The organism is Pandoraea terrigena (assembly GCF_902459705.1).
GTDB classification, from domain to species: domain Bacteria; phylum Pseudomonadota; class Gammaproteobacteria; order Burkholderiales; family Burkholderiaceae; genus Pandoraea; species Pandoraea terrigena.
In genome coordinates this window covers 1-56964 of sequence record NZ_CABPRU010000014.1, presented here as the reverse complement: position 1 = coordinate 56964, position 56964 = coordinate 1, and the positions used below count along the sequence as shown (strand labels likewise).

Genomic DNA, 56964 nt, shown 5'->3' with positions numbered 1-56964 from the left:
CCGGGGGCAGCAATCCGCTCGCCTACGACAACCTCGCATTCATGGGGACGAACGTCGTGAGTGGTTCCGCGACCGCCGTCGTCGTGGCGACGGGCGCGCGCACCTTCTTCGGCTCGCTCGCGCAGCGTGTCACGGCACAACAACCGACCGTGACGTCGTTCCAGCAGGGGGTGAACCGCGTGTCGTGGGTGCTGATTCGCTTCATGCTGGTCATGACGCCCATCGTGCTGCTGATCAATGGCTTCACCAAGCACGATTGGCTCGAGGCGTCGCTGTTCGCGCTGTCGGTGGCCGTGGGGCTCACACCCGAAATGCTGCCGATGATCGTGACGGCCACGCTCGCCAAGGGCGCGGTCGTGCTCTCGCGCAAGAAGGTGATCGTCAAGCGGCTCGATGCGATCCAGAACTTCGGCGCGATGGATGTGCTGTGCACCGACAAGACCGGCACGCTCACGCAGGACAGGATCTGTCTCGAACGTCATACCGATGTCTGGGGCCACGCCTCTGAAGACGTGCTCGAGTACGCCTATCTCAACAGCTTCTACCAGACCGGCCTGAAGAACCTGCTCGACGTGGCGGTGCTCGACCATGCGGAGCTGCACCAGCATCTCGACATCGTGAACCGGTATCGGAAGATCGACGAGATCCCGTTCGACTTCCAGCGCCGTCGCATGTCGGTGGTGGTCAGCGAGAACGGCGATCATCACGCGCTGATCTGCAAGGGGGCGGTGGAGGAGGTGATGGCCGTGTGCGATCGCGTGCAGCATGGCGCGAACGTCGAGCCGCTCACCCCCGACGTGCTGGCCCGCCTGCGTCGCGTGACGGCCGACCTGAATGCCGAAGGGCTGCGGGTGGTCGCCGTGGCGACGCGTCACCTGCCGCCGGTGCGTGACGGTTATGGCATTGCGGACGAGCGCGAACTCGTGCTCGTCGGGTATATCGCGTTTCTCGATCCGCCCAAGGAATCGACGGCGCCGGCGTTGAAGGCGCTCGCGGCGGCGGGGGTCCACGTCAAGGTGCTCACGGGCGACAACGACCTCGTGACGGCGAAGGTCTGCCGCGAAGTGGGCCTGGCGGTGAGCGGTTGCGTGCTGGGCGACGACATCGAGGCGATGAGCGATGCCGAACTGGCGCAGACGGTCGAGCGTGCCAACGTGTTCGCCAAGCTCACGCCGTCGCACAAGGAGCGGCTGGTGCGCCTGCTGCGCGCGAACGGCCATGTCGTCGGCTTCATGGGCGATGGCATCAATGATGCGCCTGCCTTGCGCGCGGCCGACATCGGCATCTCGGTGGATACGGCGGTGGACATCGCCAAGGAAGCGGCCGACCTGATCCTGCTGGAAAAGAGCTTGATGGTGCTGGAGCAGGGCGTGATCGAAGGGCGTCGCACGTTCGCGAACATGCTCAAGTACATCAAGATGACGGCCAGCTCGAATTTCGGCAACGTCTTCTCGGTGCTGATTGCGAGCGCGTTCCTGCCGTTCCTGCCGATGCTGCCGCTGCAGTTGCTCACACAGAACCTGCTCTACGATCTGTCGCAGACGACGATCCCGTTCGACAATGTCGATGCGGAGCAACTGACGCAGCCGCAGCGCTGGAATCCGGCGGATCTGTCGCGTTTCATGGTGTTCTTCGGCCCGATCAGTTCGATCTTCGACGTGCTGACGTTCGCAGCGATGTGGCATTGGTTCGGGGCGAACAGCGCCGAGCACCAGACACTGTTCCAGTCCGCCTGGTTCGTCGAGGGCCTGTTGTCGCAGACGCTCATCGTGCACCTGATCCGCACGCGTCGCATTCCGTTCGTGCAAAGTCGCGCGGCATGGCCGTTGCTGATGATGACGGCCGCCGTGATGCTGATCGGCGTGATGCTGCCGATGTCGCCGTTCGCCGACACGTTCAAGATGCAGGCATTGCCGCTCGCGTACTTCCCGATGCTCGCGGCTATCCTGCTTGCCTACGCCGTGCTCACGCAGATGATGAAAGGCATGTTCGCGCGGCGGTTCGGGTGGCAGTGACAGCGTGAGATCGTCACCGAGATCGACGGCGCGAGCGAGGACGCCCGCGCCGTTTGAAGTCAACCGCGTGATGCGGGGCGCACCGGCGTCACGGACCTCGATGGATTGGCCCAACTCAGGATAGACCTCGCGGTTCGGAACCCTCGACGTCGTCCTTGAGCAGCCGAAACTTCGCCGCTGGCGACCTATACTTTCAAAATGAATTCGCTTGCGATCAGTCGAAGGCGACATCGCGCCCTGCAGGCGTCGCGTGGTATTCGGCGCGGTCATTTGCCCAAGATCACGCTTTTGTGTGAGGCGACCATCATGACCCGCAAATACATCGATTGCCGGGAATTCCCGAGCGCAATGAACTGTTCAGTGGCGCTTTCCGCGGATTCCGAGAACGAACTGCTGGAGGCCGCCGTGCAGCACGCCATCACGGTGCACGGACATACCGATTCGGCTGAACTGCGCGCCCAGTTGCGCACGCTGTTTCATGACGGGACACCGCCCGTTGACGCACCGCGTCACGCGTAATCACGTGCCGTTTGCCTGCCAGGAGGTGTGTCATGGTCAATCTGTCCAGCGATGCCATCGCTGATCTCAAGGTTGGGACGAGAGGGCAAGTGCTGCTGCCGGCCGAACCGGGCTTCGACGACGCGCGCCGGCTATGGAACGCCATGATCGACCGTCACCCGGCGGTGATCGTGCGCTGCAAGGGCGTTACCGATGTGCGCCGCGCGGTGGTCTTCGCGCGCGACCACGCATTGCGGCTGGCCGTGCGCGGGGGGGCGCACAACATCGCGGGCAGCGCCGTCTGCGACGACGGCCTGATGATCGACTTGTCGCCCATGACGTCGATACGGGTCGATCCGGCGGCGCGCCGCGCGTACGTCGAGCCGGGCGCGACGCTCGGCGATTTCGATCATGAAGCGCAGGCGTTCGGACTGGCGACACCCCTCGGGATCAATTCAACCACTGGCGTGGCAGGATTGACGCTCGGCGGGGGATTCGGCTGGCTGAGTCGCCAATACGGAATGACGGTCGACAATCTCGTCGGCGCGGATGTCATCACGGCCGACGGCGAACTGGTGCAAGCCGATGCGGATCATCATGCGGATCTGTTCTGGGCGATTCGCGGCGGCGGCGGCAACTTCGGCGTGGTGACGATGTTCGAGTTTCGCTTGCATCCGGTGGGACCGCAGGTGTACGGCGGACTCGTCGTATTGCCGTTGGAACAGGCAAAGGCGGCCCTCGTGAAATATCGCACCGCCTTCGACGCGATGCCCGATGACCTCTCGGTATGGGCCGTTCTGCGGCTCGCCCCACCGCTGCCATTTCTGCCGGCCGACGTCCACGGCAAACCGATCATCGCTTTCGCGATCTGCTACACGGGCGCGGTCGCCGACGGCCCGGCAGCCGTCGAGGTGGTACGCAAGTTTGGCTCCCCGTATGGAGAACATCTCGGACCCATGCCGTACACGATGTGGCAACAGGCGTTCGATCCGCTGCTGACGCCCGGTGCGCGCAACTATTGGAAATCCCACAATCTGGCCGAGATACCGGATGGCTTGCTCGACGTGCTGATCGACGCCGTCGAGGGTCTCCCGTCGCCGCAGTGCGAAATCTTCTTTGGTCAGATCGGGGGGCAGACGGGGCGCGTGCCGGTCGATGCTACGGCCTATTCGAGCCGCGACGCCCAATATGTCATGAACGTCCATGCCCGCTGGACCGAGGCGAGCGACGATGCGCGTTGCATCGCATGGGCGCGCGCGTTCTTCGACGCGGCGGCGCCGTTTGCCTTGGGCAGCGTGTACGTCAACTTCCTGACGCAGGACGAGGCCGAGCGTATCGGCGCGGCGTACGGTCCTAACTACGACCGTCTTGTCGCGGTGAAAACCCGCTACGACCCGAAAAACCTGTTCCGTTGCAACCAGAACATCAAGCCGTCCGCTTCATGACCGGCATCTGGGGTGCATCCAGCGCCAGGACCGCCTGATGGCGTCTGACGCCTGACGTGCGGCACCTGGCGCCTTGCCGCGGCAGGGCGGAGCGGTGCGTCGGTCGGTCAATCGTGCTTCGGATACTCCGAGTCGTCGAACAGCACGCATGCCCCGTGCGGTGCGGCGCTGACATTGCGCCGGAATAGCCGGAACACGTTGCGCCACGGGTCGAACGGCCGTTGCGGCACCGGGGCCGGGGCGCGCGCGGCGAGCGTGGCGTCGTCGACTTCGCAGTGCAACACGTTCTTCTCGCAATCGATTGTGATGATGTCGCCGTCCTGCACGCGCGCGAGCATGCCACCTTGCTCCGCTTCCGGCGACAGATGAATGGCGGCGGGCACCTTGCCCGACGCGCCGGACATCCGCCCGTCGGTCACGAGCGCCACACGATGGCCTTCGTCCTGCAGCAGGCCAAGCATCGGCATGAGCTTGTGCAATTCCGGCATGCCGTTCGCCTGCGGGCCCTGGAAGCGCACGACGACGATCACGTCACGCGTCAGTTCTCCGGCCTTGAATGCCGTTTGCGCGCTCTCCTGATCGGAGAACACGCGCGCCGGCGCACGCACGGTCTGATGTTCGGGCTTGACGGCGGACGACTTGATCACCGCGCGTCCCAGGTTGCCCGTCAGCATGCGCAACCCGCCTTCGTGCGCAAACGGCCGCGACGCCGGGCGCACGATGCCTTCGTCGAGACTGGCGCCGGGGGCGTCCTGCCACGTGAGCGCGTCGTCGCGCAGCACCGCTTCCTGCGTGTACGCGCGCAGACCGTGGCCCATGACCGTGGTCACATCGTCGTGGAGGAAACCGGCATCGAGCAACTCACGAATGACGAAGTTCAGGCCGCCCGCCGCGTGGAACTGGTTCACATCCGCCTTGCCGTTCGGGTAGACGTGGGCGAGCAGCGGGGTGACGTCCGACAGTTCGGCGAAGTCCTGCCAGTCGAGCAGAATGCCGCCCGCATGCGCCATTGCCACCAGATGCAGTGTGTGGTTGGTCGAGCCGCCCGTGGCCAGCAGGCCGACGACGCCATTGATGAACGCGCGCTCATCGAGAATGTGGGACGTGTTGGTGCGGGTCTTCGCCAGCGCCACCGCGCGCGCCGTGGCCGCCTGCGTGAGCGCATGACGCAACGGCGTATGCGGATTGACGAATGAGGCGCCCGGCAGATTCAGTCCCATGAATTCCATGAGCATCTGGTTGCTGTTGGCCGTGCCGTAGAACGTGCAGGTGCCTTCCGTGTGATACGCGGCGAGTTCGGAATCGAGCAGCGCCGCGCGGGTGATGCGGCCCGCGGCGTACTCCTGCCGGATACGCGACTTCTCGTCGTTGGGCAGTCCGGAGGGCATCGGGCCCGCCGGGGCAAAAACGGCAGGCAGGTGACCGAACGCCTGGGCGGCGATGACCATGCCCGGCACGATCTTGTCACATACGCCGAGGAACATGGCCGCGTCGAACATCTGGTGCGAGAGTGCGACGACAGAGGCCATTGCAATCACGTCGCGCGAGAACAACGAGAGTTCCATGCCCGCATAACCCTGCGTCACGCCATCGCACATGGCGGGCACGCCGCCGGCGACTTGCGCACTGGCGCCATGCGCCCGTGCGGCGGACTTGATGACGTCGGGGAACTCCACGAACGGGGCGTGTGCCGACAACATGTCGTTGTAGGCGGTGACGATACCGATATTGGGCGTGCGCTCGGTGCGGATCTTGATGCGGTCGTCGGCGGGGGCGGCGGCCAGGGCGTGCGCGAGGTTGGCGCAGCCGATCGACTCGCGACCGGGCTGCCCCTGCGTGGCGCGGGCCACGCCCTCCAGGTACGCCTGACGGGATGCGCGACTGCGCTCGATCAGGCGCTGGGTCACGCGTTCCACTACCGGATGCAGTGACACGTTGTGCGAAGACTGGGTCATGGGATTTCCGGGACGTTGTGGGCCGCCCGTTGCGGGGGATGCGCAAACCACCCATGACGCCGCTTGACGCGCTCGACGCGCTTGACGCGCTTGATGCGGTCAAGGCGTTTCACGCCTGCGACGTCGCTCGCAAACGGGATTGGGGCGATGCGTTGGCCTCGATCATGGGGTGCTGATGTAGTCAAAGCACGAGATTTTGTTGCGTAGAAGTGTAGTTAAACTACAATGCAGTGTCAAAGTTGCGCTTCTTCAGTCACATCCGGACCTCTGCCATATCCGGCGCCCCACTCGACCTGTTCGACCCGTTCGGCGCTCGCTGGCGCGTTGGTCAGGTCGTTCGCCAGATGGCGCGCCACGCGGCGCCGAGGAGAAACGTCCGGTTGCACGGAGTCCACGCTGTCTATGAACACGTCTTCACCCTATACCTTTGTGTTGTTCGGCGCCACCGGCGATTTGTCATTGCGCAAAGTGCTGCCTGCGCTGTTCCGGGCATTCCGCACGGGACAATTGGGCTCGGAGGCCGACGTCGACCCGGGTGGGAATGCCGGTCGCATCCTGGCCATTGCACGCAAGCCGATGGACGCCGCCGCGTACCATGCGTGGTGCGAGGAACACGTGCGCGCGCATATCAAGCCGGACGTCTGGGACGAGGGCACCTGGTCGCGGTTTCTCGCCACGATCGACTACATGCCGCTCGATCTTGGGCGTGAAGCCGAGTTCGGCGTGCTGGCCGAGCGTCTCGCCCAGCGGCGGGGCGTGCGCATCTTTTACCTGGCCACCGGCCCGTCGCTGTTCATCCCCATTTGTGAAGGGCTGCGCAGCGCCAAGCTCAACGAGAACAGCCGGATCGTGCTGGAAAAGCCGCTGGGCCACGATCTGGCCTCGTCAGAGGCGATCAATGACGCGGTGGGCGCGAGCTTCCGCGAAGACCAGATCTATCGCATCGACCACTACCTCGGAAAAGAGGCGGTGCAGAACCTGCTGGCGCTGCGCTTCGGCAACGCGATCTTCGAGCCGTTGTGGCGGCGCGAGCTGATCGACAGCATCCAGATCACGATTGCCGAGGAGATCGGCGTCGAAGGGCGTGGCGAGTTCTACGAACAGACCGGCGCGCTGCGCGACATGGTGCAGAACCATTTGCTGCAACTGCTGGCCATCGTCGCGATGGAGCCGCCACTGTCGATGGACGCCGACGCCGTGCGCGACGAGAAATTGCGCGTGCTGCGCTCGCTGCGTCAACTCGACGACGACACGGTTGCGCGCAATGTGGTGCGAGGCCAATACGGCGGTGGCGCGATCGGCAAGTCGGCGGTGCCGGCCTACGTCGACGAGCCCGGTGTGCCGCCATCGAGCCAGACCGAGACGTTCGTGGCCCTCAAGGCCGAGATCGACAACTGGCGCTGGGCCGGCGTGCCGTTCTACCTGCGCACGGGCAAGCGACTGGGCGAGCGCGTGGCGGAGATTGTCGTCAACTACCGCGCAACACCCTATCCGTTGCTTGGCGAGGCGACGGCGCAAGCCGGCGCCAATCGTCTCGTCATCCGCCTGCAGCCGAACGAATCGATTCGCCTTTACTGTCTGGCGAAGCAACCGGGCGAGGGCATGAACCTGCAAACGGTTCACCTCGACCTGGCGTTCGACCAGTTCTTCAAGGGACATCGGATGGATGCATACGAGCGGCTGCTGCTCGATGTGATCAACGGGCGCCTCGCCCTTTTTGTCCGTCGCGACGAGCAGGAGGCGGCCTGGCGCTGGGTCGCGCCGATCCAGGCGTACTGGTCGCGTCAGCACAAGGGGCCCAAGCGCTACGCCGCCGGCACCTGGGGGCCGCCCGCCGCAAGCGCGTTGCTCGCGCAGTCCGGCACGAGCTGGGTCGAAGAAGACAACTGAGGGGAAGCGCCCGGGGGCGATCGCGCCCGGCGTCAAGCAAAACGGAGGTCGACACCCATGATTCACTGGCGCACCTATCCCACGCGGCAGGCACAGGCCCTGGCGCTCGCCAACGCCGTCGTCGCGCGGCTCGATGAGGCGCTGGCGATTCGTCCGCGCGCGTTGCTGGCCGTGTCGGGCGGCACGAGTCCCAAGGCATTCCTCTCGCAACTGGCCCGGCTGCCGGTGGCGTGGCGCGACGTCGACATCACGCTCGTCGACGACCGCTGGCTGCCGCCCACACACGCCGAGAGCAATGCCCGGCTGGTCGCCGAGACGCTGCTGCCCGGCGTGGACGGCGCGCACTGGTTGCCGTTGGTGGACACGACGACTTCCGCCGCGCTGCACGTGCAAACGCTCAACGACACGTGGGTGCATGGCGTGCCGCAAGTGTGTGTGCTCGGCATGGGCGAGGACGGCCATACGGCGTCGCTTTTCGCCGATGCGGTGCAATGGCGCAACGCCATCACCACGCACGACAGGTTCGTGCTCGTGCAGCCGCAGCACGCGCCGCACTTGCGCGTGTCGTGGTCGCTGGCGGCCCTGGCGTCCTGCGATCGGCTCATGCTGCAAATTCAAGGTCCCGCCAAACGTGCCGTGTTCGAAGCGGCGCAGGCAGAGGCGCAGGACAACGCCATCTCCCGGCTGATCCATTGTGAAGGAGTGAACATCGATGTCTTCTGGAGTGAGGAATAATCCACCGCACATGAGTGGTCCGCGACTGCTGGCCGACATCGGCGGCACCAACGCCCGCTTCGCGCTGGAAGTCGCCCCCGGAGATCTCATCGAGATTCGGGACTATGCCTGCGACGATTTTCCCGGCGTTCCCGAAGTCATCCGCGCCTATCTTGACGAGGCCGATCACGCAGAACCGGTGCGGCACGCCGCGATCGCGATTGCCAACCCGATTGCCGGCGACGAGGTGCGCATGACGAATCGCGACTGGCACTTCTCGATCGAAGCGACGCGTCGGGCACTGCATTTCGAGACGCTGCTGGTCGTCAACGATTTCACCGCACTGGCGATGGCGCTGCCATATCTGTCGGATGCGCAGAAGCGACAGGTGGGCGGCGGCGAACCGCAGCCGGGGGGCGTGATCGGCCTGCTTGGCCCGGGCACCGGCGTTGGCGTATCGGGCCTGATTCCGGCGGCAGACCGCTGGATCGCGCTCGGCAGCGAAGGCGGGCACACGACGTTCGCGCCGGCGGACGAGCGCGAAATCGAGGTGCTGCGCTACGCGTGGAAGCAGTTTTCGCATGTGTCGTTCGAGCGTCTCGTATCCGGGCCCGGCATGGCGCTCATCTATCAAGCGTTGGCGGGGCGAGATGGCCGCACCGTTCCCTCGTTGGAGACGCCAGACATCGTGAAGCTCGCCCAGGCGGGCGATCCGCTCGCGCGCGAGACCGTCGATTGCTTCTGCGCGATGCTCGGCACGCTCGCGGGCAATGTCGCGGTGTCGCTGGGCGCCGTGGGCGGCGTGTATCTGGGGGGCGGTGTGATCCCGAAGCTCGGCAAGTTGTTCGAGGACTCGCCGTTTCGCCAGCGCTTCGAGGCGAAGGGCCGCTTCGAGGCGTATCTCAAGCCGATCCCGACCTACGTCATCACGGCGGATCACCCGGCGTTCCTGGGCACATCCGCCATTCTGGCCGAACAGCTCGGCACGCATGCGGCGGGCGCGGGCGCATTGATCGACCGCCTGCATCGCTTGCGAGACCGGTTGAGCCCGGCCGAGCAGCGCGTGGCTGAACTCACGCTCAAGCAACCGCGTGCGCTGCTTGCGGAGCCAGTGGCGGAAATCTCGCGTCTGGCGGGAGTGAGCCAGCCCACGGTCATCCGCTTTTGTCGCAAGCTCGGCTGTCAGGGGCTTTCGGACTTCAAGCTCAAACTCGCGAGTGCGCTGACTGGCACGCTGCCGGTGCGTCACGGGCAGGTGCACGTGGGTGACTCGGCGGCGGAATTCAGCGCCAAGGTGCTCGACAACACGGTGTCGTCGATCTTGCAGATGCGCGAGCACCTCGACGCGCGCACGCTCGAGGCGGCGGTCACGTTGCTCGATGGGGCGCGCCGCATCGAGTTCTACGGGCTGGGTAATTCCGGCGTGATCGCGCAGGACGCGCACTACAAGTTCTTCCGCTTCGGCATGCCGACCATCGCCTACGGCGACCCGTACTTGTTGCAGGCGTCGGCGGGGCTGCTGGGCGACGGCGACGTGGTGGTCGCGATTTCGGCGTCGGGCCGCTCGGCGGATTTGAACCGTGCCGTCGATACTGCCGTGGCGCGAGGCGCGAAGGTCATTGCGCTCACGGCCCGCAACTCGCCGCTGGCGCGCAAGGCGACGCTGGTCCTGCCCAACGATCACGTCGAGACGATGGGCGCTCACGTGACGATGATCGCGCGAATCCTGCATCTCGCCGCCATCGACGTGCTTGCGGTCGGCGTGGCGATACGGCGTGCCGGACCGGGCGCGCAGACGGCCGGCGAGGGCGCGCTCGACTGGCTCGGCCACGGCAGCGGCCAGGACGCGGAGACGCCTGCCGGTCGTGTCACAATGGGTGCATACTCATCCTCATGATCAAGACAGAAGAGGTTTGTGCATGTCCGAACAAGAACCGGTCCATGCCACCCGATCGATCACCGATCCGGTGGAAGCTGTTGCCTACCTGAAGACGATCTACGACGCCAACACGGCGTACCTTCGCGCCGCTTTCGACCGTTTTTCCACGCAGAAGGAAGCGACGCGGCGTGTGAGCGCGCATTACCCATTCATTCGCATCACCACCGAAGACATCACCCAACTGGACAAGCGCCTGTCGTATGGTTTCGTTTCGGGGCCGGGCAGTTACCAGACGACGGTCACGCGACCGGATCTGTTCGAGAACTACTACGTCGAGCAGCTTCGCCGTCTGGCCCACAATCACGGCGTAGCGTTCGACGTGGGCGTTTCCGACGAGCCGATTCCCGTGCATTTCGCTTACCAGGATGGCGTCTATCTCGAAGGCGATCTCGATCAGACGCACCTGCGCGCCATGCGCACCGTATTTGACGTGCCCGACCTGGCGGCGATGGACGACAGCATCGTGAACGGCACGCGCGATCCGTTGCCCGGCGAGATCCTGCCGCTCGCCCTGTTCACGGCGCCGCGCGTCGACTATTCGCTGCATCGCCTGCGCCATTACACGGCTACGTCGCCCGAGAATTTCCAGAACTACGTGCTTTTCACGAACTACCAGTTCTATATCGACGAGTTCGTCGAACTGGGGCGTGAGTTGATGAGCGCGACCGACGATCCGGCGTTGCGTGAGTACCGCAGCCAGTACACGGCCTTCGTCGAGCCGGGCAACGTCACGCACTGGAACCAGAACATCGACGCGCGCGACGCGCGGGGCACGCCGCCGCCGCGCCTGCCGCAGATGCCGGCGTATCACCTCGTGCGCCCGGACAATACGGGCATCACGATGGTCAACATCGGCGTGGGACCGTCCAACGCGAAGACCATCACCGATCACATCGCCGTGCTGCGCCCGCATGCCTGGGTCATGCTCGGCCACTGTGCCGGGCTGCGCAACTCGCAGCGTCTGGGCGACTACTGCCTCGCGCACGGGTATGTGCGCGAGGATCACGTGCTCGACGACGATCTGCCGCGGTGGGTGCCGGTGCCGCCGCTGGCCGAAGTGCAGGTCGCGATCGAGCGCGCCGTCGCCGACGTCACGCAGCTCGACGATTTCGAACTCAAGCGCGTGATGCGCACGGGCACGGTCGTCACCGTCGATAATCGGAACTGGGAGTTGCGCGATCACCGCGAACCGGTGCAGCGCATGAGTCAGAGCCGAGCCATTGCGCTCGACATGGAGAGTGCGACGATTGCGGCGAACGGCTTTCGATTCCGGGTGCCGTACGGCACCTTGCTATGCGTGAGCGACAAGCCGTTGCATGGCGAACTGAAGTTGCCCGGCATGGCGGACCGGTTTTATCGCGAGCGCGTCGACCAGCATCTGAAGATCGGCGTGAAGACGATGGAACTGCTGCGCGATAACGGTCTGGATCGTCTGCACAGTCGCAAACTGCGCAGTTTCAACGAAGTCGCGTTCCAGTAACGGACCCCCGCAGGACCGCCGGCGGGGCGCTGGCGATCGCTCAGGCAAACACGCGTCTCGCGTGAATGCCGAGCCCCAGCGCCACGCTGGCGAGACGGTCACCGAACACCGGCGTCGCTTTCGGAAAGGCGGCGCACATCGCACCGGAAAGACAGCGCAGGCCCGTGGACCCGCCGGTGAAGTAGAGCGCATCGACGTCTTCGGCACGCAGGCCGGCCAACGCCGCCGTATGCACGGCGCCTGCCGTGATGCTCGCGATCTCGTCGCTGACCGCTTCCACCAATCCCGCTTCCGAGAACGCGACCGCGAGGTCGCGCTCGATCACCGACAGGTCGATGCGTGTCTCGCCGCCGGAGGAAACATCGATCTTTGCGTCTTCGGCATGGCCGACGAGCGCGTGCCCGAGGCGTTGCTCGACCGTGCGCATCAGGCGCCGGTGATGGGCCGGATCGGCGTACAGATGCGCCGTGAGTGCCAGCTCGCCGACGCGCTTCGGTGTGTAGACCGTGTTGATCAGATGCCACGTCGCCAGATCGAAGTAGATCCGGTTCGGGACTTCCTTGCCATCAGGGCCGAGTGCCTTGTAACCGAGTTCGCGCAAGATCGTGGCGAGCTCGATGCGGCGGTCGAAGTCCGTGCCGGCGATATGCACGCCGTGGTGGGCGAGCACGTCGTCCTTGCGATCCAGATGACGTGCCCGATCCGGTCCGACACGCACGAGCGAGAAGTCCGAGGTGCCGCCGCCAATGTCGATGACGAGCACCTGCTGCTCATCGTTCAGGCGCGACTCGTAATCGAACGCGGCCGCAATCGGCTCGAACTGGAACTGCACGTCGTGGAAGCCCACGTCACGCGCGCTTTGTTCGAGCGAGCGCTGCGCGGCGGCGTCGGCGCGCGGATCGTCGTCGACGAAGAACACGGGGCGGCCCATGACCACCTGACGCAAATCGCCGCCGCCGGACGTGAGCGCGTGCGTGCGCAGATGACGCAGGAACGTGGAAATGATGTCGATGTAGCGCATCGCCGCGCCGTTGCCGAGGTCGGTGGTGCTTTCGATCAGGGAGGAGCCGAGCAGGCTCTTGAGCGAGCGCATCAGGCGCCCGTCGTAGCCATCGACGTAATCGGCGACGGCCTGACGGCCGAACGATACGCGGCCACCTTCATCGGCATTGAAGAATACGGCGGTCGGCAGCGTGCCGTAGCCGGCTTCCAGTTCGACCAGACGCATGGCGGCGCCGTCTTGCACGGCGACGGCAGAATTCGAAGTGCCGAAATCGATGGCGCAGAAACTCATGGGATTTGCGGCCCGCGCGGGCGAGCCGTAAAAGGTCGGCAGTGTAGCACGGCCGGGCGGGCGACCGGATGAAGGCACTCAGGCCACCGGGACACCGCGCTCATCCGCGTGCCGAATGTGCGCCCGGCTGGGCGGCGGGCAACGTGCGCAGGCTGCTCACCACGGCCGCTACCGCGGCGAACGCGGCAGCCACGAAGAGCGAGGCGCGCGTGCCGTGGCCAGATGGGGAGACGCTGAAGACGAGGGCCACGAGCGCGGCGCCGGTTGTCTGCCCGGTCAGGCGCGCGGTGCCCAGCATGCCGCTCGCGCCGCCGCTGCGATGCGCCGGGGCGGCCATGAGCATCGCGTAATTGTTGGGCGACTGAAACAGGCCGAAGCCGAAACCGCACACGGCCATGCGCCAGACGATATCGGCCGGATGCGGGTGCGCGGGCAGCAAGCCGAGCGCAAGCAGGCCGAGGGCGAGCGCTGTCAGACCGATCGCGCCGAGCAGTCCCGGCTTGTAATACTCCAGCAGCCGCCCGGCCAGCGGCGCGACGACGACGATGGTGAGCGGCCAGGCCGTCATCAGCAAGCCGGTCTGGACACGATCGAAGCCGAGCGAATCCTGCAGGAAGAAGGGCAGCGCGACGTACGCGAGCATCTGCGCGCAGAACGACGCCATCGACGTGCAGATCGACAGCCCGAAAATCGGAATGCGCAGCAGGTCGAGGGGCAATAGCGGCACCGGCTGGGTGCGTTGACGTCGCACGAAAACCGTACCGATGACGATGGCGGCAGCGACCTCGAGCGCGACCAGCCAGCGCGCCTGGCCGTGGCCGACGGCGTCGATGCCGGAGATGAGCAAGCCGAACGTGAGCGCGCTCAACAGGGCGCCGGTCCAATCGAACGGGTGCGAGGCGCGGACCGTGTCGGGCAGCGAGCGCATGGCGATCGCAATGGCAATCACGCCGAGCGGCACATTGATGGCAAAGAGCCATGGCCAGGTCGCGATGGACAGCACCCCGGCGGCAATCGTCGGGCCGGCGGCGGACGAGATGGCGACGATGAGCGCGTTGAGCGACACGCCGCGTCCAAGCCAGCGCGACGGGTAGATCGCTTTCACCAGCGCGGTGTTCACGCTCATGATGCCGGCCGCACCGAAGCCCTGCACCACGCGCGCGAGCGTGAGCGTGACGAGTGAATCCGAGAGCGCGCAGCCCAGCGAGGCGACGGTGAAGAGCGCGAGCCCGACGGTATAGACGCGGCGGTAGCTCACGATCTCGCCGAGGGCAGCAAGCGGCAGCAACGAGATGGTGATGGCGAGCTGGTAGGCGTTGACGATCCAGATCGACGTGGCCGGGCTGGCGTTGAGGTCACGCGCAATGGTGGGGAGCGCGACGTTGGCAATCGCCCCATCGAGCACCGCGAGGGAGATGGCGAGCATGACGGTCGCAACGGCCCAGGCCCGCGCGGGCATGGGCATGCCGTCAGTGTGTGTATCGGACATGTGAGCAGTGGAAGACGAAGCGGACGCGCACCGGGAAGCCATGGCGAGGACACGCGAAAGTAAACTGCCATCCTGCCCGAAATTCCCGAACTCAGCGGCGCCCCGGCGCAGAGCCTTATGTTTGCAGGGTTTTTGAGCGGCGCTTCACGTTTTAACTGATGGAACATTGGTTCCATCAGTTAAAACAATGCCCGGAGAACGGTCACTGACCTCAAACCGCCGACGCGTCATCGTGGAAACGTGCAATGCGAACGTTGCTGAGCGGGTGATACGCCGCGCCGGTGGCAATGGCGCCGAGATCTGCATTGTTGTCGAGCATCGACTGGACACCCACGGCGGCGATGGTGCTGGCCGGCGAGCGCCCCGGGCAGGCGTGGGCGCTGTGCCCGAAGGTCCAGGCCACGTCGTTCGGCGCGGCACCGGCGGGCGCAGCGGCCAGCACCACCAGGATTGCGTCACCGCGTGCAAGCGTGCGTTCACCGATGACGGCAGGCGCATGCAGGAATCGTCGGGTGTTCTGCACGGGCGGATCGTGGCGAATCACCTCGCCGACGGCCGTGATGGCGACGGCGAGGTTGGCCGGGAGTGCCTGACGGCCAGTGTCGACAGGTACGGCGCCGGGCGACGCATGCCTTGCAAGACGGCGCAGGCTGTTGGCGACCAGTCCAGCACAGGCGTCATGCGCTTGCGTGAAGAGGCCCGCGACGTTGGCCGTGAGCACGGCGTAGTCGATGGCGTCGTCGTGTGCCGCGCTTCGGGCCGTGTCGTGCAGCCAGGTTCCCGGGGCGGCATCGTTGTCGAGCCAGTGCATGGCACGCTGGCGCAGTGTCGTGGCGGCGCCGTGTCCGCGGGCGAGCGCCTCGGCGCGCGGCGACGGCTTGGCGGCTTCTGCCATCGCGGCGACGAGCGTACGAACCTCGTCGTACACGTCGACCCACTGCGAGGACGGAACGCCTAGCCACGCCGCAAGGGCATAGATCGGCTGGCGGAAGACGAAATCGTCGAGGCGGGCGGCGGGCGTGTCCCCCTGGGCGAGATAAGCGTCCGCACACGCCGCCTGGCTGGCGTCACGCAGTCGGTCGAGGGTGGCGCCGTCGGCTTGCAGCGTGGCGAGGCGCCCCGTGAACCAGGGCTTCATCGCGGCGTGCGCGGGCCCGTCGTTCATCCGGATGAGCGCACCGAACCAGTCGCCTGCGGCACCATTGGCCAGCGCGGCCGGAATCGTTGCGCCGACTGGCCGCACACCGCAGGCCGGATCGCGCAGCACAGCGGCCAGCGCCTGGGGTCCTGCCGCGACCCAAAGGCCGAGCGTGGCATCGAAGTCGAACGGACGCCGCGCGGCGAGCGATTGGTAGTACGGGTACGGATTCGGGTGAACCACGGCGGCCAGCGCATTGGCGGGCGGCGGCACGGTGGGGAGATCGACGTTGGCGGCAGGCATGGCGGGCGACTGGAGATGAGCGGATGACGGTGCCAATCATGGCGCACCGGACGACCGGCACGTTTCATCCCGTGCTGAAGTGTTGAACGCATCGCCGGGCCTATACTGCCGTTACTGCAGCCGATACTGCACTTCATATTCCTTACCGGAGTCCTGCTGTGGACATCGCAAGAGACTACGCCCCCGGCGTCAGTTCGCTCGCCGCGTTGCTCGCCGATGGCGGGCGCATGACCATGCTGTGGGCGTTGATGGACGGCTCTGCCCGTCCGGCGGGGGAGTTGGCGCTGGTGGCCGGGCTGTCGCCCTCCAGTGCAAGCGGGCACTTGGCGCGGCTGGTCGACGGCGGTGTGCTGGCGCAGGAGTCCCGTGGACGACATCGCTATTTCCGCATTGCCACGCCGGAGACGGCGGCCGCCATCGAAGCGCTCGCCAGCGCCGTGCTCGCCACGCGTGAGTTGCGGCCGCGCCCTGTGCCGGCCAGTCGTTCCACGCCCGTGCCGCTTCGCCACGCGCGAACCTGTTATGACCATCTCGCCGGGGAGATCGCCGTCGATCTCTTCGCGCGGATGCATGAGCGCCGCTGGCTTCGCATCGAGGGTAGCGACGTCGCGCTCACGGATGCCGGCGTCGACGGGCTTACCGCCGTCGGCATCGACCTCACCGCGGCCCGCACCCATCGGCGCCGATTCGCCTGCACCTGCCCCGACTGGAGCGAACGAAAGCCGCATCTGGGGGGCGCTCTGGGGGCGGCGCTGCTCACCACCTGCCTCCATGCCAAGTGGCTCGAACCCACCCGCGAGCCGCGCGCGCTGCGCGTCACGCCGCTCGGGGAACGCAAGCTCTCCGCCATCGCCGTCTGACATCGTGCGATGACCGTACGATTACGGTGGCTCAGCCGCGTTCGGCGGCGGCGAGAAACGCGGGCGCGTCGGCCAGCAGGATGGCGAGATCGGCAGCGCCCGACTTGACGGCGCGCGCCGTACGCTCGCGTGTGAGCGTATCGGTGCCGACCAGCGCGCGCGGACCGGCAACGCTCAGGGCTGCCAACGGTCTGCCGTGGGCGTCCAGCACGGCGGCGGCGCAGGCGTCGATGCCCGCTTCGAAGCCGTCCTGGCTCCAGGCGCATCCCGCGTCGCGATCGCGCGTGAGCTGGGCATCGAGCGCGGCATACGTGCGGGCACTTTGTGCCGTGGCGGCCGCGAGCGGTTCCGGGCCGAGCAACGCGCGGCGGCGCTCGGTCCCCAGATGCGCGAGCAGCGCCCGACCCGGTGCCGTCAAATGCGCCGTGACGCGGCTGCCTGCGCGAATATTGCTCACGAGCGGCAACGCTGGCGTCTCGCATAGCAGATAGCGAACCTGGGCGCCGTCGAGCACGGTGAGATAGCTCGATAGTCCGGTCTCGGTCGTTACGCGCGAGAGCACGCGCCGTGCCGTCGCCAGGTGATCCTCGCCGGCGAGTGCGCTAGCCGCCAGCGTCAGGAAATTGAGTCCGAGCCGATGGCCCCCTTGCGGCAACGGCTCCAGCACGCCCTCGAACTGCAGCGTCTCGATCAGACGCATGACCGTCACCCGATTGACCCCGATACGGCGGCCGACGTCGCTGACGTTGGCCGTCGATCCGCCGTCCGCCACGAAACGCAGCAACTTGAGCGCACGCATGACAGGCGTCACGAGGCCGGTCTGTCCGTTGTCCTGCCCGTCGCCAACGGCGGGGGCGGCGCCGGTCGTGGGTACGAGGTCTTGCCTGGCTTTGGTCATGCATTCCATTCCAATCGTCGGGGGGCATCGGGACAGGGCAGCGCGGCGCTTGCGCCACCCCGGGGGGCGTTCAGGCCGCGAGCGGAACTTGCCACGCATCGTATTCGTAGACCCAATCGGCATTGCCGCCTTCCTTGAGCCACTGGTTGCCGCGCGAGCCGATCTGCACGCGTGCCGTGCGTTCGCGTCGCGACACCTCGTAGCGCGCGAGGGCGGCGGCAAGCGTAGAGGCGTCGGCGCTCGGACCCACGGCCGCCAGGTGGCGAGACAGTACCACAGCATCTTCGATCGCCATGCCCGCGCCTTGCGCCATGAACGGCATCATCGGATGGCTGGCATCGCCGAGCAACGACACCCGATCGCGCGACCATTGCGGCAACGGATCGCGCACGTACAGCGCTGACTTCAGCACGCTGTCGCAGGCGTCGAGCAGGGCGCGTGCCTCCGGGTGATAGTCGGCGTACATGGCGCGCAACTCGTGGACGTCGCCCGGCGCCGTCCACGATTCCAGCGTCCAGCTGTCCTGCGGCGTCGTGGCGAAGACGAAGATGTCGCGGCCGAGATTGAGCGGGAACGTCACGATCTGGCTCGACGAGGTCGGTCCCCACCATTTGGTGAACGCGCCAAGATTCGGCACACCGCCGAGCCTGTCCGCCGGGACGACCGCGCGGTACGCCACCACGCCGGTGAACTCCGGCGACTCCGGCCCGAACAGGCCGGTGCGCACAACCGAGTGGATGCCGTCCGCACCGATGAGCACGTCGACGTCGTCGTGCGTGCCGTCCGCGAACGTGAGTCGAATGGGACCTGACTGCGCGTGGCCAGGCGCTTCGAACGACACGAGCTTCTTGCCCAGCGCAATCGATGCCGCCGGCACAGCCTGCTCCAGCGCCTGTAACAGGTCGGCGCGATGCATCGTGAGTTGCGGCGCGCCGTATTTCGTCTGCGCCGTGCGGGCCATCTCCAGACGTGAGGTCTCCTCGCCCGTGTCCCACGTGCGGCTGATGCGATGGCTCGGCTGTGCCGCTGACTTGCGCAAGGCATCGCCGACACCGAGACCGTCGAGCGCGCGCACCGCGTTGGGCGTCAGGTTGATGTCCGCGCCGACACGGGCGAACTGCGTCGCCTGCTCATACACGCGAACGCGGAAACCGGCGCGCAGCAATCCGATGGCGGCGGCCAGACCGCCGATGCCGGCACCGTTGATGCCGATGAGAGGAGCTTGCATGGGAACATCCTTTGACGAAAGTGGCGACAGACCAGAAAAATAAAATGTTCAAATATGAACGTAGTGTTCAAATATTATTGTTTTTGATTCGATCGAAGGCAAGGCATCCTCGGGTAAATACCGAGGGAGCGGGTCGGCCTCAAACGGTGGCAAGATGGGACGCCCAGCGGCGCCAACGGAACGAATGGCATCGCCCGGATCGCAGGCAAGACGCCACTTTGCCGCTGCTACACGCACCCGCTAGCACGCCAATTTCTTCTTATCAATTCGTGTATCTCCGCTGCGGGACTCCTGCGTTACCTGGCCTAAGCTTCGGTCAGTTGGTTTCATAAGTAATCCAACGTTTCATAGGTGGAACGCAAATAGACGAATGCGTGACAAGGCGGCCGGCTTGGGTTGCCGCGCATTGCGTCCTGCGTCTTCACCGTTCTCGAATCATCGAATAACAGGAGTACACAGATGAAGCGGTTTCCGATGGGGCGGATCCCTGGCATGACGACGTTGGCAGCGGCAATGCTGTTGGCGGCAGGTGTGCCAGTCGCAGCGCAGGCGCAAAGCAACGTTACGATCTACGGTAGCCTGGATGCCGGCATGGCGTACGTGAACAACCAGGGCGGCAACGCGAACTGGATCGCCCAGCAGGGCGCTACGCAGCCGGATCGCTGGGGCTTTCGCGGTGTCGAGGATCTGGGCGGTGGCAATCGCGCGATCTTCCTGCTCGAAAACGGCTTCTCGACGCTCTCCGGCAATACGGTCAAGGCGGGTGCGATGTTCAACCGCCAGTCGTGGGTCGGTCTGCAGTCGGACAAGATGGGCACGCTCACCATCGGTCACATGACCACGTTCAACTTCGACTGGCTCGGGCCGATGAGCACAGCCTACCTGGGCATGAACTGGTACATGTTCCACCCGGGTAACGTCGACGAACTGGCGAACACCTCCGTCGTGCAGGTCGACAACTCCGTGCGCTATGTCACGCCCGACTTCGCTGGCTTCAAGGCGGGCAGCATGATCTCGTTCGGCAACAACACGAACTTCGCCAACGGACGCAAGTGGAGTGTGGCCGCGAACTACACGAACGGCCGCTTCAAGGCCTCGGCGGTCTACTCGAACGAGAACAACCGCACGCCGAACGTCGCCGTGCTCGGCGGCGCAACCTTCCAGGGGCAAGCGGTCGGCAGCTACGCGGCATCGAACGTCGAGAACATGGGGGCAGGCGTCTCGTACGGCTTCGGGCCGTGGCTGCTGCACGCGCTGTACACGCGCGTGAAGCTGCAATCGGCGGGCTACAGTGATACCTACCAGTCGTTCGACGGGGGCGCCAACTATGCGACGGGCGCGGCCAACACCATCACCTTCGGCGCGGCCACGACCTCCCTGTCGGGCAAGCGCTGGACGCAGGTCAGCCTGGGTGACATCTACGCCTTCTCAAAGCGTACGCAGGTGTACCTGAGCGGTGTGTACCAACACGCGAGCGGCAATGGCGCGGTCACGGCCATCAACACGATCGGCGCGTCGTCGACGGGCAATCAGTTCATCGTGCTGTCGGGCGTGCATCACTCGTTCTGACGCACCTCGCAACGCAAACGCATAGTGGTCTCTCTTCCTGCGCCGGCCGGCATTTGCTTGCCGGCGTTTTTTCGTTCCGGCAACCGTGGGTGCCGGGCAGCCAACGTCGTTGGATGCGGGTTTCCCCTAGTCAAAAAACAATTTTGACTTCGCCATTCCCTCCCTATAATTGATCCATACATAAATCAACGTTTCGTATATGAAACGCACCCCGAAAGGGAAGTCAGGCTGGCAAGCCATGCAAGCGAAATGCCGCAGCAGGCTGCCCGAGGCAAGTTGAACATCCAGAAACACGGTGGTTTCCAATGCTCAGGTCGATTCAATTGAAGGACGCGAACGTAGCCGAGGCGAATGCCGAGGGACGTCAGGCGCAGCCGGCGGCGGCACTCATGCCGTTCGCCATCGAATACCGCGGCGTCACGCGTCGGTTCAAGAATCGCCAGGGCAAGGGCGAGATGACGGCCGTCTCGGACGTATCCATCGGCATCAAGGCCGGTGAATTCGTCTCGCTGATCGGCCCGAGCGGCTGCGGCAAGAGCACGCTGCTCAACATGGGCGCCGGTCTCTATGCGCCGAGCGAGGGGCAGGTGACGCTCGCGGGCAAGCCGGTGCGCGGCCCGTCGCAGCAAGTCGCGTTCATGTTGCAGAAAGACCTGCTCATGCCGTGGCGCTCGATCCAAAAGAACGTCGAGCTGGGGATGCAGATTCGCGGGCGCGGCAAGGCCGAGCGTGCGGAGGTGGCCAAGGCGCTGCTCGCGCGCTGCCACCTGAAGGGTTTCGAGAATCACTATCCGCACCAGCTCTCGGGCGGCATGCGTCAGCGCGCGGCCCTGGCACGCACGCTGGCCGTCGAGCCGGACGTGCTGCTCATGGACGAGCCGTTCTCGGCGCTCGATGCGCAGACCAAGATGGTGCTCCAGCAGGATCTCGCGCAGATGCTCGCCGACGAAGGCAAGACCGCGCTGATGATCACCCACGACCTCGCCGAAGCGATTGCGCTGTCGGATCGCGTGTTCGTGATGAGCGAGCGCCCGGGCACGATCATCGAGGAGATCACGGTCGATCTGCCGCACCGCGACAACCCGATCGAGCGTCGCAAGCAGGCGGGCATGAACGAATACGTGGCCCATCTGATGGAACTGCTCAAGGTGGGTCGCGACGACCACCTCGGCTGATCCTCGCACACGACACTGCAAGACACAGGAATCCTCGCTATGAAATCCCTTTCCAAAACGCAACTGACCGTTGGCAGCTTCGCGTTGCTGCTGATCTTCGCGGCCGTCTGGCAATGGGGCCCGACGGCGCTCGGCGTGCCCGAGTTCGTGCTGCCCAAGCTGTCGTCGACCGTGGTCGAAGGCGTCCGTATGTTCCAGGTCGAGAACCTGTGGCTGCACATTGGTGTGACGGCGCTCGAAGTGATCGCGGGCTTCGTGATCGGCTCGGCACTGGGTGTGATGATCGGTGTGATCCTGGGCCTGTCGCCGTCGACCGAAGCCATGCTCTCGCCGTACATCCTCGCGCTGCAGATCGCACCGAAGGTCGCGTTTGCCCCGCTGTTCGTCATGTGGATGGGCTACACGATCTACCCGAAGATCCTCGTGGCCGTGCTGATCGTCTTCTTCCCCGTCATGATCAACGTGCTCGGTGCCGTGCGCGCCGTCGACCCGGACATGGTCAACCTGGTGCGTGCCCTGTGCGGCCGTCGCTGGCAGATCTTCCGCTTCGTTGAATTCCCGTCGGCCATGCAGGCGCTCTTCGCGGGCTTGCGCATCGCGTCGACGCTGGCCGTGATCGGCGTGACCGTGGGCGAACTGGTCGGTGGAGACCGCGGCCTGGGCTACCTGCTGGTCTACGGCGAAGGCCAGGGCAATACCGCGATGGTGTTCGTCTCCATCGCGGGGCTCACCGTCATCGGTATCGCGGCATACGCCGCCGTGGTCTGGCTGGAGCGCCGCGCGCTGCACTACGTGCCGCGTGCCGCCATGAACATCGCCTGAGCGACAAGGAATTTCAACGTGAACGAACTGCCCATCCTCCCGCTCGACGCCGACACGCTGGCGCCGCTCAACGGCAAGAAGCTGCTGATTACCGGTGGCGCGCGTGGCCTTGGCGAAGGGTTCGTCCGTGCCGCCGTGGCACGGGGTGCGCAAGTGACGATCGCCGATATCGCCTCGCAGGCCGGCGAGGCGCTTGCGGCCGAGCTGAGCGGCGCGGGTCATGCCGTGTATTTCGTGCGCGTCGATCTGTCCGATCCGGCATCGGTGGACGCGGCTGGCAATGTGGCTGCCGAGCGCATGGGCGGCATCGACGGGCTGGTCAACAACGGCGCGATCACCAACTCGGGCGGAAAGCTGGCCGCCGAGTTGAGCATCGAGACCTGGGATGCGGTCATGAACGTCAATGTGCGCGGCACCTGGCTCATGACGATGGCGGCGCTGCCGTTCCTGCGCGCATCGGGACAGGGGCGCGTCGTGAACATCGCGTCGGATACCGCGCTGTGGGGCGCACCGCGTCTGCTCGCTTACACGGCCAGCAAGGGCGCCGTGATGGCAATGACACGTTCGCTCGCCCGCGAACTCGGCCCGGATGGCATCACCGTCAACGCCATCGCGCCCGGACTCGTCGAGGTGGAAGCGACGGCCTACGTGCCCGTCGAGCGCCATCGTCATTACCTGGAGGGACGTGCGCTGCCGCGCGCCCAGGTGCCCGACGACGTGATCGGCCCAGTGCTGTTCCTGCTCTCCGATGCTTCCCGTTTCGTGACCGGGCAGGTGCTGCCCGTCAACGGCGGCTTCGTGATGCCCTGACGAGCCGTCCTTATTCGCAACGCCTTCAAGGAGTTAGACCATGGCGCAAGCCGACGCTAAAAACACCGCGACGCCGCAGGCCGTCGAGAGCTGGACGCAGGCCGAAGGCCAGGCGTTCGGCGACTGGCTGGACACGCGCGTAGCCCGCTTCTCGACGCGCAAATACGACTGGGACGCGCTGAAGTTCCAGGCCGACTACGACCCGAAGTACCGCCGTGCGCAAATGCGCTACGTCGGCACGGGCGGCACGGGGGTGGCCAAGGACGTCAACACGGTGCCCGCCGGTCACTTCACGTTCTCGACGATGGTGATCCCGGCCGGCAACATCGGCCCGAGCCACATCCATATGGATGTCGAGGAAATCTTCTTCGTGATGCGCGGCAAGATGAAGGTGATCTGCGAGCGCGACGGCGAAACGTGGGAAGCCATTCTTGGCGAACGCGACCTGATCTCGGTGCCGCCGGGCGTGTATCGCACGGAAATCAACATCGGTGACGAAGACGCGCTCATGTGCGTGATGCTCGGCTCGCAAAAACCGGTCACGCCGACGTATCCGCCCGATTCGCCGCTCGCGCAGATCAAGCGCGATCTGAAGTAAGCCGCCGGGGGCCGTTGTCCCGGAACGTCCGGTGAGGGGCTTGCCCGTCGCAAGCGCCACACCGGCAGGAATTCACGAAGCCAGACGTCCAGTCCAAGCCATGCAAGCCGAAGCCTTTCCGTCCGAAGTACCCGAAGACGCCGTCGTCGCGCCGCTACGCGCGCGTCTGGACGTCTTCCCGTACCGCACCGTCGCCACGCGCGCGGGCACCGTCGGCTATCGCAGCGCGGGAACGCGAGCCGAGGGCGCCATGCCGGTCGTGATGCTGCACGGCATCGGATCCGGCGCGGCGTCGTGGCTGGCCCAATTCGAAGCCACGGGCCTGAAGGCCGCGCTGTACGCATGGGATGCGCCGGGCTACGGGCAGACGACGAACGTCGCCGACGCCGAACCGCACGCCGACGCCTACGCCGATGCCCTCGAGGCGTGGCTCGATGCGCTGGGGCTGGCGCGTGTCGCGCTCGTCGGTCATTCGCTGGGCGCGATCATGGCGACGCAGTTTGCGAGTCGTGCGCCTCAGCGTGTGCGCGGGCTCTTTCTCTGCTCGCCGGCAGGCGGCTACGGCAAGGCCGATGCGCAGGTGCGTTTGACCAAGCGTGACAGTCGCCTGGCGATGCTCGACAAGCTCGGCCCGGCCGGCATGGCGCGTGAGCGCAGCGACAACCTCGTCGCCCCCGATGCGGCGACCCTGCCCCGTGCGTGGGTGAAATGGAACATGGCACGCGTGCTGCCTGAGGGCTACCGTCAGGCGACGCATCTGCTCTCGAATGGCGATGTCGCCGGCGCGCTGGCGCAATACGTCGCGACGAATGCGGGCCCGGTCGCGGTGGCTGTCGGCGCGCAGGATGCCGTGACGCCCCCGTCGGCGTGCCGGGCGATCGCCGACGTGGCCGGTGTGCCGCTGGACATCATCGAAGGCGCGGGACACGCGTCGTATATCGAAACGCCGGACGTTCTGAATGCGGCGCTCGCCGCGTGGCTCGAACGTATCACGGCAGGAGCGCGTTGAAATGGCACCGGCAACCCAGAAGCGCACCACGGCCACGGCCGAGGTGCTCACCGAAAGCGATGCGCCGAACGAGCACGCGATGCAAGGCGAGGGCGATGAGCTTGTCGACGGCGCGGCCACCGAGACGCGCTACCTGGTGCCTGGTCTCGAGCGCGGCCTGCGCATTCTCACGCAATTCTCGCCACGCGAGCCGGTGTTCAGTGCGCCGGAGCTGTCGCAACGGCTGGGCATTCCGCGTACGACCGTCTTCCGCTTGTTGCAGACGCTCGAAGCGATGGGCTTCCTGGAGCGTGCGGGCAGCGAAAAGAATTTCCGTCTGGGCGTGGCCGTGCTGCGCCTGGGCTTTGAATATCTCAGTTCGCTCGAGTTGACCGATCTGGGCATTCCGATTATCGAACGCCTGCGCGACGCCACCCAGCTCACATCGCACATCGTGATCCGCGACGGTCGCGACATTGTGTTCGTGGCGAAGGCGCAGAGCGTGGCGGGCGTGTTCAATTCGATCAAGGTCAATGTCGGCACGCGTCTGCCGGCGCACGCGACCGTGCACGGCCATGTGCTGATGGGCGACCTGACGCTGGCCGAGCTTCGCGCGCTGTATCCCGAAAAGATGCTCGACAAATACACGCCGCAGACGCCTGAGACGGTCACGGAACTATTCGAGCGCGTGCGCGAAGACGCCGAGCGTGGCTACGCCGTGTCGGCGTCGTCGTTCGAGCGCGGCATCAGCGTGGTGAGCGCACCGGTGCGCAACGACGCGGGACGCATCTGCGCGGCCATCACCGTCACCATTCCACGCGCCACCATCGACGCGTCGGTGCTCGACGCGGGTCTGATCGGACAGGTGCGCGAAGCGGCCGACGCCCTGTCGCACCGCCTGAACTACCGGCCAGGCAGCGACGGCCGTGCCACCCCCTACATGAAGTCACTGGGATTGAAATGATCAAGATCGACCTCACCCAACGCGCGGCGCTGGTCACGGGCGGCTCGTCCGGCATCGGCCTCGCGACGGCAGAGCGCCTGCTCGACGCCGGTGCCGCGGTGGCCATCTGCGGCCGCAACCCCGAGCGGCTGGCGCAAGCCGAAGCCCGCCTGCGCGAGTGCCACCCCGAGGCACGCCTCATCGCCGCGCAGTGCGACGTGCTCGATGCGAACGACGTCGCGGCGCTGGCCGAGCGCATTCGTCGCGAGTTCGGTCGTCTCGACATGCTTGTCAACAACGCCGGGCAAGGCCGCGTGTCGACGTTTGCCGACACGACCGACGACGCCTGGCGCGAAGAGCTGGAACTGAAGTACTTCAGCGTCATTCGCACGACGCGCGCCTGCCTGCCGATGCTGCGCGAGGCGGCACGCGAGACGGGGGACGCCGCCATCGTCTGCGTCAACTCGCTGCTTGCGCTCCAGCCGGAGCCGCACATGGTGGCGACGTCGTCGGCGCGCGCGGGGATCCAGAACCTGGTGCGCTCGATGGCGAGCGAGTTCGCGCCGGATGGCGTGCGCGTCAACAGCATCCTGATCGGACTGGTGGAGTCGGGCCAGTGGCGCCGGCGCCACGCCGCGCAGGGCGAAGGCAAGACCTGGGAGGCATGGACCGGCGAGTTGGCCCGCAAGAAGCAAATCCAGTTGCAACGTCTGGGCAGGCCTGAAGAGGCGGCCGCAGCGATCTTTTTCCTGGCAAGCCCGCAGTCGTCCTATACGACGGGCAGCCACATCGATGTTTCCGGAGGCTTGGCAAGACATGTCTAACACAACCACCGTCGGCGAAGTCATCGCGGCGTTTCTCGAGCAGTGCGGTGTGAAGACCGCATTCGGCGTGATCTCGATTCACAACATGCCGATCCTGGACGCCATCGCGCGTCGCGAAAAGATCCGCTACGTCGGCGCGCGCGGCGAAGCCGGCGCGCTGAACATGGCCGATGGCCTGGCCCGTGTCTCGGGCGGCCTCGGCGTGGCCTTCACGAGCACGGGCACCGCCGCCGGCAATGCGGCTGGCGCGATGGTCGAAGCCCTCACCGCCGGCACGCCGGTGCTGCACATTACCGGCCAGATCGAAACCGAGTTCCTCGACCGCGATCTCGCCTATATCCACGAAGCGCCGGATCAGCTCAGCATGCTGCATGCGATCTCGAAGGCGGCCTACCGCGTGCGTTGCGTCGACACTGCGCTCTCGACCGTGCGTGACGCCGTGCGCGCCGCGCTCACGGCGCCGGCCGGCCCGGTGAGCGTGGAGATTCCCATCGACATCCAGGCGGCGGAAATCGAATGGCCCGCCGATCTGGGTGCGCCGCACATCTCGGTGCCGACGCACGACGACGCCCGCGTGGCCGAACTGGCCGACAAGCTGGCCGCCGCGCATCGTCCGATGTTGTGGCTGGGCGGTGGTGCGCGCGGTGCCGAAGCCGCCGTCAAGCGTCTGGTCGACATGGGCTTTGGCGTGGTCACCAGTGTGCAGGGTCGCGGCATCGTGCCGGAAGATCATGCCGCCACGCTCGGCGCTTTCAACATCCATCCGACGGTCGAGAAGTTCTACAAGACTTGCGACGCCGTGCTCGTGGTCGGCTCGCGTCTGCGCGGCAACGAAACGCTCAAGTACAAGCTCGCGCTGCCGCGCCCGCTCTATCGCGTCGACGCCGATGGCCTGGCGGACGGTCGTGGCTACCGCAACGACCTGTTCATCCAGGGCGATGCCGCAAGCGTGCTGAACGCGCTGGCTGACCGTCTGCAAGGGCGTCTGTCGATCGATCCGGCGTTCCATGCCGATCTCGCGGCCGCTCGCGAGGTGGCGGTCAAGCAGGTTGCCGAAGGCCTTGGCCCTTACCGCCAGCTCGTCGCCGCCCTGCAAGGCGCGCTGGGCCGCGACTTCAACTGGGTGCGCGACGTCACGATCTCGAACAGCACATGGGGCAATCGTCTGCTGAAGATCTTCTCGCCGCGCGCCGGCGTGCACGCCCTGGGCGGCGGGATTGGCCAGGGTATGCAGATGGGGATCGGCGCGGCGCTCGCGGGCAACGCAAAGAAGACCATTGCCCTGTGCGGCGACGGCGGCCTGATGGTCAACGTGGGCGAACTCGCCACCGCGGTGCAGGAAAAGGCGCCTGTCGTGATCCTGCTGATGAACGATCAGTGCTACGGCGTGATCCGCAACATCCAGGACGCGCAGTACGGCGGCCGCCGTCACTACGTGCAACTTCACCAGCCGGACTTCGCAGCGTTCTGCGCGAGCCTGCAGCTCAAGCACGAGCGCATTACGGCCATCGATCAGGCGGAAGCAGCCGTTGCGCGCGCCGTGGCCCACGACGGCCCGGTACTGCTCGAAGTGGACATGCTGTCGGTCGGCAGCTTTGCGTCGCACTTTGCCGGTCCGCCGGTCCGGGAGCCCGCGAATGCATGAATTGAACCACCGTCCCGTTGACGTCGCGCTGATCGGTTTCGGCGCGATCGGCTCGAAGGTCTACGAGGCGTGCGCGAGCGATCCGTATCTGCACGTTGGCCACGTGATCGTGCCGGAGGATGCCGCCGCCCGCGTTCGCGAGAGTGTGCGTGCGGACACCGAAGTGGTGTGTTCGGCACAGGCGCTCTCCAGCCGTCCAGACTTCGTGCTCGAATGCGCGGGGCACAGCGCGCTGTCGGGCCACGTCGTGCCGCTGCTCAAGTCGGGGGTGGATTGCGCGGTGGCGTCGATCGGTGCGCTGTCCGACACCGATCTGCTCGCCGCGCTGGAACAGGCCGCCAAGGACGGCGCGTCGACCGTCACGCTGCTCTCGGGCGCCATCGGTGGCATCGATGCGATTGCCGCGGCCCGCGAAGGCGGTCTGGATGAAGTGCTGTACACCGGGCGCAAGCCGCCGATGGGCTGGCAGGGCACGCCGGCCGAGCAGGTCTGCGATCTGGCGACGCTCACCACCGCGACCGTGATTTTCGAAGGCAGCGCCCGTGACGCGGCGCGTCTGTATCCGAAGAACGCGAACGTGGCGGCGACGGTGGCCATCGCCGGACTGGGACTCGATGCGACACGCGTGCGCCTGATCGCCGACCCGGCAAGTACGCGCAACGTGCACCATATCGTCGCCCGCGGGGCGTTCGGCGAGATGTCGCTGGAGATGTGTGGCAAGCCGTTGCCGGACAACCCCAAGACGTCGGCACTGACCGCCTATTCGGCCATTCGCGCGCTACGCAACCGCGTTGCGAACTGTGTGATTTAGCAGGAAGAGCATCATGAGCCATCAAGATTTGCTGCAAGGGTTTTCGAGCGACATTCTGGTCGGCGGCGAATGGCGCGCCGGTACCGGCAAGCGCTATCAGAGCCTGTATCCGGCCGACGAGAGTGTGAATGCCGAGATCGCGGCGGCCGGCGCCGAGGATGCGGTCGACGCCGTCGAGGCGGCCGATGCGGCGTGGCGTCGCGCGGACTGGGCGGGCTTGAAGCCGCATCAGCGCGCCGCGGTGCTGCATCGTGTGGCCGACGGCATCACGCAGCGCGCCGAAGCACTGGCGCATCTGCAGCGACGCGACAACGGCAAGCCGATCAGCGAGACGCGCGCGCTTGTCGCGAGTGCATCGAGCACGTTCCGCTACTTCGCCGCGTGCCTCGAGACACTGGAAGAAACGCTCACGCCATCGCGCGGCGACTACCTGACGATGAGCGTGCACGAACCGCTGGGCGTCGTTGCTGCCATTACGCCGTGGAATTCGCCGATTGCGTCGGACGCACAGAAGCTTGCCCCGGCGCTCGCCGCGGGGAATGCCGTGGTGCTCAAGCCGGCGGAAGTCACGCCGCTTGCTTCGCTCGAACTGGGTCGCATCTGCGAAGCCGCCGGTGTGCCGCGCGGCGTGCTCTCGGTGTTGCCGGGCAAAGGCTCGGTCATCGGCGACATCCTGGTGCGCCATCCCAAGGTCAAGAAAGTCGCGTTCACCGGCGGCACTGAAGTTGGCCGAGGCATTGCGCGGCTGGCGGCGGAAAAGCTTATGCCGGTCTCGCTCGAACTCGGCGGCAAGTCGCCGACCATCGTGTTCGAAGATGCCGACATCGATCATGCGGTCGCCGGTGTGCTCTACGGCATCTTCAGTTCGTCGGGCGAATCGTGCATCGCGGGCTCGCGTCTGTTCGTGCACAAGGCCATCTTCGACACGTTCGTCGAGCGGCTTGTGGCCGGCGCGAAGCAACTGCGCGTGGGCGATCCGCTGCGGGAAGACACGCAGATGGGGCCGCTGGTGACGGCGTCGCATCGCGAGTCGATCGAGCGCTATGTCGCCATCGGGCTGGAAGAGGGCGGCCGCCTGCTGTGCGGCGGCGAACGTCCGGCGGGCGACGGCCGCGAGAAGGGCTACTTCTACCGGCCGACCATTATTGCGGGCCTGACGAACCAGGCGCGCATGGTGCAGGAAGAAATCTTCGGCCCGGTGCTGGCCGTGCTGCCGTTCGAGAATGAAGACGACCTGCTGGCCGAGGCCAACGACAGCGTCTACGGTCTTGCGGCGGGGATATGGACACGCGACTACAAGCGCGCCTGGCGTATCGGGCGTGCGCTCGAGACCGGTACTGTCTGGATCAACACCTACAAGCAGTTTTCCATCTCGACGCCGTTCGGCGGCTGGAAGGAAAGCGGCATGGGGCGTGAGAAGGGGCGTCTGGGGTTGCTGGAGTACACGAACCAGAAGAGCCTCTATTGGGGTATCAACGACGGCCCGCTCGCGTGGGCGGGCAAGGTCTGAGCGTCACGAAGTGGCAGAACAAGCCGCAATGCACAGGGTATTGCGGTCATCCGATACTTGAGCGAGGCAGAGATATGTTGTCGATTTTCCGTGGATCGTTGGCGCGCCGCGCGCGTCGTGCTGTTGGCCTGTGCGCCGTGGCCGGACTGACGAGCCTGGCGGCGCCGGTGATGGCGCAGCCGGCTACCCAGCAGATTACCTATCTGCTCCCGGCCCCGGCCAATCTGCCGGCCTTCGCGCCGCTGATGCTGGCCGAGAAGAAGGGCTACTACGCGGCGGAAGGGTTGTCGGTGCGCTGGCTGACCGTGCAGGGGGGGGCCGACGTCGGCAAGCAGCTCGCCTCCGGCAACGGCGATCTGGGCGGCGGACTGGGTGACACGCCGATCGTGCTGCGTCCGAACGGCATTCCCATCAAGGGCGTGGCGTTGCTGGGCGGGCGCACGCTGCACCAATTGGTCGTGCGCGACGACGCGAACATCAAGTCGCCCGCCGATCTGAAGGGCAAGACGATCACGGTGCTGGCCTATCAGGACACTGGCTTCTACGCGACGCTGGGCGTGCTGGCTTCCGCAGGGCTCACGCGTAACGACGTGCGCATCCAGGGCGCCGGCCCGGCGGGCGTGTGGCAGCAGGTGGCCACGGGCAAGGCCGAAGCGATGGTGGGCACGCCGGAGTGGGCGCAGAATATCGAAGACGCTGGCGTGAAGGTCACCATGACCTCGACCGACAAGTATTTCCCCGGCATGGCGCAGGCGATCCTGGCCTCGGACAAGACCATCGCCGAGCGGCCGGAGATGGTCCGCAAGTTCGTTCGCGCCACGATCAAGTCGGTGGCCGAGATCATGCGCGACCCGGCGGGCGCGGCCAAGGAATACTGCGCGACCGTGCCGGGTTACAAGGGCAAGGAGGCCGAGATCGAGAAGATCCTGACGTATTACGCCCGCAACGTTTATCCGGGGCAGCAGCGTCTCGGTGCGTTCGATCCGGCGCGCGTGACGAAGCTCCAGGACTTCTATGCGCAGGAAAAGGTCATTCGCCAGAAGTCGAACCCGGCCGACCTGTTCACCAACCAGTTCGTGCAATAACGCGAGACGACACATGAACGAAAGCGCCCCGGGCGCTGCCCCCACGGCCCTGCCCGAAACGATGTTGCTGACGGTGTTCCTGCGTCACGATCAGTCGAACAATCTCGACGATTTCCAGGAACGCCTGAAGGCGGCCGAATGGTGGGAGCGCTTCCCGCCAGCCGGTGTGAAGGTGGTGTCGTGGACGGTGGCGATGGGTTTTGGCCAGATCGTCACGCTCGAACTGCCGCCGCACTTGCTGCCGGCGCTCAACGTCGAGCTGGAGCGCTCGGCCTGGGGCGTGTTTCGCACTGAATGCTATCCGACTTACGATTTTGTACCCGTGCACGCACGCATTCGCGAACGGGTTCGCAATGGAGGGAAATGATGGACCGTTATCTCGAACCGCATCAAGCGCGTCGCCATGAGCCGACGCAATACGAAAGCCTGCTGGGCGATGCCATCGAGCGCGCCTATGCCGCCGGCACGCACGATCTGGCCGGGCTGGTCGCCTACCTGAATCGCACGGGCCCTGGCCCGCAGGACGGCGACGTGTGGACCGAGGCGGTCTACACCGCGCAGATCGCCCGAATGGCCGAAGAGTAACAACATCACAGAGTGCGATCGCTGCCCGCCGCAGGTGCGCAGCGACCGCGATGGAGACGTCCCCCATGACTACGCAACAGCCTATCCTTACTGCCGACGCCATTCTCGAGCGCGGCCTGAAGCATCTCTGGTATCCGATTTGCCCGTCGCACATGGTTGGCCGCGAGCCGGTCTCGATGCGCCGCCTGGGCAAGAAGCTGGTGTTCTGGCGCGATCAGGACAACCAGGTGCATGCCCTCGACGATCATTGCCCGCACCGTGGCGCACCGCTCTCCAAGGGCATCGTGATGGGCGATCGCATCGCCTGCGGGTATCACGGCGTGCAAGTGCGCTGCGACGGCACCGTGATGCGTGTGCCGGGCAGCCCGGGCTGCAAGCTCGAAGGTTCGCGTCCGACGCAGGCGTATCACATCGTCGAGCGTAACGATGCGATCTGGCTGTACAACGCCACCGAGAACATCGACACACCGCCGCCGCTCGTGTTGCCCGAGGAACTCGATGCGGGCGGCGAGTTCTCGTCGTTCCTGTGCTACACGGAGTGGAAGGGCGACTACCGGTACGTGCTCGACAACGTGATGGACCCGATGCACGGCACGTATTTGCACAAGCAGTCGCACTCGATGGCCGAGGGCGACAATACGGCGGCGTTCCGCATTCGCGATACCGAGCGCGGCTTCGTCTTCGAGAAGGAAGGCCAGCGCGACGTGAATTTCGACTGGACCGAGTGGGCCGACACCGGTACGCACTGGATGCGTCTGGAGATTCCGTACCCGAAGACGGGCGGCCCCGGCGGCAACTTCGTGATCGTGGGCAGCTACACGCCGGTTTCGCCGACGCTTGCCGCCGTGTTTCACTGGCGCTGCCGCAAGCTCGACGGATGGCAGCGCGACACCTGGCGCTTCCTGTATCGCAATCGTCTCGAAGCGCGTCACTGGGCGGTGCTCGAGCAGGATCGCGTGATGCTTGAAGACATGGAGGCGGATGCCAACCAGAACGAGCATCTGTATCAACACGACATGGGTATCGTGCGTTTGCGCCGCCATCTGAAGAACCTGGCGAAGGCCGAACTCGAGCGCATTGCGCAGGGCAAGGCGTAAGCCGCGCGAGACGCAATATGCGCATCGACCGACCCCTCAAGGCCGAGCGAATCCGTGCCCAGGCCGTGCCCGATCCGGACGCGGCGACCTGGAGCAACGGCATTCGCGTCGGCAATGACATTCTGCTGTCGGGCATGACCGCTCACCCGGCCACGCGCGACGCCAGCGAGCCGCTCACGACCTACGAGCAGACACAGGTGGTGCTCGGCAAGATTCGCGCGCTGGTCGAGGCGGGCGGCGGCCGTCTGGCCAACATCTACAAGCTCGTGGTGTACGTGACCGACATGGCCGACAAGGACGAGGTCGGACGGGCCCGCCGCGAGTTTTTTGCAGACGTGGCGGCGAACGGCGGCGCGTATCCGTGCTCGACGCTCGTGCAGGTGAGCGGCCTGGTCTTTCCGGAGCTGCGTGTGGAGATCGAGGCGTTCGCACGTCTCGACATCGATTTGTCCGCCGCGGGCTGACCCGGCGGACGCAAAGAGAATCAGCAACATCAGAGAGCGGCGTTATGAGCAAGTCAACCCTGTCGGCAATGGTGCGCACGCTTCGCTTCGAAGCGGCGGGCATCATGAGCATCGAACTCGTGCCTGCGGCGGGCAGCGGCACCCCGTTTCCCGACTTCACGCCGGGCGCGCACATCGATCTGCATCTGCCGAGCGGGCTGGTGCGCAGCTATTCGCTCGTCAATGCGCCGGGCGAGCCGAACCGCTATGTGCTCGGCATTCTTGCCGATCCGAAGAGCCGCGGTGGCTCGCGGTTCATTCACGACAATTTCCGCGTAGGGATGACGCTGGAGATTTCCGCGCCGCGCAATCACTTCGAACTTGACGACACGGCCGAGCATACCGTGCTCGTTGCCGGCGGTATCGGCGTGACGCCGATTCTCTGCATGTACCGACGCCTGCGTGCGCTCGGTCGTCATGTCAAGCTGATGTACTGTGCCCGCACGGCGCCACAGGCTGCTTTCGTCGACGAACTGAACGCGCTGGGCGGCGACATCACCTATCACTTCGACGACCAGCACGGCGGCAAGCCGGCGTCGCTCACCGCGTTTCTGTCCGGGCAACCGGCGGGCGCGCACGCGTACTGCTGCGGGCCCGGCGTGATGCTCGATGCCTTTGAAGCGGCGTGTGCCGAGGCCGGTATCGCCAACGTGCACATCGAACGCTTCGCCGCGGCGCCGGACGCGCCGCCGCCCGCGACGTCAGCGGGCTATGTCGTGACGCTCGCGAAGTCCGGCAAGACGTTGACGGTGCCTGCCGGCGCGACGCTGCTGGAGACGTTGCTTGCCGCCGGTATCGACGCGGAGCATAGCTGTATGGAAGGTGTTTGCGGCGCTTGCGAGACACGTGTGCTCGAAGGCTGCCCCGATCACCGCGACTCGGTACTGAGTGCGTCCGAGCGCGCCGGGAACAAGGTCATGATGATTTGCGTGTCCGGTTGCAAGGGCGACCGTCTGACGCTGGATCTGTGACCGGTCCCACCCTGAACCCCCACCCGAGACTGTCATGACGATTCTGGGCATCGAACAAATTACCTACGGGGTCACCGACCTCGACACCTGCCGTCGCTTCCTGAGCGACTGGGGCCTGACCGAGGTGTCCGCCGACGCCAACGGCGCGCGCTTCGAAACGCTCAACGGTTGCCGTGTGCTGGCCGTGCGTCACGACGATCCGTCGCTGCCGGCGGCGATGGAAGACGGGCCGACGCTGCGCGAAGTCACCTGGGGCGTGACGACGGCCGACGAAGTGGCCGCCATCGCCGAGCGCTTCGCTGACCAGCCCGGCTATCACTTCAAGGACGGTGCGACCGGCTGCATTGATCCCAACGGTCTGGCCGTGCGGGTGGAAGTGAGTGCCAAGCGGGCCGTGGACGTGAAAGGGGCGCAGAGCAATCCGTGGGGGATCGCGCCACAGCGCGTGAACACGCCGAGCCCAGTGTATGCGCGTGCCCAGCCGATCGAAGTGGGACACGTCGTGTTCTTCACCAATGCGCTTGCCGCCACGCAGACCTTCTACGAGACCAAGCTCGGCTTCGAGTTGTCGGACCGTTATCCGGAGCGGGGCGCGTTCATGCGCTGCGCGCCGCATGGCGGCCACCATGATCTGTTCCTGCTGGCGTTGCCGAATGGCAAGCGCGGCTTGAACCATGTGGCGTTCACCGTGCGCGACATCCACGAAGTGTTCGGCGGCGGCATGCACATCGACCGCTGCGGCTGGGAAACGCAGTTGGGACCGGGTCGTCACCCGATTTCGTCGGCCTATTTCTGGTACTTCAAGAATCCGTGCGGTGCGCTCATCGAGTACTACGCGGACGAGGACATCCTCACGCCCGAATGGCAGCCGCGCGACTTCGAGCCGGGACCGACGGTGTTCGCGGAATGGGCGGTGGACGGCGGGCTCGACGGCAACACACGCCGTCAAAAGCACGGCGGCGAGGCGCCGACCGGCAAGTTCATGACCGACACGGCCAAGCGCTGAGTCGGGTCATCGCGGGCGCGTCAATCCGGGGGGGGGTGACGCACCGCGTTTCGCGAGTTGTCGCGAGAAGCGGGAACCGGCGCGCGATGTTGCGTCATGAGGGCCGGATCTGCCTTGCCCAGACGTGGGGCGGATGCGGAAGGCGCTCATGGCGCGCCGGCAACCGTCTTGCCGACGTTGGCGGCACGAGGGGGCAAGCGTTTGCGCTGCCCCCTTTTGCATGGGGCGATTACTTCGCCAGTTCCGCGTCGATGGCGGCGACCAGACGCGGATCGTCGGCCTTGACGTCCGGCGAGAAGCGGGCCACGACCTGACCGTTGCGCCCGATCAGAAATTTTTCGAAATTCCACAACACATCGACCGGGTTTTCGCGCACTACGCCGAAGCCCTTCAGGCGCTCGCGAAACGGGCCTTCGCCGGTCGCTTCCGGCTGGGCGTCGACCAAGGCGGTGTAGAGCGGGTGACGGTCGTCGCCCAGCACTGAGATCTTGGCGAAGAGCGGGAAGGTGACGTTGTACTGGGTGGTGCAGAAGTCACGGATCTCTTCGTTGGTGCCTGGCTCCTGGCCCTTGAAGTTGTTCGCGGGGAAGGCCATCACTTCGAGACCGGCGGCGTGCTTGTCTTCATACAGACGCTCCAGGCCTTCGTACTGCGGCGTGAGGCCGCACTTCGATGCGACGTTGACCACCAGCCGAACTTTGCCCGCGTAATCGCCGAGCGTGGCCGCCGTGCCGTCGTTGTGATGGATGGCGATGGTTTCGATGTTGGTACTCATGGAAATTCCTTGTCCTTGTGCGGTCGGTCGAGTGTAGCGCAAGCCCGTGGAGCCTGCTGGGCGGCGACGGAAATGACGATTGACAGTCGGCTAATGGTATGGAAGGATTCGCGGAGCTTAAAAAACCAGCAACATCAAGTGCTTCGTACGGTTGAGCAATAGCGGTGTAGTCCGAATGTTTCGTGTTGCTTTTCGTGGCATCGGTGATCCCGGCTTTGGCGCACGTCATGCCTTTGCCTTGGATCGCATCGTTTCCATCGCATGGCAGGATGGTGTCACCGCGCCCTTCAGCCGGAACACCTGTCAGCCCAAACCGCCGGCGTTCCTGCCGATATCGGCGTTGTTGCGAAGATGTGTCTGTCGTTGCGCGTGAGCCCGTGCTGAACTCACGACGCAAAGCACGACAAGAAGAAAGCCGTATCCCGGGGAATCGAATGAATCGCGTCTATCGTGTGGTGTGGAGCGCCAGTCTTGGCAGGTATCAGGTGGCGTCAGAGGTGGCCGGCGGCCATGGCGGGAAGTCGCGCTCGGTGGAGCGTCGCCGTGCGCGCAAAGCGGCGACGCTCGCCGCCGTTGCCGTGGCTTCGCTGAACGCCGGAACAGCGTTTGCCGTCCTGCCTCGTGTTGCCATCATCGGTGGCACGACATCGCTCATTTTCGGTGCGGCCAATACCACCTCGTCAACAGATTGGAGCTACGACGGTGCGAATCTGTCGATCACGGGGGCGACCTACGCCTCGATCACGCGCATGATCGGCACCATCTTGAACACGGGAACACTGGCCGGCGCCTACGCGTTGTCCATTTCGGCGGCTGGCAATGTTTCGCATTTCGAGAACAACGGGCTGGTTTTTTCCACGGCCAGCGCGGGCGTATATAACGGCGGCACACTGACGTCGATGTTCAATTCCGGCTCGATCACGGCAACCAGCGACGCTGGCGTGGCTAACGCGTCGCATCTCTACGCGCTGACCAATACGGGAACCATCTCGGGGAATGCTGGCGTGGCTTCGTTCATGAGCAGTGTGGCGAATCCGCAATTGGGTACGCTGACAAACAGCGGCACCATTACGGGCTCGGACATCGGGGTGAAGAACCGGGGCGCGACCATCGGGACAATCGACAACCTGAACACCGGCCTGATTCTCGGCACCGGCACGCTCGGCACGGGTATCGACAATGGCAGTACGGTGGTCAGTGGTACGACCTATCACGGCACCATCGGCACGATCAACAACGCCGGAACGATCTCGGGCGGGAACTACGGAATCTACAACGAGGACTCGATCGGGACGATCAACAACCTCGCGGGTGGGCTGATCACAGGCGCGGCTGCGGCCATCTCGAATCCCTCGGCGACGGCGACACTCGATCAGATCAACAACGCTGGCACCATTGCGGGCAATATTACCTATTCCGGCACGCAAGCCCTGTCTATCGCCGGCGCGTCCGGCGCGGCGATGGGAACGCTGACGGGCTTCGGTGGCACCTCCCCGGGGACGCTTTCCAGCTCGCTCGCCGACTTGCACTTCAATGGCGGCAATCTCCTGCTCAATGACGATCTGAATCTCGCTGGCGTGCGAACGGCGTTCAACGACGCGTCGCTATTGCAGGTGAACAAGGCGATTCAGGTTTCCGGCAACTATGCACAGGCGGCGGGCGCTACGCTCCAGATCGGTGTGGCAGGCAATGCCGTCACGACCGGCGATATGACGACCGACAGCGGCTATGGACGCCTCGTTGTGAGCGGCAACACGACACTTGCAGCGGGTTCGCGCATCGCCCTGCAATCGCTCGGTTATTCGTTCGCGGCCGGTCAGCGCTACGTCGTGATCGACACCGCGGGAACGGCCATCTACAACGAAGGTTCGCTGGTCTATCGCGTCAACGGTTCGTCGACGCTCGGCGCAACCGGTGCCAAGGTGGCTAACGGCAGTCGGCAGGATCTGGTCGTGACGGTGATCTCGAACACGAACGCCGGTTCGGGCAATGGTGGCGGCGACTCCGGCACGACGCCGTCCGCCGATCCTCGCACGAACGCGATGATCGCATCGGCACCTAACGCGCAATCGTCGCTGCGCGGCTTGCTGGGCTTCACCGGCGTGAGCGATGCCCAACTTCTCAACCTGTACAACGCGGCGCTCGGCTCGCTGAGCGACGGTTCGACGAACTCGGCCAATCGTGTCGGCAAGCAGCTCGCGCCGGCACAGAATACGCGTGCCGCAGGTGCTGCCACATTCGATTCGCTGGGCGTGGTCAGTGCGCATGTCGACAGTCTGCGCGTGGCGCAGGCTGGGGGGACTGGGGTTGCGACGGGCGACAGTCCCGCCAACTGGGGCGTCTGGGGACAGGCCTTTGGGGGTCACGCCAGCCAGTCGGCGCGTGACGATGTCGACGGCTACAGCGCCAACTACGGTGGACTGGTTGTCGGTGCGGATCGTGCGTTCGGCGACCGCTGGCGTGCGGGGGCGGCGTTCCAGTTCTCGCGCACGGTCATCAACAACGACGGCAGCACGTCCGGCAATTCGACCGGCGTGAACGGGTACGGCCTTATCGGCTACGCCGCCTACACTGGCGAGCCGTGGTACGTCAACCTGTCTGGCTCGGCGGTGCTGCAACGCTACGATACGACGCGACGGGTGTCGATGCAGGGCTTCAATGGCGTGGCCAACGGCAACTTCAACGGTCAACAATACGTGGTCAGCGCCGAATTCGGCTGGCCGCTGGCGCTGGGGCGTGCCATTGTCACACCGCTTGCGGGCGTCACGTATGGCTATCTGAATCAGAACGGCTATACGGAAACCGGTGGCAATGGTTCGGCGCTTACGGTCGGCCGTGTCGGCGCCAGTTCGGTGCGTAGCGCGCTGGGCGCGAAGCTCGCCTTGCCGTTCGAAACGGCGGCGGGTATGTGGGTGCCTGAGCTCAGCTTACGGTGGGTACACGAGTACAACCGAACGCGCCAGACGACGGGTGCCAGCTTCGCGGGCGACTCCGCTGGCCAGACGGGTTTCACGACCGTGGGCGCGACGCCGGTTTCGAATCTGGCCGAGGTCGGTGTGGGTGTCACGCTCATGCGGGCGAACAACCTGAGCGCGTCGATTCGTTATGATCTGCAAGCCGGCTCGGGCTTCGTGTCGCACACCGGCATTGTTCGCGTGCAACAGCGCTTCTGAACACCTGTCACGTCCAGACAGGACCGGCGGTCGTCGACGTTGACAGGGTGGCGACCGGCGTGGAAGTATCGCCCCATCTCCACCGCTTCCCGGCGCTACCCAGATGTTTTCCGCTTCCTCGACTCCCGGAACGCTGACGTTCGCACAGGCGATGGCGCTGGCGCGTTCTCACTGGCAGGCTGGGCAGGCGCCGCAGGCAGAAGTCTTGTGCCGGCGCGTGCTCGACGCATCTCCCGGGCATCCCGATGCACACTATCTGCTTGGCCTGATGGCGCATGCCTATGGCAAGCACGACATGGCAATCGACCATCTGCGAGCGACCTGCCGGGCACCTGGTGCCCCCGCGTCCTGCTGGTCGGACCTGGCCGAGATGTGCCGTCAGGCGGGACGTCTCGGCGATGCGCTGGCGGCGGCGCGTCGCGCCGTCGAGGTGGACGCGACGTTCGTCGCCGGATGGAACAACCTCGGGATCGTTTTGCAGGAGACAGGGCAGCTTGACGAGAGCCTGGCGTGTCTCACGCGCGTGAGCGAACACCTGCCGGCGTCAGCCGATGCTCAGAACAATCTTGGGAATACGGCTCGCCTGCTTGGGCGTCTGGACGTCGCCGAAGCACACTACCGCCGGGCGCTCGAGCTCGACCCGCAACGCGCCGATGCGCACAGCAATCTGGCGTCGTTGTTGAGTGCTCAACAGCGCCACGCCGAGGCGCAGACGCTTGCGCGTCGCGCCATCGAACTGGCGCCGCAGTTTGTCGACGCCTACCGGAATCTCGCCGACATCGAGCTCTCACGCGGTAATGTGGCGGCGGCGTTGCAGATTGTCGAGGTGATGTCGGCATTCGCGTCGGCGCACCCTTCGACACTTGTGGCGCGCGCCCGGATTCTGCGTGTCGTGGGGCGGCTGGACGAGGCGCTGGCCTGTGCCCGCGAAGCGATCGCGCGTCTGCCCGAGAGTGCTGATGCGCGGGCCGCGCTGACGACTGTCGAAGCGGATGTGGCGGCACGCGCAGCGCACGGCGCGAACGCCATACCAGCAGACGGCGCACCATCGGGTGTCGTCCCGTCGCCTGCGTGCTCGATGTCTCCCGTGTCGCCGGATCTGACCGCGATTCACGAAACGGCCGTGGCGCGTGTGCATCGCGGCGACTATGAAGGCGCCGAGGCGATGCTGCGCGAGGTCGTGTCGGCCGGCGTGGCTCCGATGCCGCTGTGGCGATTGCTCGCCGTGGCGTTGCGCGCGCAGGGCAAGGTCCAGGAGGCACGCGAAGTCCTCGACATGCTCGCGCGTCAGGTGCCGGGCGAGCTGTCCAACCGCTTCGATCTTGCTGAAACGCTGCTTTTGCTGGGCGACTTCGAGCGCGGCTGGCGTGAGTATCGCTACCGCTACAGCCTCGAACACACCCAGTCGATCGAGCGTAGGGTGCAGCGTCCGCGTTGGGACGGCCAGCCGATTCCCGGGCAAACGCTCCTCATTCACGACGAGCAGGGCTATGGCGACACGTTCCAGTTCATGCGTATGGCGCGCTGGGCGCGTGAGCGCAGTCAGGCGCGGGTGATTTTCGAGGTCAATCGGGACGCGTTGTCGATTGCGAGGCGCATGTGGGGCAATGTCGATATCGTCGCGCGCGGTACGTTATCGGACGCGTTCGATCAGCATTGCGAACTGATGAGCCTGCCCATGGCGATGGGGCTGACGCTGTCCGATCTGCCCGGCGACGTGTCCTACCTGAGCGCCGATCCGGAACGCGTCGCGCATTGGCGCGCAAGACTGGCCGGTGTCCCGAGGCCGTGGGTGGCCGTGGTGTGGGCCGGGCGTCCGGAGCACGTCAACGACCGCAACCGATCCATGTCGCTTGAGCAACTCGCGCCCCTGGGGCGTTGCGGCGCGACGTTTGTGTCGGTTCAGAAGGGGCCGGCGGCGTCGCAGGCAAACACGCCGCCCGACGGTATGTCGATGGTGTCGTTGAGCGATGAGATTCGCGATTTCGAGGATACCGCTGCCATTCTGCATCTCGCGGATTTGCTGATCTCGGTCGATTCGTCGCCCGTGCATCTGGCGGGGGCGATGGGGCGTCCGGTGTGGGTACTGTTGCCGTTCGTGCCCGATTGGCGCTGGTTGCTCGACCGGGACGACTCGCCATGGTATCCCGGCATGCGGCTATTCCGCCAGACGGCCCACGCACAGTGGCAACCTGTCGTCGAGCGTATGGCGCAGGCGTTGCAGCAGTTTGTCGCGCACGGGGGGGATGGTCATGCTTGATCGAGCGGGCAGCGTGTGCCGGGCCTGTGATGCCGCTCGCGGATTTCTGCGCTCCCTGTTCTGCGCGGCGGTCGTTGGCGCCGTGTCGCTGGTTTCGGGTTGTGCCAGTCTGGATCGCGACGCCCATGCGGCATCGCTCGCAAGACCCGCCGGCCTGAAACGAGAAACGCTGTCGGCGGGCGAATTTCGGCTTACCGCATTCTCGCGCATCACACGTACCGATAAGCCGCTACGCATCTATATCGAAGGCGACGGTCTGGCGTGGGTCTCGCGTACCGAACCGTCGCTCGATCCGACACCGGTTGCAGCGACCGGTCTGGCGCTTGCCGCTGCCGATACTTCCGCCAACGTTGTGTATCTGGCGCGGCCCTGCCAGTTCACGCCGATGCAGGATAACCCGCGTTGTCGCATGGCTTACTGGACCGGCAAGCGATTTGCCCCGGAAGTGATCGATGCGATGAATGCGGCAGTCGATCAGTTGGTTGCGCGTGCGCCGGGGCAGCCCGTCGAGCTTGTCGGCTATTCTGGCGGCGGCGCCGTTGCCGTGTTGATCGCCGCGCGCCGTAGCGACGTTGCCTCGCTGCGCACGGTAGCGGGAAATCTCGACGTCGAATACGTCAATCGCTTGCATCATGTCTCGCCGATGCCCGCTTCGCGCAATCCCATCGATGTGGCTCGTCGGGTCGCCACGATCGCGCAGGTGCATTTCAGCAGTTCGCAGGATACGGTGGTGCCGGCGGAAGTCGCGCGACGTTTCGCGGCAGCGGTGGGTGGCCAATGCGTGACGACGGTGCTGGTGCGTGGGGTCGTTCACGATGGCGATTGGGCGCAGCGTTGGCACGCACTCCTCGCGCAAACGCCGCTCTGCGGTGGTCGGTAGTGGGGGGGATGACGGGGTGGGCTGACGCAGGCCGTTAGTGTCAGCTTTCACGCACCAATGCGGCAATCGCCTCGACGAGCGTGATATTGCCGCGCAGCGCGTGTTTGCCGTCGTCGCGGAAGTGGAACGCATCGTTGTTGAATCCGTCGAGCATCTGGATGCGCGGCATCGGATTGCGCATGCCTTGCGCCCGAAACAGCGGATCCCATCCGGCTCGGGGCACCGCTTCGGCGCGGACGTCACGAACGAGCACCCGGGCGAGCGCGGCGGCGATGTCGTCGGGCGAATACCGCTCGGGCCCCTCGATTTCCCAGACGCGCTCGTCGGTGAAGTCCTCTTGCATGGCGCGTGCCGCGAAATGGCCGACGTCGCTCGTCGACGCCATCGGGATGGCGCGATCCACCGGTTGTAGATAGCTCGGCAGTTCTCCGCGCTCGCGTGCGGGCTCGATATCCCATGCGAAGTTTTCCATCAGCCAGGCCGGGCGCAGGAACGTCACGGGCAGCGATAACGACACCATTGCCGTCTCGAGCATGTGCAGCGCGGTGAGCAGGCTTGGCGCCTCGCAGTCGGCACCAACGCTCGACAGGCAGACGACGCGCCTCGGACGCGTGGCGGCCAGCGCTTGCCGAATGGCGTCGATCAGGTGCCGCGCATGTGAGAAGTCATGCTCGGGGTCCGCGTTCGGTGGGAGCATCACGAACACGGCTTCGCTGCCGCGAAAGGCGTTTGTAAGCGCGTCGACATCGCCATATTGCGCAACGGCAGTTTCACCACCACGGGAGGCCCATTGACGCGATTTGACGTCGTCCTGGACGACGGCCCGCAACGGTAGGCCTGCCGCGAGCAGATCGTGCCCGAGCACGCTGCCGACTCGCCCCGTGATGCCCATTACGGTGTACATGGCCACTCCTCACGCGCAGTAACGTTGCCGTAAAAGTAACACGGGAATCGGCAGTTCATAAATCGGGGCGTGACGGTCCGCCACCGGTGACGGACCGTCACGCCGTCCTAACGCATGAGCTTCGGCCGTTTGCCTGCCCCGGGGGAATGGAGCACCCGGCAGGGACTGATGTACTTGTCGCTGGCGACGGCCGCCTGGGCAAACGTCTCGAAGTAGATCGCATGCTCGGCATCGGCGACGTGGGCTCTTTCAATTTCCGCCGCAGAGTCGTTCCATGCGAGTCCCAGATATTCACCATGGTCGTGGAACCACACGACATAGCCCTTTCTTGACAGTGAATTCGGCACATTCGGTGCCGGGTTCGTCCCGAGTCGCTTCGTCATACTCGCCGCTCGAGATGCCACGTTGCCATCTTTCGAATTGCTCATAGGTCGCTCCCAGAAGTTCCCCCCGTTCAGGTGGGGGGGGCTTCCATCATCGCAGCGGTGAAGTGACTTGAGTTTCAGCAACGTCCGAATTGTCGGCTCGGGACGTCGCCGCTCGAAAGCTTCGACGTATTTCCAGAATCGATGGGCGGGGGCCACGTGGCGGCTCACGTGGTACGCGTGTGCGTGAAGCGCAGAAGCGGATCTGGGGTGGGGGGATGGCGATGTCCGAAATGGCGCGGGTTGTGATCCGAGCGAGACATGGGCGTCGGTTGCCCATCGGGTGGTCGGCGCATCGCGAGCCTCAATAGCGGTATCCCAGCGTGAGCATCACCGAGCGATCGTCGCCCAGCGCCACGGCATTGCTCAGGCCGCCCGTGTAGTAATGCTTGTTGAAGACGTTGCTCAGCCTCAGCGCGGCGTGCCAGCTCGGTGCCGTGTAGCGCACGCCCACATCGCTGACCACGAAGCCAGGAATCGTATAGCCGTACGCATAGAGATTGCTCTGGCCGCGAAGGCCACCGTTGATCTCCCAGCGGCGTAGTTCGCCCGGTAGTTTGTAGCGCGCGAAGACATTGAAACTGTGGCGCGGCACGTTGTTGATGCGCACGCCGTCGGTCGACGGTGTCTGGCCGCCATCGTCGGCGATCACGGCCGACGTGTAGGCGTACCCGCCGGTCACGCTCAACTGATGCGTCGGTGCGGTGTTGAAGCTGAATTCGACGCCGCGCGAATGCTCCTCGCCCACGGCGATGCTGTAGCCGTCGTTGTCCGGATCGCTCTCCAGCACGTTGCGGCGGCGAAGGTCGAAAGCCGCGAGTGTCACGCTCGTGTGGCCCTTCTGGATGTCGAACTTCACGCCCGCTTCCCACTGCTTGCCCGTTTCCGCATCGAACGCATTGCCGCCTACGTCTGCGCCGCTGTTCGGGTAGAACGAGGTCGCGTAGCTCACGTAAGGGCGCACGCCGGGGAACAGCTCATACATCAGGGCGAGCGAGCCCGTGGTGGCGTTCGACGGGTTGCCGCTCGTGGTGTTGGTCAGCTTGTTGAGCGCGTTGCTCGATGCGCTGTCGTAGCGCATGCCCGCCAGCACGCGCCAGCGTTGGCCCAGCGCGACTTGATCGCGCGCGTAGAGGCCCAGATCGCGGATCGTGGTGTACGTGCGCGTTCTCGGCGTAGCCGGACAGGTGATCGCGCCGGTGTAGACCGGGGCATACATGTTGATCGAGCCCACCGAGCAGGTCGTGGAGGTGACGTCTTCGCGCCCTCGCATGTAGTCCATGCCGAGGGTGATCTCGTGGCGGCCGAGCGCGGTGTCGAAGGTCTTCTGCGCGTTGTTGTCCAGCGAGAGCGTGTCGCCGGACCATTGCGAATCGGTGGCCGTGCGGTTCAGTGTGTAACCGTTTGCGGCGACCTTTCCGTTCGCGACGAGCTGGCCTCCCATGGAGAGCTGCTGCCAGCGAAAGTTCTGGTTCACGGTCCAGCCCGAGTCGAAATGGTGGGCAAAGCTGTAGCCGATCCGTGCCTGGTGACCTGAATATGGCCGCTCGCCGGGCTCGCCAGTGAAGGTGCTGCGCGACAGGCTGCCGTTCTTGTTCGCGAGCAGTGTACCGGACCATGGCAGGCCTTGCTGGCGGATGTAATTGCGTTCCTGATAGCTGGTCAGGATGGTGAATTCCGTGCGTGGGCCGAGATCGAGTGACAGCGACGGCGCGATATAACGATTGCGCGACCAGACGTAGTCGGTAGCGTCGTTGCTGTTCGTCGCGAGCGCGTTGATGCGCAATGCGGCCTTGCCGTTCTCCGAGAGTGGCGTGCCCATGTCGACGCTGCTCTGGTAGAAGCCGTGACTGCCCACGGTAGCATCGACGTTGGCGAACGTATCGGCTTCTGGCCGCTTGCTGACCAGGTTGACCATGCCGCCCGGCAGCACGAGCCCGGAGAGCAGCGTGGCAGGGCCCTTGAGCACCTCGATCTGTTGCAGGCCGAAGGTTTCTTCGGCGAAGCGGTTGTTGATGGCCGTACGCAGTCCATCGAGATACACGGAATCCGACGCGGTTTGGCCGCGAATGATGAAGTCGTCCCAGCCTCGTCGGCCATACGTGCCCGAAATCACCCCGGGCACGTCGTGCAGCGCATCGTTGAGCGTCTGGACCTGTTGCGCGTCCATCAGATCACGCGTGACGACGCTGATCGATTGCGGCGTTTCGTTCAGGGGCACCGACGACTTCGTGACCTGGGCGGCGGCGGGCATGTCGAATGCGGTACGGGGCGTGCTGCTCGCGCTGACAGACACTACCGGCAATGCAATCGCGCCGGATGTGCTCAAGGGGGTGGCATCGGGCGTGACCGCGTCGGCTTTCGTTGTACTTGCCGTGGCCGAACTCGCCGCGTCAGGGGAGGCGACTTGCGCGAAGGCGAGTGGTGACGTGACGACGAAAGCCGTCAGAAGGGCTGCGTGAATCGGGCGGTAGCGCATCAGCGACAATAAAAATGATAATGAGAATTATTATTAATTTAGTCGGGCATCCTACTACGAGACGTGCTCAGTAATCAACGCCTGTTGTATCGATGCCGATCGTTATGGCGACGTTGCACCTGGCTGGTAAAGGGGCATGTTCGCCCGCCCCCGGGTGGTCGCCCGGCACGATGCATAGCCGATGCCGCGACAGTCATGTCCAATCCAACTGAGGTGCTGGTCTACCGCAACCCGCAACACTGCCTCGGTGCGCTGAAATATCGCACACCTTGCGAGGTACGGCGCAAGTCGGGGTAATCAAGGCGAGCTTGAGATCGTATCCGGCGATGCGGTACGCACATCCCGCGGGATCGTGGCTAGCGGATGATCGTCTTGAATACGCGATTCCGGTCTACCGTTGCGGCGTCGGGCAATCCATTGCGATCGTCTTTCGGCGGCACCGAATCCGCGTTCTCCAAAGCTGGGCCGGTGTAACGTCCACGCGGTCGGATTACCTTTCCAACGTTGAGTTGTTCCATGCTGTGCGCAAGCAGGCCGACGCTTCGGGCGGTCGCGAACAGGGCGAAGGAAGCATCGCGAGGGAGTTTGAGCTGCGAGGCCAGGACGGCAAGCGCGACGTCGATGTTCGGTTGAAGCCCCGTCAAGTGGATGACCTTCTCGATGAATGACGCGAGCTCTTGCGGCGGGTCGAGGCGCTCCAGCAACGCTTGAGCGCGAGGGTCGCCGTCGGGATAGAGATGATGATTGAATCCCGGGATCGGGATGGCGGACCGCAAGTGATGCGCGACCACACTGTCCGCTCCCACTCTCTCCACGTGATCGAATACCGCGCGCACCCGGCCCGAGGCGTCCCCGTGCAGCGGTCCCGAAAAGGCCGACAGCCCGGTGAGCAGGCACCCCGGCAATGACGCCCCCGTAGAGGCCGTAATTCTGGCGGCAAAGGCGGAGCTGGTTAGCTCGTGGTCGGCAACGAGTACCAACGCTCTGCGAATGAGGTCGGTGCCTTCGCTTCCTTGTCCCCATCCGAGCGCCAACCGCTCATGCGTCAATCTCGACGTGTCGTTGCATTGCGCACCAAACGCTTGGGAGACGAGCGCGACCAGACGACCTGCCTCGGCATGCAACGCTCGGTCGGTACGTCCGTGTGTCGAGTGACCGTTGGCGGCCAAGGCGGCCAGGGACATGAACGCGCATTGTCTGCCGCGCTCTTCCCACTGAAGTGGGGTTCCGCCCGTATCGAATGAAACTGCCGTTTGCGCATTCCACAGAATCGCGGCAACGTCCTCGAGCGTCGACGATTGAGATAGACCGATACTATCGCGCCCGCGGTAGTAAGCGCGCCCTTTGGAAAACGCGGTGATTGCACTGTGGATGCAGGGCTCGGCGCCAAATATCGTCCCTGCGGCTAGGGCCGCCCGTTTGCGGCCAACCTGCTTCTTTCTGCAAAGGACCGCGACGTCTTCCGCGCGGTACAAGCTCTTTCGCGGATCGGCGGGGTCGGGCATGACGGCGATGTTGCCGCGGCTGACATAGGCGTAGATCGTCTGTGCTTGAACTCCCAACTGTCGGGCCGCTTCGGTCAACGTGATCCAGGTTCGCATGGAATGGGCCTTCAGTACGGGACATGGCACCCAAAACGGGCGACGGGACTCACTCGTTTCAAGTGAGTCCCAAGGAGGACGCCTCAATATTGACGACTCTTCAAGTAAAAGTCATCTCGGCAGGCTTGCGCTCAAGCACCTCAATGAGGATCTCGCCAGGTGACTTTACAAAAAGCGCCCGGACGCCGGCACGGACCGGCTTGATCGGCTCGACGATGTCGGCGTCACAGGCCTTGAGGTGTTCGAAGGCGGCATCGAGATCGTCAACGGTCACGCCAAAATGATCGATGCCTTGCGCGCGCGTGCCAGGTGAAACTTCGGTCGTGTGCGCCCCAGTGAGTTGGGTGATAAAGAGGTTGATGGCCCCGATGCGCAGATCCACTCGCCCGGCGCGTCGAACCACTTCCGCATTCAGGCACCGTGCAAACCAGGCCACCGTCGCTTGAGCGTCAGCCGAACAGAGCTGAAGGTGATCCCATCTAAATTCAATCATGATGTTTCATCGATAGTCGGGGGCGTTCAAAGCTCGATTCTTGAGAGCTTGCCCAGGAGAACGGAATACGAGAACGTGCCGAGCAGGCAGATCGCGCCCATGAGATTCAGCGCCCAGTAGAAGTGCCCCGTATGCTGAATGACGTAACCGATCATCAGCGGCGTCGTTACGGCAGCGATGTTGGCGGCGAGGCTCGTGATGCTGCTGGTGAGGCCGACATACTGGCGCGGCGCGATCTCGGACACGGCGGCCCAGGACATCGACCCGACACCTTGCGCAAAGAAGGCAATGGTCAGAATGGCGATGACCCACGCGTTGGATTCGACAAAATTCACCAGGACGATGGACGACCCGAGCAACGTTCCAATCACCAGCGGCGCTTTGCGCGCGGCGGAGAGGGAGACGCCGCGGCGAATGAAGAAGTCCGAGAGGCAACCTGCGACGAGAATGCCGAGTGTTGCGCCCAGGAAGGGCAGTGCCTGGTAGATCCCGACCTTGATCATGGACATATGACGAGCCTCGGCCAGGTACGTCATGAACCAGGTGGTAAAAAACACCAGGATCGTGTTGTTGCAGAACTTGCCGAGGCAAATGGCCAGAATCTGGCGATATCCGAGCAGTTTGAGCGCCATGCGCCAGTTGAACTTCTCTCGCGATTTTTGGGCGGACGGGGAGCGCGCTTCGTTGATGTACTCGAGTTCCGCCTTGTTCACCCAGCGATGCCGCGAGGGATCCCGGTACGCACAGAACCAGATCACGCTGAAGAGAATGCCGAAGCCGCCCGTGACGAAGAACACGGAACGCCATCCGGCGACTGCCGATATCCACAGCAGAAGTCCGGTAAAAATTGGCGTCCCGATGTACTGTCCCATGACGTAGACGCTGGTCGCGAATCCGCGCTCCTGCGTTGGAAACCATAGCGTCACCGCGCGCGCATTCGATGGAAACGCGGGGGCCTCAAGCGCGCCCATCGTCAGGCGGGAGCCAAGCAACATGTGATATCCGTTGGCCAACCCCTGCGTTACCGTCGCTAGCGACCATCCGACCAGCGAGAGTGCATAGGCAATCCGTGAGCCAAGCACGTCGGTAAGGATGCCGCTGGGTAGCAAGGCGATGGAGTACGCGAGACCGAATGCAGCGAACAGCTCTCCCATCTGCATCTTGCTCAAAACGAGGTCTTTTGAAAGGCTTGGGGCGACGATGCCGAGGGCGGATCGGTCGACGTAGTTCAGAATCGTCGCGACCAGCAACATCGATAGCACGACATATCTGACCTTTGACGGTCTTGCCGAGCTATCGCAAGATGTTGTGTCGAGCGTCGACAGGTGTTGTTCCTCTGCGAATTTCATTGATGTCTCCTAATCGGGGGCCTGCCTGTGGCTGTTTTTGTGGGGCAGGCGGGTGGGTTATCCGCGGCCCACGAAGGGCATGGTGGTGGCCATGATGGTCATATTGAGCACGTTGGCTTCGAGCGGGAGGCTGGCGATGTGGGTGACCGCGTTAGCGACATGCGAGACGTCGATTCGGGCTTCCGGCACCACGCTTCCGTCGGCCTGAAGCACGCCACGCGTCATCCGCTCCGTGAGCGACGTTGCCGCATTGCCGATATCGATCTGGCTGCAGGCGATGCGATAGGGGCGGCCGTCCAGTGCCAATGATTTGGTGATGCCCGACACGGCGTGCTTGGTGGCGGTGTAGGCGATGGTGTTGGGGCGAGGGGAGTGCGCCGAGATGGATCCGTTGTTGATAATCCGCCCGCCTTGCGGCGTTTGATTTTTCATGATGCGCCACGCGGCTCTCGCGCACAGGAACACACCCGTCAGGTTGGTTGCGACGACGTCGTTCCAGAAATCGAGCGCGTACTCGTCAAGCGGCACGGCGCCGGCGTTGCGTCCGGCGTTATTGAAGAGGACGTCCAGACGTCCGAACTCGCGCACAATTTGCGCGAACGCCGCGTCTACGGAACCTTCATCGGCGACGTCGGCCGCCGCGATATGGGCGTGTCCGCCGGCATCGTCGATGGCTGCTTTGGTTTCGTGAAGGGGCGCATCCGTGCGTCCGATCAACGCGACAGTGAATCCGGAAGCGGCGAGGGCGATGGCGGCCGCTCGACCGATGCCGGAACCGGCACCCGTGACGGCGGCGAACTGCTTCGAAGTCGACATGACATTACCTTTCCTCAGTGGGTCACGAGCTGAGAATGGCATCGGCTGAGTCGGCCGGGCAATCTTGATTCGCTCAATCAACATCCAGACGCGCACCCACGCGGTGGCGCCTCAGGGTTTTCCTGATACGCGAATGGAGGCGGGGGATCTCATGGTTGGATGCGATCGAAGGGCGCGCGTTGGCGGCGGTCATGGGTTGATTGATTCAATCAACATTGACCTTGGGCTGGCGCGTTCCGTAGTCTTTGTGCGACCGTCTACCTGGAGGAAAGAACATGTCGCAAAGCCCCCGCACTCAACTGTTGATCGCGCGAAAAGTGCCACAAGCCGTGGCGAGCCGTGCATTGTCGGAGTTCAATGCCTACGTAACCGAGTCTGATATGGACTCATGGGCGGTGGTGGAGTTCTGTAAGGCGCACGACGTGCCAGCGGTTCTGGTGGGGAAGAAATCAGGCTTGCAGGAAGCGCACATTGCAGCGTTGCCAGCCACGGTGAAGGTCATTGCCAACGCTAGCGCGGGCGTTGATCACATGAACGTGGCGTTTGCCCGTGAACGAGGCATCGTCGTGACGAACGCGCCCGACGCGTTGACCGAATGCACGGCGGACTTTGCCATGTTGCTGGTGCTGGCAGCAAGTCGGCGTGCGGCGGAATACGAAAAGATCATGCGAGCCGGTTGGGGGAAATCGTTTGGCATGACGGACATGCTGGGGACGCGTGTCAACGGAAAAACGATTGGCATCGTGGGTTTCGGACGTATTGGACGAGCGGTGGCAAAGCGCGCGCAGGCGTTTGGCATGAAGGTGGCCTACACCGACATCCAGCGGACGTCGCCAGCGCTGGAGAACGGGGCGGTGTTCTATCCCAGCCTCACGGAGCTGCTTCCGCATTGCCAGGTGGTCTCGCTGCATGTTCCCGGTGGCGGGTCACCACTCATGACGAAGCAGCAGTTCGACCTCATGCCGAAGGGGGCGGTATTCGTGAATGCGGCGCGTGGAGATCTGGTGGACGAAGATGCACTTTACGGTGCGTTGACGTCGGGACATCTTTTCGGCGCGGGGCTCGATGTGTATCGAAATGAGCCCAATATCGATGCCCGCTTCGCATCGCTGGACAACGTATTTCTTACCCCTCACATGGCGAGCGCGACGATCGAGACGCGCGACCAGATGGGGTTCGTCGCGTTGGATAATGTGGCGGCTGTGCTTGAGGGGCGCAGCGTGCTGAACCCGGTCTGACGGGATTCGACTTCGCAAGAAGCCCGTATGGTGTTTGCACCGAGGCGTGGCCGCGAAGCGGCGCAGCGGGAATCACGGCTGGCGTTTTCAACGCCGCGCCGCTGCGTGGCAAACCCGACGTCCCCCCGTCTTCGGTAGCATCGCGTTCTAGAATCCGGGGGAGCACCAAGGCAGCGCTGCTTTCAGCAAGCTGCAGATGCTGAAGGCTGAACTGCGAGCTGCTACGACCGTGGCTGCTGCCCAAGCTATTACCCGGAGCTGATCGGATCAGCTGCCGTAATAATCTCCCAATCAATCGCCAACCGGAATCAGCTTCGCAATTTGTTTTTCGAACAATATGCTTCCGGCTGCCGTGATGTGATATCGGTCGGAGTATAGACGGACCCCGTCCTTCGTCGTCGCGCATACGGTTGCACAGATCGCGTGCGATGGGTCGAAATACGTTATGTTCGCGACGTTTGATTTCTCGAAGATCTCATTGATAAACGCTCCCTCAAGCTCGTGACGTTCGTTCGTCTGAAGCTCACGAGAAGTTGTTCGTCCGAGGAATGGGAGTCGAACAACACCATAGTCCGGATCGGAGCCAAGGATTGGCCAGCTTTTGAAAACCACCACTTTTGCAATGCTTGACAGCGCGTTAAGCGTTGCCGGAACTTTGTCAGAAAGGGCTTTGATGGTCGTTTTTTCGGTAGCGGTTTTGTCATCCGGCGAGTCGGTAAGCGCGCTGTGATGGAATGGGCCGAAGTAGTCCCAGGCTCCGATCAAAAAAATGGCACTCGGCTTCGAAGCGCGGATGGCACGCAGTACTTTCTCCCCGGTTTTTCCATCGCCACAGTATTGTTGTTCCAGGGGAAATTCGAATGACGTCTCGCGCACGCCAATGATCGGTGGGCAAGCCGGATGACTCACGACGATGACGTTCATGTTCCGCTGATAGGCGATCTGTCGGAATACCGGTGACCAGGCTTCGGCAGAAGAGTCCCCCCAGAGAAATACCGTCTGCGTCGCGCCAGCCGCGAGATACTTGGTGCAGACAGGTTCCAGCCCGGCGAATGCCTGATCATTGCCGCAGGCAGACGGTGCGTTACTCTCGAACTGGGCTTTTGCGCTTGCGTAGCTATTGTCCATGGCAACACGGCGTGACGGGTAGCCCGTGCTGCTGAACGTGCTGTAGCCCACGGCAAATGCAACAAGCGCAAAGGTGCAAAGGGCTGCCGTTTTGGCCGACGTATTACGTCCCCGACGGATTGGGCGCTCCACCAGTCGATACGTCAGCCATGCGAGAACAAAGCTTGCGCCAACGGCGGCAAGGCGAAGTGTGAGTGGAGCAGACTGCCCGACAATAATGCGTAGAAACGAGAGGATCGGCCAGTGCCAGAGATAGAGCGGATAGCTGATGAGCCCGACAAAGACAAGGGTTCGATTTTTCAGCAACGTACGATTTACGTACGCCGTTGGTCCCGCAAGTAATAGCAGGAAGCTACCCGCTACCGGTGGCACAGCCAACCATCCTGGAAACTGCATGTCAGAATTCAGGCCAAATACCGTCCCAACGATCAATATGAACCCGGCTATAGACAGCGCGTTTCGCGCCAAAGCGTCCGAGCCGTGTGAGCGCAGCCATCCCTGTAATCGCTGGATCTTGACCACCTCGAACGTCTGGGCATAGGCAAGCAGCGAACCGGCAAGAATCTCCCAAAAACGCGTTTGCGGCAGGAAAAATGTGCGGACCGGATCGGTTTGCACGCCCTGGACGTTCAAGACGAACGACAAGGTGGTGAGCACGAGCAGCGCAGCCAGGATATTCCGCCGCAAACGCCAAGCGACAAATACAAAGAGCGGGTAGATGAGATAGAACTGCTCCTCAATGGCGAGGGACCACAGGTGCATCAGTGGCTTGCTTTCAGAATCTATATCGAAGTACCCGGATTCACCCCACAGGACAAAGTTCTGGACGAACCCCGTGCCACCTGCGATGTGCTTGCCGAGTTGCTGGAGTTCGGGGGGAAACAGGGCCGCCCATCCGAAGGCAAAACACGAAAGAATCACGACAAGAAGCGCCGGGAAAATGCGCTTGATCCGATGAGCGTAAAACTGACCAAAGCTGAAGTCGCCACGAACCAGGCTTTTGAAAATGATCGTTGAAATCAAGAAGCCGGAGATCACAAAGAAAACATCGACGCCGACGAAGCCGCCTTGAACAGCCGTCGGGCAGGCGTGAAATAGCACGACAGACAATATTGCGATGGCGCGTAGGCCGTCAATGTCTGGCCGATATGCGGGGTGAGAATTACGCTCTCGCTGATTTTCTCGGGGCAAAGGACGGCTCTCGGAGTTCTGGGGCATTCGATTGGCTTTATTCCCGCGGGGGTATCCGCTGCGGCGCAAAAAGATAGCCGGAAATCATACAACTTTTTAGATCAGTCACCCGAGGGTGGCTTTTTCATTTCCGGGGAATCCTGGATCAGGAACAGATCATGGAAATGTTCGAGAGTGATCTTCGCGCATTCGTGAGCCAGCATCTTGCGGCGATGCGGGCCGAAATGGTCGCAAACACGATGCAGACCAAAGCGACCGGTGAGGCCATGAAGGGCCTGATCGAGGTCTTTTAGATCATGCAGGGTGGCATCCACTTCCTTGGAGTACTCGGGAAGATCGCCAAATTCTTGACACCGTCCGTCGCGCTCGCGGGGGCGGTGTGGACATTGATGCATGGTAAATGGCCGGATCGACTATGAGCGACACATACAAATTTTCTATGGCGGTGCTATGAGTCGGGGAGATTTCATCTGAGCTATCGCGCGTGGATTCGCATTGGTGTGCGTTGCCGATCCAGCGCACATGCGATGACCCCGCGCCATTGCGCCAAACAGACAAGGAAGCCTTGCAGGATATAGATATTGTGGTGCCCAGGGCCGGAATCGAACCGGCACGCCTTGCGGCGGGGGATTTTGAGTCCTGCGGGGATACTAGAAAAATCAAGGATTTATGCCGTAAACATATTCCTCAAACTACCACTTATCCACAGGCTGAAAGCCTTATGTATCAAGGCACCATGAAAAATTGCGGAACATTTTCAGCGCGTCGGTTTTACCAGTTTTCCCGCGCGGTGGCGCACGTATTTCCGGGTCATGGCTTCCGACGAGTGGCCGAGCTGGTCGCGTGCTGCACCGATGCCTTCGGTCATGTCTTTCTCGGTCGCGGCCTTCGCTCGAAGGTCACGGAACTGGAAAGCAGATTTCTCGATCCCGGCCTCTTCGCGGGCGTCATCAAACATCGTTCGGAGCGCGCGCGCACTGAGCGGCCGCCCGTTGGCCTCGCAGACTAGCGCCAAGGCTCTGACCTTGCTTGCGGTCTTGCGAGCCTTGACTCGCTCGATCACATTGCTCAACTGACCCTCGATTGAGATGCGTACCGGCGTGCCAGTTTTATCTTGGCGCAACCACAGCGCGCCATCCTTGATATCGGCTTCCGTCAGTTTCAGTGCATCCGACGGGCGCTGCCCAGTCAGGAACGCTAGATCCATCGCGTCGCGCAGAGGTTGAACTGCAGCGTCGTATACGCGGCGGAACAAGTCATCATCGACGTACACGTCCCGCCCACTCTCTCGATAGCCTTTGACGCCGGCGCAAGGGTTAGGGGCATCTGTGTAGCCCCATTCCCGGGCCTTGTTCCACATATGGCTGAAGAGGGCTTTCTCACGGTTTGCGCGAACATTGCCGCCGAGTGGGGGAATCTTCACAGGCGCCATGCCGTCCTTGGCTCGCTGTTCGTTGATCCGCTTCGCCTTGATTTGGCCCCATTGTGGGCGCCAATCCATATACTGGCGCAAATGCAACGGTTTGATCTCGGCCAATGGCGCGCCCGCGAAGAACTCCCGGAGAGCTTCAAGCTCGCGTAGGTTGTCGCGTTGGGTTCCCGGTTTCTTCGTAGGGATGACTTCGCGTTCGTACCGCTTTGCCATGTCATCGAACAATCCTCCGACCGGCGCCTTAACGTCCTGGAGCAGCCGCGAGTATTCCGCGACCGCGAGCACGTAGTCCGACCCGAGTGGAATTTCCACACGCGGTCGACCGCCTCTATCGAGGTAGTAAAAGACCTTCTGCCCTCTCGGCCTGGCTCGCATACCGACGGGCAGATTCAAATTCTTCGACGGCTTGCGTCCCATCATGCAGTCCTCAGGACGCGCGGCGCCCATCCTGTTGCCTGCTGTGGGGCAGCGCGATCGCCGCTCAGAACGGCCCGCGTCACAACCGGCCAGCCAGCAGCATTGACGAAGAACGGCACGCGTTGAAGTCGCAGCGTGTCAATCTGCCGCTGTCGGCTATGCGCACCAGTTAACTCCTTCACCTCTTGCCGAGTCAAGAACGTATCACTCATTGCTCAACTCCCAATCTCTCGCAGTTACCCGCAGAATCTCTTTCAGTGCTTCGGCCGTGGCCGGGTGGGTGGTCATGCTTCGAAAATCCTTGCTCTTCGGTAT

At 64.2% G+C, this 56964-nt stretch carries 50 protein-coding genes, 1 tRNA gene and 1 pseudogene (1 of these 52 only partly in view); 33 read left to right on the top strand and 19 right to left on the bottom strand.

Annotated elements, in window-relative coordinates; genetic code table 11:
* The 3 genes from mgtA to PTE31013_RS21570 all read left to right on the top strand — a co-directional run.
* Window positions 1-2015 carry the 3' portion of a magnesium-translocating P-type ATPase gene (gene mgtA, locus PTE31013_RS21580; protein ID WP_150614690.1) on the top strand. Its footprint begins 727 nt before the window's first position, so the window shows 2015 of its 2742 coding nt (coding positions 728-2742); its start codon lies beyond the left edge, outside the window; the stop codon is at window positions 2013-2015.
* Window positions 2016-2321: 306 nt separating this feature from the next.
* Window positions 2322-2534, top strand: coding sequence for a DUF1059 domain-containing protein (locus tag PTE31013_RS21575; RefSeq protein WP_150614689.1), 213 nt, complete (start codon window positions 2322-2324; stop codon window positions 2532-2534).
* Between the two features lie 32 nt (window positions 2535-2566).
* The gene (locus tag PTE31013_RS21570; RefSeq protein WP_150614688.1) at window positions 2567-3958 is read left to right on the top strand and encodes an FAD-binding oxidoreductase; all 1392 of its coding nucleotides are present in this window, start codon (window positions 2567-2569) and stop codon (window positions 3956-3958) included.
* A gap of 107 nt (window positions 3959-4065) precedes the next feature.
* Here the strand turns inward: PTE31013_RS21570 and edd are convergent, their stop codons facing one another.
* Window positions 4066-5913, bottom strand: coding sequence for a phosphogluconate dehydratase (gene edd / locus PTE31013_RS21565; RefSeq protein ID WP_150614687.1), 1848 nt, complete (start codon window positions 5911-5913; stop codon window positions 4066-4068).
* Between the two features lie 53 nt (window positions 5914-5966).
* On the opposite strand from edd, the gene PTE31013_RS25290 reads away from it, so the two are divergent.
* The 5 genes from PTE31013_RS25290 (at window position 5967) to PTE31013_RS21545 (ending at window position 11936) form a co-directional block, all read left to right on the top strand.
* The gene (locus PTE31013_RS25290; protein ID WP_281351851.1) at window positions 5967-6089 is read left to right on the top strand and encodes a hypothetical protein; all 123 of its coding nucleotides are present in this window, start codon (window positions 5967-5969) and stop codon (window positions 6087-6089) included.
* A 226-nt stretch (window positions 6090-6315) separates the two neighbouring features.
* Window positions 6316-7803 carry a glucose-6-phosphate dehydrogenase gene (gene zwf / locus PTE31013_RS21560; protein WP_150614686.1) on the top strand — a complete coding sequence of 496 codons (1488 nt, stop codon included), beginning with the start codon at window positions 6316-6318 and terminating at the stop codon, window positions 7801-7803.
* A gap of 57 nt (window positions 7804-7860) precedes the next feature.
* The gene (gene pgl / locus PTE31013_RS21555; protein ID WP_150614685.1) at window positions 7861-8538 is read left to right on the top strand and encodes a 6-phosphogluconolactonase; all 678 of its coding nucleotides are present in this window, start codon (window positions 7861-7863) and stop codon (window positions 8536-8538) included.
* Window positions 8516-10414, top strand: a complete 1899-nt coding sequence (locus PTE31013_RS21550) for a bifunctional transcriptional regulator/glucokinase (protein ID WP_174978664.1) — start codon at window positions 8516-8518, stop codon at window positions 10412-10414. Before pgl ends, PTE31013_RS21550 begins: the two co-directional genes overlap by 23 nt.
* A gap of 22 nt (window positions 10415-10436) precedes the next feature.
* Window positions 10437-11936: an AMP nucleosidase gene (locus tag PTE31013_RS21545; protein ID WP_150614684.1), complete on the top strand. Its 1500-nt coding sequence runs from the start codon at window positions 10437-10439 to the stop codon at window positions 11934-11936.
* A gap of 40 nt (window positions 11937-11976) precedes the next feature.
* Here the strand turns inward: PTE31013_RS21545 and PTE31013_RS21540 are convergent, their stop codons facing one another.
* The 3 genes from PTE31013_RS21540 to PTE31013_RS21530 form a co-directional block, all read right to left on the bottom strand.
* Complete coding sequence (locus PTE31013_RS21540) at window positions 11977-13230, bottom strand: Hsp70 family protein (RefSeq protein ID WP_150614683.1); 1254 nt, start codon at window positions 13228-13230, stop codon at window positions 11977-11979.
* A gap of 100 nt (window positions 13231-13330) precedes the next feature.
* Window positions 13331-14719: an MFS transporter gene (locus tag PTE31013_RS21535; protein WP_150614682.1), complete on the bottom strand. Its 1389-nt coding sequence runs from the start codon at window positions 14717-14719 to the stop codon at window positions 13331-13333.
* Between the two features lie 211 nt (window positions 14720-14930).
* Window positions 14931-16160, bottom strand: coding sequence for a cytochrome P450 family protein (locus tag PTE31013_RS21530; RefSeq protein ID WP_150614681.1), 1230 nt, complete (start codon window positions 16158-16160; stop codon window positions 14931-14933).
* Between the two features lie 227 nt (window positions 16161-16387).
* Here PTE31013_RS21530 and PTE31013_RS21525 point away from each other — a divergent pair, with 227 nt between their 5' ends.
* A complete protein-coding gene (locus tag PTE31013_RS21525) occupies window positions 16388-17020 on the top strand; it encodes an ArsR/SmtB family transcription factor (protein WP_246174817.1) in 633 nt (210 codons plus the stop codon).
* A 31-nt stretch (window positions 17021-17051) separates the two neighbouring features.
* On the opposite strand, the gene PTE31013_RS21520 is transcribed toward PTE31013_RS21525, so the two are convergent.
* Both PTE31013_RS21520 and PTE31013_RS21515 read right to left on the bottom strand, forming a co-directional pair.
* Window positions 17052-17918 (bottom strand): IclR family transcriptional regulator, encoded by an 867-nt coding sequence (locus PTE31013_RS21520; protein ID WP_150614679.1) that lies wholly within the window; start codon window positions 17916-17918, stop codon window positions 17052-17054.
* A 70-nt stretch (window positions 17919-17988) separates the two neighbouring features.
* Window positions 17989-19146 carry an FAD-dependent monooxygenase gene (locus tag PTE31013_RS21515; protein ID WP_150614678.1) on the bottom strand — a complete coding sequence of 386 codons (1158 nt, stop codon included), beginning with the start codon at window positions 19144-19146 and terminating at the stop codon, window positions 17989-17991.
* Window positions 19147-19638: 492 nt separating this feature from the next.
* Here PTE31013_RS21515 and PTE31013_RS21510 point away from each other — a divergent pair, with 492 nt between their 5' ends.
* From PTE31013_RS21510 to PTE31013_RS21425, 18 genes are all read left to right on the top strand, one after another.
* Entirely contained in the window at window positions 19639-20715 is a 1077-nt protein-coding gene (locus PTE31013_RS21510; protein ID WP_174978672.1) for a porin, read from the top strand.
* Window positions 20716-21020: 305 nt separating this feature from the next.
* Window positions 21021-21890, top strand: a complete 870-nt coding sequence (locus PTE31013_RS21505; protein WP_150614676.1) for an ABC transporter ATP-binding protein — start codon at window positions 21021-21023, stop codon at window positions 21888-21890.
* A 39-nt stretch (window positions 21891-21929) separates the two neighbouring features.
* Window positions 21930-22712, top strand: a complete 783-nt coding sequence (locus PTE31013_RS21500) for an ABC transporter permease (RefSeq protein WP_150614675.1) — start codon at window positions 21930-21932, stop codon at window positions 22710-22712.
* An 18-nt stretch (window positions 22713-22730) separates the two neighbouring features.
* A complete protein-coding gene (locus tag PTE31013_RS21495; protein ID WP_150614674.1) occupies window positions 22731-23522 on the top strand; it encodes an SDR family oxidoreductase in 792 nt (263 codons plus the stop codon).
* A gap of 40 nt (window positions 23523-23562) precedes the next feature.
* Window positions 23563-24120 (top strand): cupin domain-containing protein, encoded by a 558-nt coding sequence (locus PTE31013_RS21490; protein ID WP_017235324.1) that lies wholly within the window; start codon window positions 23563-23565, stop codon window positions 24118-24120.
* A gap of 100 nt (window positions 24121-24220) precedes the next feature.
* A complete protein-coding gene (locus PTE31013_RS21485; RefSeq protein ID WP_150614673.1) occupies window positions 24221-25129 on the top strand; it encodes an alpha/beta fold hydrolase in 909 nt (302 codons plus the stop codon).
* Between the two features lie 79 nt (window positions 25130-25208).
* Window positions 25209-26072, top strand: coding sequence for an IclR family transcriptional regulator (locus PTE31013_RS21480; protein WP_150614769.1), 864 nt, complete (start codon window positions 25209-25211; stop codon window positions 26070-26072).
* On the top strand, window positions 26069-26875 hold the full coding sequence (locus PTE31013_RS21475) for an SDR family oxidoreductase (protein ID WP_150614672.1): 807 nt from the start codon (window positions 26069-26071) through the stop codon (window positions 26873-26875). Before PTE31013_RS21480 ends, PTE31013_RS21475 begins: the two co-directional genes overlap by 4 nt.
* Window positions 26868-28520: a thiamine pyrophosphate-binding protein gene (locus tag PTE31013_RS21470; RefSeq protein ID WP_150614671.1), complete on the top strand. Its 1653-nt coding sequence runs from the start codon at window positions 26868-26870 to the stop codon at window positions 28518-28520. The genes PTE31013_RS21475 and PTE31013_RS21470 overlap by 8 nt, the downstream gene beginning before the upstream one ends.
* Window positions 28513-29331, top strand: a complete 819-nt coding sequence (locus tag PTE31013_RS21465; RefSeq protein ID WP_150614670.1) for an aspartate dehydrogenase — start codon at window positions 28513-28515, stop codon at window positions 29329-29331. The genes PTE31013_RS21470 and PTE31013_RS21465 overlap by 8 nt, the downstream gene beginning before the upstream one ends.
* 13 nt (window positions 29332-29344) lie before the next feature.
* Entirely contained in the window at window positions 29345-30841 is a 1497-nt protein-coding gene (locus PTE31013_RS21460; protein WP_150614669.1) for an aldehyde dehydrogenase, read from the top strand.
* 74 nt (window positions 30842-30915) lie between these two features.
* Window positions 30916-31926 carry an ABC transporter substrate-binding protein gene (locus PTE31013_RS21455; RefSeq protein ID WP_150614668.1) on the top strand — a complete coding sequence of 337 codons (1011 nt, stop codon included), beginning with the start codon at window positions 30916-30918 and terminating at the stop codon, window positions 31924-31926.
* Window positions 31927-31939: 13 nt separating this feature from the next.
* Window positions 31940-32293 carry a hypothetical protein gene (locus PTE31013_RS21450; RefSeq protein WP_217426255.1) on the top strand — a complete coding sequence of 118 codons (354 nt, stop codon included), beginning with the start codon at window positions 31940-31942 and terminating at the stop codon, window positions 32291-32293.
* Window positions 32293-32511 (top strand): recombinase-like helix-turn-helix domain-containing protein, encoded by a 219-nt coding sequence (locus tag PTE31013_RS21445; protein ID WP_217426254.1) that lies wholly within the window; start codon window positions 32293-32295, stop codon window positions 32509-32511. Before PTE31013_RS21450 ends, PTE31013_RS21445 begins: the two co-directional genes overlap by 1 nt.
* A gap of 65 nt (window positions 32512-32576) precedes the next feature.
* Window positions 32577-33608: an aromatic ring-hydroxylating oxygenase subunit alpha gene (locus PTE31013_RS21440; protein ID WP_150614666.1), complete on the top strand. Its 1032-nt coding sequence runs from the start codon at window positions 32577-32579 to the stop codon at window positions 33606-33608.
* 17 nt (window positions 33609-33625) lie between these two features.
* Window positions 33626-34072, top strand: a complete 447-nt coding sequence (locus PTE31013_RS21435; protein ID WP_150614665.1) for a RidA family protein — start codon at window positions 33626-33628, stop codon at window positions 34070-34072.
* Window positions 34073-34116: 44 nt separating this feature from the next.
* A complete protein-coding gene (locus tag PTE31013_RS21430; protein WP_150614664.1) occupies window positions 34117-35082 on the top strand; it encodes a PDR/VanB family oxidoreductase in 966 nt (321 codons plus the stop codon).
* 34 nt (window positions 35083-35116) lie between these two features.
* Window positions 35117-36088, top strand: coding sequence for a VOC family protein (locus PTE31013_RS21425; protein WP_150614663.1), 972 nt, complete (start codon window positions 35117-35119; stop codon window positions 36086-36088).
* A gap of 229 nt (window positions 36089-36317) precedes the next feature.
* Here PTE31013_RS21425 and PTE31013_RS21420 read toward each other — a convergent pair whose 3' ends face one another.
* Complete coding sequence (locus PTE31013_RS21420; RefSeq protein ID WP_150614662.1) at window positions 36318-36863, bottom strand: glutathione peroxidase; 546 nt, start codon at window positions 36861-36863, stop codon at window positions 36318-36320.
* Window positions 36864-37297: 434 nt separating this feature from the next.
* Here PTE31013_RS21420 and PTE31013_RS21415 point away from each other — a divergent pair, with 434 nt between their 5' ends.
* From PTE31013_RS21415 to PTE31013_RS21405, 4 genes and pseudogenes are all read left to right on the top strand, one after another.
* Entirely contained in the window at window positions 37298-40036 is a 2739-nt protein-coding gene (locus tag PTE31013_RS21415) for an autotransporter domain-containing protein (protein WP_174978670.1), read from the top strand.
* 103 nt (window positions 40037-40139) lie between these two features.
* Window positions 40140-40847 (top strand): annotated as a pseudogene (locus PTE31013_RS25400) (tetratricopeptide repeat protein); the annotation flags it as partial.
* Between the two features lie 267 nt (window positions 40848-41114).
* Window positions 41115-42296 (top strand): glycosyl transferase family 8, encoded by a 1182-nt coding sequence (locus PTE31013_RS25395; protein ID WP_425495584.1) that lies wholly within the window; start codon window positions 41115-41117, stop codon window positions 42294-42296.
* Complete coding sequence (locus PTE31013_RS21405) at window positions 42289-43176, top strand: alpha/beta fold hydrolase (RefSeq protein WP_246174809.1); 888 nt, start codon at window positions 42289-42291, stop codon at window positions 43174-43176. The genes PTE31013_RS25395 and PTE31013_RS21405 overlap by 8 nt, the downstream gene beginning before the upstream one ends.
* Window positions 43177-43216: 40 nt before the next feature.
* On the opposite strand, the gene PTE31013_RS21400 is transcribed toward PTE31013_RS21405, so the two are convergent.
* The 3 genes from PTE31013_RS21400 to PTE31013_RS21390 all read right to left on the bottom strand — a co-directional run bounded on the left by PTE31013_RS21400 (window position 43217) and on the right by PTE31013_RS21390 (window position 46759).
* Window positions 43217-44080: an NmrA family NAD(P)-binding protein gene (locus tag PTE31013_RS21400; RefSeq protein WP_150614659.1), complete on the bottom strand. Its 864-nt coding sequence runs from the start codon at window positions 44078-44080 to the stop codon at window positions 43217-43219.
* Between the two features lie 107 nt (window positions 44081-44187).
* A complete protein-coding gene (locus PTE31013_RS21395; protein WP_246174807.1) occupies window positions 44188-44463 on the bottom strand; it encodes a hypothetical protein in 276 nt (91 codons plus the stop codon).
* 346 nt (window positions 44464-44809) lie between these two features.
* Complete coding sequence (locus tag PTE31013_RS21390; RefSeq protein WP_246174805.1) at window positions 44810-46759, bottom strand: TonB-dependent siderophore receptor; 1950 nt, start codon at window positions 46757-46759, stop codon at window positions 44810-44812.
* Here PTE31013_RS21390 and PTE31013_RS25205 point away from each other — a divergent pair.
* The gene (locus tag PTE31013_RS25205; protein ID WP_246174803.1) at window positions 46758-46967 is read left to right on the top strand and encodes a hypothetical protein; all 210 of its coding nucleotides are present in this window, start codon (window positions 46758-46760) and stop codon (window positions 46965-46967) included. The genes PTE31013_RS21390 and PTE31013_RS25205 overlap by 2 nt on opposite strands.
* 373 nt (window positions 46968-47340) lie before the next feature.
* Here the strand turns inward: PTE31013_RS25205 and PTE31013_RS21385 are convergent, their stop codons facing one another.
* From PTE31013_RS21385 to PTE31013_RS21370, 4 genes are all read right to left on the bottom strand, one after another.
* Window positions 47341-48585, bottom strand: a complete 1245-nt coding sequence (locus tag PTE31013_RS21385; RefSeq protein ID WP_150614657.1) for a citrate synthase — start codon at window positions 48583-48585, stop codon at window positions 47341-47343.
* A 100-nt stretch (window positions 48586-48685) separates the two neighbouring features.
* Window positions 48686-49078 carry a VOC family protein gene (locus PTE31013_RS21380; RefSeq protein ID WP_150614656.1) on the bottom strand — a complete coding sequence of 131 codons (393 nt, stop codon included), beginning with the start codon at window positions 49076-49078 and terminating at the stop codon, window positions 48686-48688.
* A 26-nt stretch (window positions 49079-49104) separates the two neighbouring features.
* Window positions 49105-50427, bottom strand: coding sequence for an MFS transporter (locus PTE31013_RS21375; protein WP_150614655.1), 1323 nt, complete (start codon window positions 50425-50427; stop codon window positions 49105-49107).
* A 57-nt stretch (window positions 50428-50484) separates the two neighbouring features.
* Window positions 50485-51243 (bottom strand): SDR family oxidoreductase, encoded by a 759-nt coding sequence (locus PTE31013_RS21370; RefSeq protein ID WP_150614765.1) that lies wholly within the window; start codon window positions 51241-51243, stop codon window positions 50485-50487.
* A 275-nt stretch (window positions 51244-51518) separates the two neighbouring features.
* On the opposite strand from PTE31013_RS21370, the gene PTE31013_RS21365 reads away from it, so the two are divergent.
* The gene (locus PTE31013_RS21365; protein ID WP_150614654.1) at window positions 51519-52481 is read left to right on the top strand and encodes a 2-hydroxyacid dehydrogenase; all 963 of its coding nucleotides are present in this window, start codon (window positions 51519-51521) and stop codon (window positions 52479-52481) included.
* 291 nt (window positions 52482-52772) lie between these two features.
* Here the strand turns inward: PTE31013_RS21365 and PTE31013_RS21360 are convergent, their stop codons facing one another.
* The 5 genes from PTE31013_RS21360 to PTE31013_RS21340 form a co-directional block, all read right to left on the bottom strand.
* Window positions 52773-54827 (bottom strand): acyltransferase family protein, encoded by a 2055-nt coding sequence (locus tag PTE31013_RS21360; RefSeq protein WP_150614653.1) that lies wholly within the window; start codon window positions 54825-54827, stop codon window positions 52773-52775.
* Between the two features lie 74 nt (window positions 54828-54901).
* Window positions 54902-55195 (bottom strand): hypothetical protein, encoded by a 294-nt coding sequence (locus tag PTE31013_RS21355; RefSeq protein ID WP_150614652.1) that lies wholly within the window; start codon window positions 55193-55195, stop codon window positions 54902-54904.
* Between the two features lie 189 nt (window positions 55196-55384).
* Window positions 55385-55511 (bottom strand) — tRNA-Leu (locus tag PTE31013_RS21350).
* 46 nt (window positions 55512-55557) lie between these two features.
* Complete coding sequence (locus tag PTE31013_RS21345) at window positions 55558-56652, bottom strand: tyrosine-type recombinase/integrase (protein WP_246174800.1); 1095 nt, start codon at window positions 56650-56652, stop codon at window positions 55558-55560.
* Entirely contained in the window at window positions 56649-56861 is a 213-nt protein-coding gene (locus tag PTE31013_RS21340; RefSeq protein ID WP_150614651.1) for a DUF4224 domain-containing protein, read from the bottom strand. The genes PTE31013_RS21345 and PTE31013_RS21340 overlap by 4 nt, the downstream gene beginning before the upstream one ends.
* Between the last annotated feature and the right edge of the window lie 103 nt (window positions 56862-56964).

What these genes read in the sequence shown, in the direction of transcription:
- PTE31013_RS21575 (WP_150614689.1), top strand. Translation starts at nt 2,322, where the DNA reads ATGACCCGCAAATACATCGATTGCCGGGAATTCCCGAGCGCAATGAAC.
- PTE31013_RS21570 (WP_150614688.1), top strand. Translation starts at nt 2,567, where the DNA reads ATGGTCAATCTGTCCAGCGATGCCATCGCTGATCTCAAGGTTGGGACG.
- edd (WP_150614687.1), bottom strand. Translation starts at nt 5,913, where the DNA reads ATGACCCAGTCTTCGCACAACGTGTCACTGCATCCGGTAGTGGAACGC.
- PTE31013_RS25290 (WP_281351851.1), top strand. Translation starts at nt 5,967, where the DNA reads ATGACGCCGCTTGACGCGCTCGACGCGCTTGACGCGCTTGATGCGGTC.
- zwf (WP_150614686.1), top strand. Translation starts at nt 6,316, where the DNA reads ATGAACACGTCTTCACCCTATACCTTTGTGTTGTTCGGCGCCACCGGC.
- pgl (WP_150614685.1), top strand. Translation starts at nt 7,861, where the DNA reads ATGATTCACTGGCGCACCTATCCCACGCGGCAGGCACAGGCCCTGGCG.
- PTE31013_RS21550 (WP_174978664.1), top strand. Translation starts at nt 8,516, where the DNA reads ATGTCTTCTGGAGTGAGGAATAATCCACCGCACATGAGTGGTCCGCGA.
- PTE31013_RS21545 (WP_150614684.1), top strand. Translation starts at nt 10,437, where the DNA reads ATGTCCGAACAAGAACCGGTCCATGCCACCCGATCGATCACCGATCCG.
- PTE31013_RS21540 (WP_150614683.1), bottom strand. Translation starts at nt 13,230, where the DNA reads ATGAGTTTCTGCGCCATCGATTTCGGCACTTCGAATTCTGCCGTCGCC.
- PTE31013_RS21535 (WP_150614682.1), bottom strand. Translation starts at nt 14,719, where the DNA reads ATGTCCGATACACACACTGACGGCATGCCCATGCCCGCGCGGGCCTGG.
- PTE31013_RS21530 (WP_150614681.1), bottom strand. Translation starts at nt 16,160, where the DNA reads ATGCCTGCCGCCAACGTCGATCTCCCCACCGTGCCGCCGCCCGCCAAT.
- PTE31013_RS21525 (WP_246174817.1), top strand. Translation starts at nt 16,388, where the DNA reads ATGACCATGCTGTGGGCGTTGATGGACGGCTCTGCCCGTCCGGCGGGG.
- PTE31013_RS21520 (WP_150614679.1), bottom strand. Translation starts at nt 17,918, where the DNA reads ATGACCAAAGCCAGGCAAGACCTCGTACCCACGACCGGCGCCGCCCCC.
- PTE31013_RS21515 (WP_150614678.1), bottom strand. Translation starts at nt 19,146, where the DNA reads ATGCAAGCTCCTCTCATCGGCATCAACGGTGCCGGCATCGGCGGTCTG.
- PTE31013_RS21510 (WP_174978672.1), top strand. Translation starts at nt 19,639, where the DNA reads ATGACGACGTTGGCAGCGGCAATGCTGTTGGCGGCAGGTGTGCCAGTC.
- PTE31013_RS21505 (WP_150614676.1), top strand. Translation starts at nt 21,021, where the DNA reads ATGCTCAGGTCGATTCAATTGAAGGACGCGAACGTAGCCGAGGCGAAT.
- PTE31013_RS21500 (WP_150614675.1), top strand. Translation starts at nt 21,930, where the DNA reads ATGAAATCCCTTTCCAAAACGCAACTGACCGTTGGCAGCTTCGCGTTG.
- PTE31013_RS21490 (WP_017235324.1), top strand. Translation starts at nt 23,563, where the DNA reads ATGGCGCAAGCCGACGCTAAAAACACCGCGACGCCGCAGGCCGTCGAG.
- PTE31013_RS21485 (WP_150614673.1), top strand. Translation starts at nt 24,221, where the DNA reads ATGCAAGCCGAAGCCTTTCCGTCCGAAGTACCCGAAGACGCCGTCGTC.
- PTE31013_RS21480 (WP_150614769.1), top strand. Translation starts at nt 25,209, where the DNA reads ATGCAAGGCGAGGGCGATGAGCTTGTCGACGGCGCGGCCACCGAGACG.
- PTE31013_RS21475 (WP_150614672.1), top strand. Translation starts at nt 26,069, where the DNA reads ATGATCAAGATCGACCTCACCCAACGCGCGGCGCTGGTCACGGGCGGC.
- PTE31013_RS21470 (WP_150614671.1), top strand. Translation starts at nt 26,868, where the DNA reads ATGTCTAACACAACCACCGTCGGCGAAGTCATCGCGGCGTTTCTCGAG.
- PTE31013_RS21465 (WP_150614670.1), top strand. Translation starts at nt 28,513, where the DNA reads ATGCATGAATTGAACCACCGTCCCGTTGACGTCGCGCTGATCGGTTTC.
- PTE31013_RS21460 (WP_150614669.1), top strand. Translation starts at nt 29,345, where the DNA reads ATGAGCCATCAAGATTTGCTGCAAGGGTTTTCGAGCGACATTCTGGTC.
- PTE31013_RS21455 (WP_150614668.1), top strand. Translation starts at nt 30,916, where the DNA reads ATGTTGTCGATTTTCCGTGGATCGTTGGCGCGCCGCGCGCGTCGTGCT.
- PTE31013_RS21450 (WP_217426255.1), top strand. Translation starts at nt 31,940, where the DNA reads ATGAACGAAAGCGCCCCGGGCGCTGCCCCCACGGCCCTGCCCGAAACG.
- PTE31013_RS21445 (WP_217426254.1), top strand. Translation starts at nt 32,293, where the DNA reads ATGGACCGTTATCTCGAACCGCATCAAGCGCGTCGCCATGAGCCGACG.
- PTE31013_RS21440 (WP_150614666.1), top strand. Translation starts at nt 32,577, where the DNA reads ATGACTACGCAACAGCCTATCCTTACTGCCGACGCCATTCTCGAGCGC.
- PTE31013_RS21435 (WP_150614665.1), top strand. Translation starts at nt 33,626, where the DNA reads ATGCGCATCGACCGACCCCTCAAGGCCGAGCGAATCCGTGCCCAGGCC.
- PTE31013_RS21430 (WP_150614664.1), top strand. Translation starts at nt 34,117, where the DNA reads ATGAGCAAGTCAACCCTGTCGGCAATGGTGCGCACGCTTCGCTTCGAA.
- PTE31013_RS21425 (WP_150614663.1), top strand. Translation starts at nt 35,117, where the DNA reads ATGACGATTCTGGGCATCGAACAAATTACCTACGGGGTCACCGACCTC.
- PTE31013_RS21420 (WP_150614662.1), bottom strand. Translation starts at nt 36,863, where the DNA reads ATGAGTACCAACATCGAAACCATCGCCATCCATCACAACGACGGCACG.
- PTE31013_RS21415 (WP_174978670.1), top strand. Translation starts at nt 37,298, where the DNA reads ATGAATCGCGTCTATCGTGTGGTGTGGAGCGCCAGTCTTGGCAGGTAT.
- PTE31013_RS25395 (WP_425495584.1), top strand. Translation starts at nt 41,115, where the DNA reads ATGTCTCCCGTGTCGCCGGATCTGACCGCGATTCACGAAACGGCCGTG.
- PTE31013_RS21405 (WP_246174809.1), top strand. Translation starts at nt 42,289, where the DNA reads ATGCTTGATCGAGCGGGCAGCGTGTGCCGGGCCTGTGATGCCGCTCGC.
- PTE31013_RS21400 (WP_150614659.1), bottom strand. Translation starts at nt 44,080, where the DNA reads ATGTACACCGTAATGGGCATCACGGGGCGAGTCGGCAGCGTGCTCGGG.
- PTE31013_RS21395 (WP_246174807.1), bottom strand. Translation starts at nt 44,463, where the DNA reads ATGACGAAGCGACTCGGGACGAACCCGGCACCGAATGTGCCGAATTCA.
- PTE31013_RS25205 (WP_246174803.1), top strand. Translation starts at nt 46,758, where the DNA reads ATGTCGAATGCGGTACGGGGCGTGCTGCTCGCGCTGACAGACACTACC.
- PTE31013_RS21390 (WP_246174805.1), bottom strand. Translation starts at nt 46,759, where the DNA reads ATGCCCGCCGCCGCCCAGGTCACGAAGTCGTCGGTGCCCCTGAACGAA.
- PTE31013_RS21385 (WP_150614657.1), bottom strand. Translation starts at nt 48,585, where the DNA reads ATGCGAACCTGGATCACGTTGACCGAAGCGGCCCGACAGTTGGGAGTT.
- PTE31013_RS21380 (WP_150614656.1), bottom strand. Translation starts at nt 49,078, where the DNA reads ATGATTGAATTTAGATGGGATCACCTTCAGCTCTGTTCGGCTGACGCT.
- PTE31013_RS21375 (WP_150614655.1), bottom strand. Translation starts at nt 50,427, where the DNA reads ATGAAATTCGCAGAGGAACAACACCTGTCGACGCTCGACACAACATCT.
- PTE31013_RS21370 (WP_150614765.1), bottom strand. Translation starts at nt 51,243, where the DNA reads ATGTCGACTTCGAAGCAGTTCGCCGCCGTCACGGGTGCCGGTTCCGGC.
- PTE31013_RS21365 (WP_150614654.1), top strand. Translation starts at nt 51,519, where the DNA reads ATGTCGCAAAGCCCCCGCACTCAACTGTTGATCGCGCGAAAAGTGCCA.
- PTE31013_RS21360 (WP_150614653.1), bottom strand. Translation starts at nt 54,827, where the DNA reads ATGCCCCAGAACTCCGAGAGCCGTCCTTTGCCCCGAGAAAATCAGCGA.
- PTE31013_RS21355 (WP_150614652.1), bottom strand. Translation starts at nt 55,195, where the DNA reads ATGCATCAATGTCCACACCGCCCCCGCGAGCGCGACGGACGGTGTCAA.
- PTE31013_RS21345 (WP_246174800.1), bottom strand. Translation starts at nt 56,652, where the DNA reads ATGATGGGACGCAAGCCGTCGAAGAATTTGAATCTGCCCGTCGGTATG.
- PTE31013_RS21340 (WP_150614651.1), bottom strand. Translation starts at nt 56,861, where the DNA reads ATGAGTGATACGTTCTTGACTCGGCAAGAGGTGAAGGAGTTAACTGGT.